A 57,671-nucleotide genomic window follows, 5' to 3' on the forward strand; every position below is an offset into this window, starting at 1 on the left:
AAAGAATCTCAAAAATAAGGGTTACTTTAGAGTTCTTAAAAAATTTTCAAAATTCTATAAGTCAGTCCAATGAAAAGTAAAATGAACAGGAGAGACTTTGTCGTTAAATCTGGATTATCGGGTAGCGCATTATTTTTGAGCGACTTGAAAGGTTCAATGGCGAAAAGTGCGACCGTAAAAATAGGGATCATCACCGATTTGCATCATGACATTATGCATGATGCCATCGATCGCCTTTCGAAATTCATCGAGGCCATGAATCATGAAAAGCCCGATTTTATAATTCAGGCAGGCGATTTTTGTATCCCTAAAAAAGAAAACAAACCCTTACTCGATGTATGGAACCAATTTGATGGACCCCGACACCATGTATTGGGCAATCATGATACCGACGGTGGCTATACCCGCGAGCAAACGGTGGCCTTCTGGAATGCCCAAGGCAAATATTATTCTTTCGATCAATCGGGCTTCCATTTTATAGTCCTCGATGGCAATGAGCACAACGAAAGCGAGTCCCGCCCCCCTGGTTACGCACGCTATATTTCGGCTACTCAACTTAACTGGCTTCGCGACGATCTGAAAAACACCACACTACCCACCGTTGTGTTCTGTCATCAAGGGCTCGACAACGACGCCGGAGGCTTGGAAAATGGCACCTTGCTACGCTATACGCTGGAGCAAGAAAAAAGCAAAACGGGAAAGCCAAAGGTCAAAATGGTGATTAGCGGACACCACCATCAAGACTATTGCAACTTGATCAACGACATTCATTACGTGCAGATCAACAGTGCCTCTTATCAATGGCTCGGAGGCGACTATCAGGAAATCAGGTACTCCAAGGAGGTGGACAAGGCCCGTCCTAATATCAAATATACCGTACCTTATCGAGAGCCAATATGGGCCGTTATCGAAATAGTAGATGGTAAAGAGATTCGGATTAAAGGCAAAAAAACGGAATTCGTAGGTTCTTCCCCAGCCGATTTGCAGGTGGAAATGGATACTTACATCTATCCCATCGTACCCTTTATTTCAGATAGAATTTTGAAGATTTGAAACATGACTCCAGAAAAATCCCTAGCGACTGGCCGATCACGAGCCGTCGCTAGGAATTTCGGATACTGACTTGAGTTATTTGAAACCAACTATAGTCCATGAATAGAACAGCATCCAATAGGACATTCATGAGTTGATTGTAAAGGCACTGAACCCATTCTTTCGCTCATCAGAGAATAGTGGCAGGCTCCAATAAGCTATGTTGCATTGAAAAAAGGTTCGTATTTTTTAACGCTTCTGGAACCACCATATGGTAACGACGAGCGGCACTAAGTACAATGGTATTGACCATGGCCGCATAAACATCTGTTTCTGGGAACTCTGAAAAACAAACATTGCATTAAACTGGAAAGGTATTACAATGTGCCGTTAACCCCGGGAAGCCATTCACGTCAAAAACCCGAAATTGCCCATTTGCATCCAATTTTCCGTCCAACCTAATAATATCCTGAACATCCAACGCCTTCCAGACTTTTGGTAGGATCTCATCGAGCTGATTTAAAATATTTGATTCCTTGACCCGAATCATCTTTTTGTTCGTTCCCCAAGGCAATTTCCTTTCCTCATGGCCCAGCACAGCCTTATTGCCTATCTGGTAATGTGTCGCTAAGTGGAGTGTTTCATGGCCTATCACAAACCTGGCAGCAGTAATGTCATGACCCGGAAGGAAGGACTCGACGATTACACCTTGGTTATAAGCCTGCAATATCTGGCGTGATTTCCTAATAGCATCCGCTTCGTTGTATACCACTGAGTCGGTAGAGATACCAATTCCGCAAGATTCCCCAGTCAATTTGACGATTACAGGATAGGTCAGCCCGGCCTTTTGAAGTATGTTTTTCTCATTCCCCATGTCTTCTGGATTGATAAAAGTAAAATCTGGTACGGGCACTCCATTTTCCCTTAAAATCTGCTGACAGACATGCTTCTGCAGCAGATTTCGAAGAGAGTTGGCACTAGACCCTATGGTCTTGAACTTAAATCTGTCAATGATCTCGCCCATCCAAACGAGCTCTGTACCGGGCTTGTCGGCGTTTACGTGGTAAGCATTGGGCAAAAGTAGGGTTTCAGCATCGAGCCTGGATAAGAGCCTTTCTAGTTCTGATACATTTTTCACCTCGAAAGTTTCTACCTTAACATCACTTTGTTCTAGGTTTTTTACAAAATGCCTCAGGGTTTCATTATCTGGTAGCCAGCCATTTTGCCAATGGCCTTGGCTGTTGATAATAGTTACGGTCATTTCACTGTGCGTTTTTATCATGGTACATCGATTTTAGCTAAGGAATGCTTCTCCCCCTTTATATATTGATTTAATTATACAAAAAATCGAATTTTGTTCATGCAATAAAATTAGCACTAGTTTATATATACCATAATACGATTACTTATTTTTAATAAGTACTAACACCTATAGTATAAAAACATAAATACCGGTTTGTTTTAAACAAACCGGTATTTTATTCTACAATATTATAGAAATTTTGATTTTAACCAAGAAAAAATAATATCATTTTTTTATTCAAATCTGTTCATTCGTCATAGGGTGGGCCAGCTCTCCTCCCCAACTGCCAGGGTTTAAGCTTTCGTCTACTTCATCAATGGTACAGTGAAGCGCAGCAAGCTGAGTTCTGGCGGGAGATGCGCTTTTCACTAGATTTTGGTAAGGCAATAAACGGCTAGGTTCGCCTCATTCCTAGAAGATACAAAATGCTGTCGGCCCCATGTAAATTGGCCGCTACATCTAACACAGGCCAACCAACGGGAGATGGGTAACACCTCTCTTTGTTTTTTGGTATGTATTCGACTTGCAGGAAATCGTTAATCGAGACGATTCAGGTAGTTATGGTGTTCGTTGGTGGAAAGGTCAATCACTTCAAAACGTCTTATTTCGGTAAATGAGCCCATGTCTCCATCACTGTTAATGAGAATGGCCCCCAGGAGTATCACGTATTTACATTTATACTGGGTCTTCTCGATCAATTCTCCAATGCGCTTATCTATCGCTTCATAGATCACCTCTGTGGCCTCAAATATAGGCGTTGGGCTAGACAACACCCTTTCCTTTTCCTGATATAGAATCTGTTCGATGGTGTTCATTTGATAATCCAATTCGGTAATATGTCCGGCTGTAATTTGGTTATCGATGAGCTTTCCTAAGGCGCCTTTCGCAGCACCACAGCAGCCACTATTTTTGTTCTGGCCCGATCGATGAATTTCGCCAAGCTTACCATCTTTGGTTACACCGATATGGGGGCCATAATAAATAAATACGGCCCCTTCGTCGGGGACATGGCTGGCAAATGCCCCCATACCCGTCAGTCCGGTAAAGGGGAATCCATCCAAGCCCCCCATTTTGAAGGGTCCCAAAAACTCCTGGGTACGCACCGGGTATTGAATGCTGTTCACATCGTCGCTACATATACTGTCGGCTAACATAACCTGCTTGGGCTCCAAGTCAAGCTCCCATTCCACAAAATCTATGATTTTGTTTACACTGTCGATGGTGGTGATGGCCTTTGGATACCATTTCTGAATGATGGCCAATTTCTCTCTTTTCTTCATATTGATGATGGTTGTTTACAGGAGTATGTTGTTAGTCGGGGTGATCGGTTCGGGAAGGTTGGTCTCATCGATCATCTCCCTCAAATCGATTTCGATGGTACGGCTGAGGGCGGCCATGGGAATATCGTTGGCTCCCCCTTCAAAAGGGTTTTCGGTGGATTCTCCCACTTTTTCCATAGAGGTAAAAACCCAGGATACCAGCACTGAAAATGGAATGGTGAGCCATACATAAATATCGCCCAGCTTTTGAAATTCGTGGAGCATACCAAAAGGCAGCATCAGGACCATTAGCCACACAAAAAATAAATTGATACTGGCAAACTGCCTGGGGTACGGGAAGTTCTTGATCCTTTCGCTTTTACCTTGATGGTCGTATAAATCAGCCAATCGTCTTTCCATTTCCACATATTCGTAGGCTTGAATTTTACCCGCTGCTCTCAGGGCTTTAAGGTCCTTGGACTGTAAGGCTATTAATTGGGTAGCCCGGTTCGATTTGCCCAGGACCTGCTGAAGTTCGGCTCCGCTCAGGTATTTTTTCAATTCGACCTCGAGGTCACCCTCCCACTCAGGCACCTTATAATATTTGAGGAATTCCACATTATAGGATTTACTCGAATTTTCCCAAGGCTGCTTTTTACGTAGCTGAAAACGAAGGGCAGTAAGCCAGGCGATATGTCGGTATATAAGCCGCTCAGTGGCCTCCCGATCGGCCACAAAATCTTTACTGAGGATTCCCCAAGTGCGACTGGTATTGACCACCCCTCCCCAGATCTTCCTAGCCTCCCATAAGCGGTTGTAGGTTTGGGTGTTTTTAAAACCTATAATAAATGCCGCTGCCGTGCCCACCAAAGCTACGGGGACCCAGGGAATGGCTAGCCATGTTAGACCAAACACCTGATATAAAATCGTGGGTACGGTGCCTATCAACAGCAGCACATAAACGTCACGCCTGGTCCACATTAAGAATTCCGATATTTTATAATGACTTCCTGTATGCATAATTATGTATGGTTTGAAGAATTGGTAAACTTGCTAATTAATATCCCTACCAACACTACCGAGTAAAACTGCCCTGCAATTCCGATCAGAGAGGCGGCTAGTTTGGTATAATGGACATTGGGAGTAATGTCGCCATAGCCTATACTGGTTAAGGTAATAGAGCAAAAATATACGAGGTCTATAAAGGTATGAGCCGGGGTAGTATAGTTAATTCCTTTAAAAGAATTTGTATCGGAATACACCCACATTTGAAAAGTAAAGACGGAAATTTCTATGAGTAAAAACATACCACAGGCAGCCGCCGAAATGATGTCGGTATTGATATATCGGGGCCTCAGCAGAAACTTAAAGACTTCTAGAAAGATGAATATAAAAAAAACAATATAGCTCAAGTTAAGCAAGTGCATAAAAGTGGGTATCCCCTTAAAAAAGGGAAGCAGGACCGGAAAACCGATTACAATGAGGGTGAGTACATTTTTAACGATGTTTTTCACCTTGCCTTTTTCTATAAAAACCCCCACACTGGCCAGGCCAAGGATAACCATATTGATGGGCCAAAGAATTTCAATATAAAAAGGCAGATCTCTTACTACAATACCGATATATAAATGTTGTAAAAGAGCCAGAAGCAACAGTTCATACTTTCTATTTTTTACGATTTCTTTGACATTCATCGGCCAAAACTTATTAGATTATTTCACGTTGTACCTTTTACTCTTTTTACTAAAGCTCTACTTCGAATATTAATAATTCTATTAGAGCGTAGCCAAAACTATTTTCTATCGGATATTTCAAATGATAAGGTGTATTAATCCAAGTCAATAAAGACACAGTATTAAATATCACATCAACTAAATTACTACCCTGTAATGTATCCTTTTTTTGAATAATAAATACAATATCCCACTACAAAAAAAACGTCAAAACTTCGCTCTTCCCTCCCCACCTACAATAACAAGGGAGTTATACAAAGATGATTTCTTTAGCGAATCAGAACGAAAACAGTGAATTTCAGGGATCTAAGGCGACAATATGCGCCCTTTGGTTCCATTTCCGATCCTCTGTAGCCAGCCCAATATTCTGGCAAAATCATACATCCTTTAATTTCTGAGTTCTGCCAAAGAACCGAATTTCCCCGAACTGTAACACACGGCCGCCTCCTTAAACCTACCTATTTAGAATACAGAAACGCGCCAATTATTCGATCGTGAAATCCGATTACTATAGTAGCTATACGCACTCCTATTTAGAATAATTGGCTTTCTAAACATGTTCCTTAACCTGTGGGCTAAGCTTCTGAAAGGAAAGGTTAATTACTGGTGGTCTGTGGAATCCCCCCCGTAGCCGTTGCGTTTACCTCCGCACGGAATCTCCATCGTAACCATTGAAATGGTTATAGCCAATGAGTTTGGCTATCTTTTCGTCGACATAAATGGTGATGCAGTAAGCCATTGGGTGAATTTTGCATACCAGGCGGGATTCGGTTTATACCAAATCTTATCTGTAACCAAGGCTTAGATGGCCCTTTTCGCAATTTCGGGTATGGTCTAAGAACTTTCTTCTATTTGGTAGTATAATATCAAAAAAGGAGCCCTATTAATATCAATATGGCTCCTTTTAGATGACAAGAAGGATGTTTTCTAATTGATATTACTGCTCAATAAAGCCCACCACTTCATAAGCTCTCGTACCATCTATCTGGATTTTTTCGTATAACACGTTGTTAAACTCGTAAAAAGTACTTCCATTTACGACCACCCGTTCATAGTCATCTGGGAGCTCGTAAATTATGGTACCGATTTCTGGTTCCACTACTTCATAGCCATTATCAACATTGATATAATATATACCGTTGAACCAAAAGTAATTTCTATTTGGGTGCCTTACGGAAATGTATCCCACTGGCAAGGTTGGTATTCTAAAGCCAATTCTGGGGGGGATAACAATATAACTTCCTCCTGAATAGGTGTAAAATTTATTACTAGAATAATAGTATTGGGTCCCTTTATGGTCTATAACCGATTTGTTCGGTATGATTCTTACCGCTTCAACTTTCTTTTGGCCCTTTTTATAGGTCACTGATTTACTTGGTACCCGTACATTTGTTTTCTTCTCACTTCCTGGTTTTTTAGAATTTCTTGAATTCTGAGCATACATATTTCCGTGCCCCGAAATAAAAAACATCATTAATAATAGGAATGAAAACCTTTTAACTTTTCTCATAATATATGTTTTAGTTTGTAATTGGTTTTAGGACTATTCTGCCTTAGAAAGGTTTAAAACAACTCAAAAAATAAATAATTAAGCCTAGTCAAATTATAAATTTATCGGATCACGAATTGCATCATTTTAATTTGTGGGTATCCCATGATCAAGTCTCTTTATCGTATTCTATTATTATTTTCCAACGCCCATATCCCTATCATTGGCCCTATGGCCAAAAGGGTATAAATGGCTGTGGAGTCGGTTCGTTGTAATAGCATAGCCAGTGACTGAATGCTAAGGATGGTGATTAAAAAGCCCAGACTATTCACAATGGTAAGCGCAGTACCTTTTAGCTCTGCGGCGGAATTTTGAGCTACAAGCGTCGATAAAAGAGGGGAATCTGCCACAACCACCATTCCCCAGAAAATTAGAAAGCTTATAAAAAGTACTTCATTTTCAGTGCCAAATAATAACGGAGCCATCAGGCAGCAAGTGCCTGATAGGTAAAGGGCTATTTTTGCCGTGCTTCTCGTCCCTACCCACTCGGCCACATAGCCGCTGAGCACACAGGCGGCCCCACCTATACCAATGATTAGGAAAGACAAAAGGGGGATATTAAAAGTCACTTGAGGATGCTGATGGCTGTAGGTTTTGAGCATGATGGGAACAAAAGCCCAGAAGGCATATAGCTCCCACATATGGCCAAAATAGCCAAAAGCCACCGAGCGAAACTCCCGACGCCGAAACACGGTGAAACAGCTGGAGAGCTTAGACTGTTGACTAGGCTTCCGAAAAGGGCCGTCGGGCACCAAAAGGACCATCAATATTCCGCCCGTAAGGGCCAGCGATGAGGTGACCAGCAACACGTATTTCCAAGGATAAGTGGCCGTCATTTCTTTCAGCAAATGAGGAAAAGCGGTACCGACGACCAAGGCCCCTACCAAAAACCCTAGGGATTTTCCAAGTCCTTTTTCATAGTAATCTGCTGCGATTTTCATTCCCACTGGATAGATACCGGCCAGAAAAAACCCAGTTAAAAAACGCAAGACGAGGAGCGAGGCTAAGCCGTTGCCCTCCCAGATAACTCCCAAATTGAATACGGCACCGCAGACCGCACTCACCAAAAACACCTTGGAAGGGGAATACCGATCGGCAATAGAGAGAATAGCGAATAGCAGTGTACCTACTATAAACCCAAACTGAACGGCGGAAGTCAGATGCCCTAAGGCTCCTTCTTGAAGGTCAAAATTATGAACCAGATCGTTGATCACCCCGTTTCCTGCAAACCATAATGAGGTACAACAGAACTGAGAAATCACTATGACTGGAAGTATTAACTTGGAATTTTTCACTGGGTATAGGGTATTGCCTGAGATCAAAGGGCTGCATTTTAATTTATATTTTGCGCACCCTCCGATTACAACACGAACAGGCATTAAAAAAATCCAAAAATCATTTTGGCTGAACTACCAGTAGCGGATCTACCTCTAGACGGAAGCTTCATTTTTAGACGGTTGTCGGTTTAATGATATAATCAAGGATAAAATACTTATCAGATACAAGCCTAGGAGCAGGTAATGGCTATAAGGATAAATCAGGTCGACTAGCTGCGTTACAGAATTAGGTTGCTCACTAATTCTTTCCATAATCCAGCCCAGGGCAACCACCATGATTAGGCCCGCCAAAAAGTTTCTTACATAGCCAAATACGGTGGTTTGGCTTAACATTATAAATGCAGGAACGGTAATCACGATGACCATCAATTGCATGAATTCTATTCCTAGATTAAAACCTAAAACACTTAAAAACAGCTCATAACTATCTAAATTGAAATGGTATAAAGTTTGGGAAAAGGCCAAACCATGTATCAATCCGAAACCCGTTGCGATCCATAATTCTTTATTATAAAACAAGGGTTTAACGGCATGTATGGCGGAAATAAAAATGGATACCGCTATCAACACTTCAATCCATTGAACCGGAAAGTCCTGTATCCCTAAGGTGCCAATTAACAAGGTTAGTGAGTGACCCAGAGTAAATGCTGTGATGATTTTCAAAAGCTTAGTCAAGCTATATTTAATACCACCATAGCCAGCCCATTTCTCATTACGAACCAATAGGCAAGCAGGCAATAAGAGCGTTAGTATAAAAAGCAAATGATCGGTACCCTCTTTAATATGCTGCATGCCATACGACACCATACCCATAAATCCCTGAACACCATCCCCCTTTTCCAAGTGAATTTCTAAGGGATAAATACGGTTGTCTTCGGTATCCACCCGAATGATGCCTATTTCAGATGGCTTGTTCTGTAGCCTACCTTTTTCCCAGTCGTTGCGTATCGATACAAAAGCCACATGGTTGCCTACCCGATGCATGATCAAGTCGTAGTCCAAAGTAAATCGTCGGGTATTTTCTCCCTGTTTAGGGCTTAGTACCAGGCTTACATTCAATTCTCGAATGGGTCTACCACTGATTGCATCCTTTTCTTGATCAAGATGCATGTCTGTAATAGATACCCTCCAGGGTTGTTTAGGGTCAACATAGGCATGGACATGCTTTAGAACATAGGTTTCTAACTCTTCTTTTTTTGTTTGCAGAAGCGTTTCCGGGCTCTCCTCTAAGTTTTGACCCATAGCCAGGCTCAGTTCACTCAGGGGCAATTGTAGTTCTAAGGCCAGCAGCCGTGGACTTATATCCATTACAGCCATAGTCGTTGGACTTTGGTGGGCATATCCCTGGGTGACCACCAAGACCCCTATCATGGTAACAATCAATTGCTTGAAGCAATTGATTGTTAAAAAGGAATAGCTCATAAATTATAATCCGATATAATCTTGATCATGATCGCGGTATACACTGTGATAATGAATCAAAGAGGGATATACCACACCCGTTTGGCAGATAAATTCTATCCATATCCCGGGTCCATCGATTCGTACATAATCCGCATTGGCTGTAAAAAAGCTACTAGACGTACCTGATAAGCCAGAAGAGTTCCCAGAATAGGTAACATAGGTATCGGCTAGATCGGCCGTATAGCGTGCTTTGTAGTTGGCTGCCGTGGATTCATTGAGGTCATCTAGCCATGGGTCCATAGCCGCTAATACCTTCGCTTGAGCGGTAGAACTTAAGGCACTTACCTTCACCCCCAATTTGGTAGCTGGAAAGGTATTGCTGGTTGAACCCGGCACTAACAGGCAGTCTGAGAAGACCGTAGAAATTTTTGCAGCAGCAAGCTCATCCTTCGTGAAAGAGGCTAACATATCGGCCATAACCGCTCTTTCTGTAGCCATTGGCGTGTAAGTGGTACCGGAGGTGGTGAAGGTTATAGGCTCTACCCCTTGATGTGATGGCGTAATGCTGACTACCTCACCCGCATCAAAAGTAACATTGGCAGCATAATGATGCCCTCCCACCTGCAGCATCCATTTGCCCGTAGTGCTTGGAGTACCTAGAAATCCTATGACATAATTACCACTACCATAAGGCCCGCCCGCTGCAGCCGATAAATTATCATCAGACAATGTGGTTTGTATAAATTGATTATAACCTTGGTCCGTTGTATTGCCCATTACCTCCGCTAACAATGCTTTGGCCGCGAGGAGTTGCGTGCTCGACAGCGCACTAAACTTAAGTCCAAGGCGCGTACTACCATTTTCAGGTAAGTTGGACCACTTTTTTGCATTGGTCAGGTTCAGGGAATTTACACTGGTAGTTTGCTGGGTCGTACTGAGTGTCCCGAGATAGTTATTGGCCAAACATACGATTTTATCGACCCCAGTAGAAGCATCACAATCAGAGGTGACCACTTCGGTAATCGTGTCGATGTCTTCCTCTTCTTTATTGCAGGAAAACAGCAAAGAAAAAGCCGCAATAATGGCGATGGACTTTAAATTTGTTACGCTCATAATTTATTTATTAATAGTCATATTCCTGTTAGACTCCAATTTTTGATAGAACCGTCGCCTGAAAACTATTTTTTAAAAAAAATTATAAGCCCTACCCTTTCAACCAATAAACAGTCACTGAGGTGTTAAGTTAAGACAAGCAAGGTCATGGACACTACACCAGTAGCAGGCCATTATTAATCAATATTTTAAATGCCCTAGATTCCGTAAAGGCATCCATCGCTCCAAAATTTTGTCTGTCAAAGTCCTCCCTAAACTGTTCCCAGGTAACGGGTGGCCGATCACCTATTCGCAGCCTAGGCCACCAGTTGTCGAGCCATTGGGCCATAGGAAGGGAAACTTCTATCGCCCACTCCTTTCGTTTATTGTAAAAAACCAACTCCGCTAACCCCTCCTCTAAATCCTCCGTTTCGGGAATGCTGCCTAGCCAAATCACCAGGGCATTGGGACGAACCGTCGAGTCGCTGGTATCGTCGATGGCCTTTTCTATAAACCGACGCGGGACCGTGGTTTTGGGCACCTTAAAGTCGAACCATTTGGATAGGGGGAAATCTAGGCAGATGCCATGCATATAATTGAAAAGGGATTTTCTTAGTCCTTCGCCAAACAAATCGTGATCGGCACCGGTAGGGTCGGCATGCTCTAGGTCATTATTTGCGAAATCACCAAGGCCAGGTCCCAGTTTTTGAACGTCGAATGCTTCGGGATGTAGCCCCACGGGGCTGTGGGCGGTCATGGCAAAGCGGTGCCAGAAGCCCGATTGTACCACGCCATGGTCGAAGAGCTGACGTACCATTTCAAGGGAGTCGATGGTCTCCTGGGCCGTTTGGGTTGGGAAGCCATACATCAAATAGGCATGCACCATTATTCCCGCTTTGGTAAAAGCCTGGGCTACCCGAGCCACCTGGGCTACGGTCACGCCCTTTTTCATGCGCTCCAAGAGGCGGTCGGAGGCTACCTCCAGCCCCCCCGAGATGGCGATACAGCCCGAAGCCTTTAACAACCTACAGAGGTCGGGGGTAAAGTTCCGCTCGAAACGGATATTGGTCCACCAAACGACCGTGATCTTGCGGCGGACGATCTCGATGGCCAGGTCGCGGAGCAAAGCCGGCGGGGCGGCCTCATCCACAAAATGAAAGCCATTTTGCTGGGTCTGCTCGATGATCTCCTCGATACGGTCGCAGAGCAGGGATGCCGTCATGGGCTCGTAGCGACGGATATAGTCGAGAGAGATGTCGCAAAACGAGCATTTACCCCAATAACAGCCATGAGCCAGGGTGAGCTTGTTCCAGCGCCCATCGCTCCAGAGCCGGTGCATAGGATTCACCACCTCAATGACCGACAAATAATCCATCAACTTCAAATCCCGATAATCGGGAGTTCCCGTATCCCGCTGGGCCACATCTTTTTCCTTGGCTCCATTCCAGTATACTACCTGCCCATCTTCAAGAGAAAACACCCGCTTAAGTTCTTGAATGGGACGTTTTCCATCCAGATGCTCGAGTAACAGCTGAAGGGGGGCTTCCCCATCGTCGAGGCAAACATAGTCTACATACTTAAACAGATTGGGTTCTTTCAGCGACCGTAATTCCGTATTGACAAATCCCCCCCCAAACAAGACTTTGATATGGGGATAATGTCTTTTGATAAACTGACCACATTTCAGTCCTCCATACAAATTACCCGGAAAAGGTGCTGAAATGCATACTTCCGAGGGTTGCTGCCGTTCCAGATGTACTTGCAGACATTCGGTCAGGATGGTGGTCAATAGGGTATCCGGGGCACTGAGGGCGCTTTCCATTTCATCAAAATGGGTAGCAGAGCGTCCAAGTCTTTCGGCATAGCGGCTAAAACCAAAATAAGGATCGATGCCCTCTTGAATAAGGTCGCCCAGATCCTCGAGATAGAGCGTGGCCAGGTGGCGCGCCTTGTCGTGAATCCCCATGCTACCAAAGGCCCAGTCCAGATCCTCGAGCTGTAAGAAGCGAGCACCTTCAGGCAGATAGCTCCTATCGCAAATACTATGGGCGAGGGTAGGGTTCTGGTTTTTTAAAAAACGGATGACCGGATCAATGGTGGAGATATAATCGTCTTTTAAAGCATATATTCTGTACGACTCCTCCGAAAGCGCCACATCCGAATCGTCCAGAATTTGAAACATACGTCTTAGGCCCCCCGAAGAAAACAGGGCTAATATCACCTCGATGCCTAAGTCGGCCTGGAATGAGGTCCGGTTTAGGGTATTCAGAAACCCCTTCAAATAGGCCGTAGCCGGATACGGGGTATTTAATTGGGTAAAAGGTGGGGTGATGAGTAAGGTGGACCGTTTCAAATTGTATGCAATTAATTTTGGGGGCAAAGTTACGGCATTTAAGCAGGAATTAGGAAACTTCCCCTCTGTATCCATCGCATTTCAATCAATAACAAAACTGACAGCAACCTAGGATCTTGGGCGCCCTGAAGACGCATAAAAATCGTAATTGCTACTCGACGTCCCGAATTCACAAATACTTAATGCCCGACATTGGTCTGATTTAGGTTTTCTGTGGTAATATTACTGGTTGATATCGAAACGATTCATGAAAGCTATTCACCTATGAAATACCCCTTACTATCTTTATGTTTGCTAGCCATTTGTTTACCAGCGCTAGCCCAGGAACACAAATCTTACCCGGCGAGTCCCTTCCCCGACCGGGTGATATTGGGCTGGAAAGGCGACCCCGCCCATAGCCAGGCCGTCAATTGGCGCACCGACTCCACCATCACAGAGGGGATCGCCGCCATTCACGAAGCCGACGCCTCTCCGGACTTCCAAGCCCATGCCAAAATTATCAAAGCCCAAAATCTACCTACGACCATCGAAGGCAAATCGGTGATGAACCATGAGGTAAACTTTACAGACCTGAAGCCTGCTACGCAATATGTGTACCGGGTAGGTGACGGAAAATACTGGAGCGAGTGGTTTCACTTCACTACCGCTTCCGACAAGGCGGACCCAGTTTCTTTTATCTACTTCGGAGATGCGCAAAACGATTTGCGCAGCATGTGGTCACGGACCATCCGAGGAGCATTCTCCAACGTTCCTAAAGCCAACTTTATCGTTCATGCCGGGGACCTTATCAACCGGGCCAATGCCGATAACGAATGGGGAGAATGGTTTGAGGCGGGAGGCTGGATCAACGGCATGATCCCTAGCCTTTCTACACCTGGCAACCATGAATATTACCGCGACGACCAGAAGAAAGCCTTCGTCTCTCAACAATGGAGACCCCAATTTGCTCTGCCCGAAAATGGCCCTTCAGGATTTACAGAGACCGCCTATCATATCGATTACCAGGGTATCAAGCTGATATCCATCGACTCCCAAGGCGCTATGCTCGATAGCATGTCGATGCTCAACCAAGCCAAATGGATGGAAGCTGTTCTAAAGGAAAACACAAACAAATGGACGGTTGTATTCCACCACCACCCCATCTACTCCACCAAAAATGGTAGAGATAACGACGACTGGAGGGAGATCATGGAACCCCTATATAAAAAATATGGGGTCGATATCGTCCTCCAAGGCCATGACCACACCTATGGACGGGGGATTAACATGCCCGAAGGCCAAAGCCGCAAAAAACCCGACGGCCCTATCTATGTGGTTTCGGTAAGTGGCCCTAAGATGTACGATATCGGACTTCAAAACTGGATGGACCGCGCCGCCTCCAATACCCAGCTATATCAGATTATCGATATTGCCAACGACAAGTTAAGCTACAAGGCCTTTACGGTAACCGGTGAACTGTACGATAATTTTGAACTTACGAAAGACAAGAAGGGGGTGAATACCCTTATCGAAAAAGAGCACACCCTGCAGATGAAAGAGCGGCTAGAGCTCCCTGCCCGACTTCAAAAGCAATTTAAAGATGCCGAGCTGCAGGAATATAACGAGCGATTCAAAGCTTACAAAAAGCGTAAGGGGCTGAAATAAGCCACCCTAAGTTGTAGTAACAATGCCTGCAAGAACATCTATCCTGAGATACACTTGCAGGCATTGTTTTTACTTAAAGGTATCGTAGATGGTGCCTAACAAATATCCCTTGGGATCGGAATCGTATTCCCAGAACATCACCCCCGCCATTTTGTTTTTCAACACATAGTCACACTTCACTTTTACCGATTCCTCCTCGTCATAGCTGATCATCTGTCCCGTCTCGGCATTATAGATATACGGCACTTGGGCCTTTTCGTCCCTAAAGACTTTAAACCCCCGTTGATTCACCAGGCTATCTTTAATATATCCGTAGCCGTCGATATAAGACTTAGCCGTATATGGCATACCCACCACTTGATCGGTCTGAGGAGCTACCGTAAAAGAACGCCCATAAAAAGGCAGACCCATCACCAGTTTTTCTACCGGCACCCCCGCCGCTACAAAGGCTTGTATACAATGATCGGCATTCTTGTTGGAAGAATAGGCATCGCTGGCGTACAAACCGGCATGGTGTACCGATACGTTGGCATGAAACAAATCGTAGGTCATCAGGTTTACAAAATCGAGATACTCGGCCGCCGCTTTCATGTCGGTATGTTTAAGATATTCTTCAAAACCTCCCACGGCGGTGGTAAGTAATTTGGGACTCCCTGTTTCCTGTTCCATGGTATCGAGCTCCTCTCTCAGGGCAGCAAACATCAGGGTATAGTTTTCTTGGTCCTCTGGGCGATATATATTGTCCTCCTCCCCTTCCATGCCTGGGTATTCCCAGTCAATATCGACACCGTCGAGGTGGTATTTTCTAATAATATCAACAGAGGTCTTTGCAAAAACCTTCCGAGAAGAGTCCGTTAAAACGGCATCGGAGAAGTTCTCACTCCAGGCCCATCCGCCAATAGAAATCAAGATTTTCAGGTCTGGATTTTCCTTTTTTAAGGCATTCAATTTCCTGAAATTGGTAGAATCGGTCTTTTCGTTGGTCAAAAAAGCTTTCCCCTCTACGATATTTACGAAGGCATAATTGATATGGGTAAGCTTTTCTACCTGAATACGTTCAGTGTCGAGTAGGCCATGAAAGCCTCCTACATAGCCAATGACGACGGGGCTGGGCCGCTCTTCAGGCTCCTTGGCACATGAACTCATGCCTAGTATTCCTACCAGCGGCAGCGAATACATTAGGGCCTTTTTCAATGCATGATACATGAGAATTGGGGTTTGGGATTATTGAAGCAGCAATTTATTAAATTATTTTAATAAATAACCCCAAGCCGTCCCCTTTCACCCACGGGCTTGGCCTATTCGCCTTGATACACCCGAACATAATCCACCCACATCGTAGCGGGAAATACCAGATCGTCAATTCCCATTTTCCCGCCCCAGTTTCCACCAACGGCAACATTGAGCAACAGAAACTCCGGGGCATCGAAGGGCCACTCAGCCGTAGTACGGTGGTCATTTTCGAAAGTATGATAGACAGCACCGTCCAACAGAAAATCTATTTTATCGGGAGTCCAATCGATGGCGTATACATGAAAAGTATCGAATGGTTGGACGATAGAGGTGGTTTTACCCTTTTGGGTTCCTAATACATGGTTATAAGCTTTGGTATGGACGGTGCCATGCAGTACGCCCGGGTCGTAGCCAACATGTTCCATGATATCTATTTCCCCGCAGTCGGGCCATTTGGTATGCCCAATATCCTGTCCTAGCATCCATATTGCCGGCCAGGTTCCGCGCCCTTCCGGAAGCTTGGCCCTTACCTCTACCCGCCCATAGGTAAATGAAAATTTGTTGGAAGTCGATAACCTCGCCGAGGTATAGGGATGTTCTGCTGACGGTTCTTTTTTGGCTACGATCTGCAAAAAGCCCCCTTTAACCACGGCATTACCGGCCTCAGCGGGGGTATAGAACTGTTTTTCATTATTGCCCCAGCCATAGGCATTGCCCTTAGTCTCGAAGGTCCATTTCGTAGAATCGGGCAAGCCTTCCCGATCAAACTCATCGGACCAAATGAGCTTTTTACTCTTTATTTCGGCCTGGCCTTTCGCAATAAAGCTGAGGCATAAAAGACCTAAAAACGCCACTATATTTTTCATTCGAAAACGATTTTTGGTTTATTTTTTTAGGCAGGATTAAATATTTATCCCATTCTTACCCCAGTATCCCCTCCTTCTTTCAGGGAGATATCGACAGGGGAGTTGCTCTTCCAGGCTCCGCGGGTAAAGTCAGGAATATCGACCGAGTTAGAGCGGTGCGCCACTGAATATTCGCTCAGTGGGCCTACCACACTCCAGGCGGAAGCGTCATAAACGTCCTGATCCAAAGCCAGCCCATTTCTTAGACAATCGATCAGTCGCCAGTCCATTAGGAAGTCCATTCCGCCATGCCCTCCCACTTTTTTGGCGAGTTCGCCAAATCGGGTGATCATTTCGGGCTGGTATTCTTTCTCCAGCTTGGCGAACGCTTCCTTATCCAACCATTGATGGCCCTTAGAAACCCGACCCAGCTCCTCGGGCCCATTGAAAGGATATTTCTGTGCCGCAGCCTTGGTTCCGCTAATCGTATGGTGGCGGGTATATACCCGGGGGGAAGTTACGTCATGCTGCAGCATAATGGTCTTTCCTTTGGCCGTTCGGATGGTGCTGGTATTCATATTACCCCGAAAAGTTTCATTCTGAAACTCCGCAAAGGCAGGATCCTTAGCGGCCAATTGCCGCGCCTCAGCTTCCAACATAAAATCATTGCTGGACATGCTCACCAAATAATCCATTTTATCCCCTCTGTTGATATTCATGATCTGTGCTACCGGACCCAGTCCATGGGTAGGATACAAATTCCCATTCCGTTCATTTTCTCGTAACCTCCACAGGTCATAGCGCTGCTCTTTATCGAAGAGAGATTCGAAAATTTCGTGGATATAAGCCCCCTCAGCATGGACAATTTCACCAAAATAGCCCTGCCGAGCCATATTCAATGTCAGCATCTCGAAGAAGTCGTAGCAACAATTCTCCAGCATCATACAGTGCTTCTTGGTCCGTTCCGAAGTCTCTACTAGCCTCCAGCAGTCTTCCACCGTAGTTGCCGCAGGTATTTCTACCGCTACATGCTTTCCCTGTTCCATGGCATATAAAGCCATGGGTGCATGCAGACTCCAGGGAGTACAGATATATACCAGATCAATGTCATCGCGTTCACAGAGCTTCTTCCATGCATCCACCGACCCCGAGTATAATTGGGGCTGATATTTTTGGCCCTTCAACACCTTTTTAGCCTCCTCAGCCTTCTCTGACCTAATATCGCATAAGGCCTTTACCTCCACATTTTCAAGATGAATAATACGTTTCATGGCTCCCCCACCTCTATTTCCTAAGCCTATATAGCCTATACGTACGGTATCTATCTTGGGCGCTCTATAGCCACACATATTGAAATGAGGGGCTCCCCCTTGCCTGGACAGGATCCCTTGGGGCACCGAGGCTCCTTGTGGATTAAAATTCAGCAACCCTATTCCACCCAATCCCGAAAGCCTTAGAAAATCTCTTTTCTTCATGATCTTTTGTTTACAGTTTAAAATTCACTTCAATATTCTACGGTTCCCCAGATCTAAAAACAAGACGTAAACAGCAAAAGTCAGCCTTTCCACTAGCACACAGGCTACATCGAAAGTATTGACCCTTGTATAGCGAAAGGTAAGATGCACCATTTTAATGCTTGTCCGTATCTCTGTAAAAAGTTTCGACCCTGGACCTGTGTTATGGAATCGGAACCTAATAATTCATTTTGGATGGCGCATTGCACCCTCACCATCTACACTTTGTCCTAAATATTCTTTCCGTAACACCACTCTACAAGTTTACGAAGGAATGGTAAGCATTCGCAGCAAATGACCTTAAAAATTATGAAGAACGATATTGAAAATAAAACCTATGTAAATTGACCGGATCAAATCAAAACCCCTGCAAAAAAGTTCATAAGCTCATGTATTGATTGAATTAACCTAAAAATACACTGCCCAACAACAGGCAAAAATATTGGCAGGGATAGAAGTCAAGGTTTGTACGACTATGGTTCGATTCATCCGTTTTTGTTCTGCTACAAACGTAAGATGCCGATGGCATCCTTTCGGCAATATTTTCAAAATATTCGATTTGAATTAAAATTCATTGCCACATTATCCCAGCGGGATAAAATGTTTATTGAAATACAAACCATGATTCGTCTATTACGATGCCGTAGGTATCGGACATCTCAGTTAAATGCTTAATCCGTGTTACTCCACAACATTTGGTCTTGATCCAGTAAAGATGGATCAACCAACAAGTTTGGGGGGGTGCTGAATATTTACTTTCTTTGGGTTCACTTTAACTTTTACAGCCCTGAGCGAGTCCTATACTTTCCTGGTTCGTGCCCTTTTGCCTGAAGGTGTTCTCGATTTTTTTGATGTTACTAAAGTCCTTGAATCTACCGTAGGACTGTTTATATATCTTGAAGAAAAAAAACATTGCTCCTGAGCAATATAAAGACCAAAAAGTCGAATCTAAGGGCTTCCTCCCCGAGATTCAAATTCAAGACTTTCCTATTCGAAATCAGAAGGTTATGCTTTGTATTAAGCGGCGCCGATGGGAAGTTAAACCTGGCAATGAGATCATCTCACGAGACTGGAAACTAGTTCAAAAAGGAACGCGAATTACATCGGAATTCGCGGCTTTTTTAAAAGGTATGTATTGATAACAACCCCGTCAGTTGCTTTCAACTAGCCAAATTCTTCCATTTAGATGGTCAACTTTTACAGCAGCAATACAAAGACCATATTAGTGACTTCCAAGACTGGGATCAGAAGGATCATGCCCCAGAATGGATGTTATTTGAAGAAAATTTAGGCAGCCAGTTAAGTATTGACGAAACCGCCTTGTCTAATGGAGAATTATATACCATCGTTACCAATAAAGCCGCTAAGGGTAGAAAAGGATCCTTGTTAGCGATGATAAAAGGAACTCAAGCTGAGATAGTTATATCAATTTTGAATAAAATATCCCGTAGCAAACGTTGCAAGGTAAAAGAGGTGACCTTGGATATGGCAGCCAATATGAAGCGCATCGTGAGTCAATGTTTTCCTAAGGCAAGCAAAGTCATCGACCGCTTTCATGTCCAAAAACTAACCCATGATGCCGTTCAAGAGGTTCGAATTAAATACAGATGGGAGGCTTCGGACCGCGCAGGTTAGATGCAGAGAGTCAAGCAATTAAGATAGCCAAGCAGGCCAAGCAACGATATCAGCCAGAAATACTATCGAATGGAGACACCATAAAACAACTTTTGGCTAGGAGCAGGTACCTTCTCTTTAAGCACCAAGACAAGTGGACGAGCTCACAAATACAACGCTCCAGGCTATTATTCGATCATTATCCACTCATTCAACAAGCCTACAAGTTATCAAGCCACCTGGGCGTTATTTTCCAAACGAGCAAGTCCAAGCCTGTGGCCTTTAAAAAGCTTGCCTTGTGGTACAATCAGGTTGAAGACAGCGACTTAGAGTCGTTCAGGACAGTATCTAGATCGATCCAGACCCATTATGCAGACATACTTAACTTCTTTGTCAATCGAAGCACCAATGCCTCTGCTGAGTCCTTCAACCGTGCGACGGTCCGTGCTAAAATAAAGGCCTTTAGAGCCACATCTCGTGGGGTCAAAGATGTCTCATTTTTCCTATTCAGACTATCCAGGTTATATGCATAATTTCGTGAAATCTCTCCCCCCAAGAAAATCGTTTGATCCTTGATCCAGTAGAGATCTGTGGAGACATAGATCAAAAAAAAACCTGCTTAAAAAAGCAGGTTTTTAAAAATGTTGAAAGTGCAAACGCACGGTTTTGTGACCCATAGGGGAATCGAACCCCTGTTTCAACCGTGAAAGGGTCGTGTCCTAACCGCTAGACGAATGGGCCGACTGGTCTCCTACTTCGCGCGTTTTTCAACACTTTTTTTCACTTTCCGATTCCGTTTCGCCGAATCGTGGTGCAAATATGCACGGTTGATTTTTAATATGCAAACATCTTTTGAAAAAAATTTTTATCAAATTTCTTTACCCCCTCAAATACAATATTTTAGCCTGAAAAAAATTTTAAAAAATAATTTTACCATAATAATCCCGACACCAATTTTTACTTTTGAGCAGTTTCAATGGAGACGAATCTCAAAGCGCTTATGTACAAATTCTCAATACTATTTCTTTGTTGGCTGACTCCCCTATTCACTTCGGCCCAAGGTCCTACCCCTGAGTCTTTCTTAGGCTACCCCAAAGCGAGTAGGTTTACCTATCACCACCGCATCATAGCCTACTATCAGGAGATGGCCCGACAGCACCCTACCCAGATGCAGCTGGTCGAGTACGGGCGAACTCCCGAAGACCGCCCTTTGGTGGTAGCCATCCTGACTTCCGAAAAAAACTTTGGCTCCCTAGAAGCCATTCGCAAGAACCACCTGTCTCGCATAGGGCTCTTGCCTAGCCCCAGCAAGGACCCCGATATCCCCATCGCTTGGCTAAGCTATAATGTCCACGGCAACGAGGCCAGCTCGGCCAATACCAGTATGCAGGTGCTCTATCGGCTGCTGGACCCTACCAATGCCGATTCAAAGAGAATCCTTGATCAATCGATCGTCCTGATCGATCCCTGCAGCAATCCCGATGGGTATGCCCGCTATACCAACTGGTACAATGGAGTCCACAGCTCTCCTCCCGACCTTACCTCTTTCTCCAGGGAGCACCGAGAGCCATGGCCCGGCGGCAGGTTTAACCACTATCTTTTCGACCTTAACCGCGACTGGGCCTGGCAGACCCAGCATGAAACAAAAGCGCGCATCGCACTCTATAACCGATGGATGCCTCATATCCATGCCGATTTCCATGAAATGGGCTCTAATAGGAGCTATTATTTCCCGCCAGCGGCGAGGCCTTTTCACGAGGCCATTCGGCCATGGCAAAAGGAATTTAATGAATGGATAGGCACTTATTGTCGCAAGGCTTTCGACCAGCAAGGCTGGAGCTATTTCACCCGAAATGAATATGACCTGTTCTTTCCCAGCTATGGGGACACTTGGCCTACTTTCAATGGGGCCATCGGCCTCACTTTCGAACAGGCGGGAGATGCAAAGGCAGGGCTAGCTCTAGCACGGCCCAGCCACAGGGATACACTTACCCTAGCCGACCGTATGGAACATCACCTCACGAGTAGCTTTGCTACCCTAGAGGCCATGGTGGATGGAAAGGAAACGCTTACCAAAAGTTTTGAAGAATATTACCGTCTGGCTGCCCAAAAGCCCGAAGGCCTCATAAAGACCTATTTGATAAAGTACACCGGTGATAAAGCCCAGCAGGAGTACGTAGTCCAATTACTTCAAAGACAGGACATCCAATATGGTCGCCCTAAAAAGACCCAAACCTTAAAAGTTACCAATATAAACGACCATCAGGAAGCCACCATCCTAATAGATAGTACCGATATGCTGGTGAGCGCCTACCAACCCAAATCCAACCTTATTCGGGTGCTATTTGAGTCGCAGCCCGCTTTGGAAGATTCTTTAACTTACGACCTCACGAGCTGGGGACTGGGTTATCAATTAGGGTTATCGCTTTTTGCCAGTCAGGAAAAGATTGAGCAGCAGCCTTGGCCTGAAGCTACCCCCATCCCCTTAGAGCTTGGGAGAAACCCCTATGCTTACCTCGTCGATTGGAAAGGGCTAGGATCGGTAAAGTTTCTGTCGGAGGCACTACAAAAGGGGTTGTTGATTCACACCACCAATACGGCCCTTACCATAGAAGGGCGAGACTATAATGAAGGAGCCTTGATTATCACCCGAAATGGAAACCCTAAGAAAAACCTCGCCGAGACGCTCTCGGCAATGGCCGTCAAACACGGGGTCAAGCTACACAGTACCACCACAGGATTCGCAACCAAAGGAATTGACCTAGGCCATGATGATATACTGGCCATCAAAACCCCTAAAATTGTTGTGATAGCTGGGGAGGGCATCTCCCCTACTTCCTACGGCGAAATATGGCATTATTTTGAAACGCAAATCCAGTATCCACTGACCACGGTACCGCTCTCTAGTTTAGAAAAAGTACCGTTCACCGAAATTGATGTCCTGATTCTACCCAACGGCGATTATACTCAAGACTTCTCTCCATCGACCTATAGCAAGATACAGGATTGGGTGATACAGGGGGGCAAGCTCATTGCGATGGAAAGTGCCACTGGAATTTTCTTAAACAATTCGGAACTGGGTCATACCAAAAAAGAGCCAGAATCGGTCATACCCCCCAACCCTTTGCAGCCCTATAATAAAAAAACCAGGACAGCCATCAGTCAGACGACACCAGGCAGTTTTTTCAAGGTGGATTTCGACCACAGCCATCCCATGGCTTTTGGTTGGGAAGGACCCTATTACGCCTTAATCAGACAGGCTTATCAAAGGAACTTCCTTAAGGACGGCTGGAACGTGGGGTATCTTAATGAGGACAATTACCGAGCCGGGTTTGTCGGAGCCGACTTGGCGCCCCAGCTGACCAACACCCTACTTTACGGAGTCAAGGAAGTTGGCCGGGGCTCCATCATTTTTATGATGGACGACCCACTTTTCAGGGGCATGCTTTATAAAGGCCAAATCCTCTATGGAAATGCTGTCTTTCGGTAAATGGCGGCCTACTTTTAGTTGGCCAGCAAGTAACGTAAAGCGAGTTCGTAGCCTTGCAAGCCCAGTCCACAGATCATCCCTTTACAACGGCTGGTCAAAAAACTATGGTGACGGAACGATTCCCGTGAATGAATATTGGAAATATGCACTTCGACGGCCGGGGTGGTTACCGCAGAGATGGCATCGGCCAAAGCCACTGAAGTATGGGTCAAGCCCCCTGCATTGATGATCATGCCATCGAAATCGAAACCTATTTCGTGGATTTTATCGATAATGGCCCCTTCGTGGTTGGACTGAAAATAATGTAAGGACACGTCCTCATATTGACTAGACAAGTCTTGAAAATATGCCTCGAAGGTTTGGTTTCCGTATATAGTGGGCTCTCTTTTGCCCAACAAATTAAGATTCGGACCGTTAAGGATCAGTATCTTTTTCATAGGATATAAGGTTAATGATGGTCTTACTATAAAACTTACCAGGATATGTGGCAAAGCTACATCAAACATTTTAAAAACTACTTGCAATTAGAAAGGTCCTTTTCCGGTAATTCTATCCAGGCCTACGTGCGCGATGTGGAGAAGCTTGCCGAATACTGTTCCTTATTTGCCCTCCCCAGTAGCCCAACGCAGCTGACGGACACCCATATAACGGGTTTCCTACAATATATATCAGAACTGGGCCTAAGTGCTCATTCGCAGGCACGTATCTTATCGGGAATTAAAGGATTTTTCAAATATCTGTTATTAGAGAATGAAATCGTGGCCGACCCCACCGAGCTCATGGAAGCCCCTCGACTCCCCCGGAAGCTCCCAGATGTCTTAGAAGTACATGAGATACAAGAACTGATAGACCAAATAGATCATTCCACTCCGGAGGGCACTCGTAACCGCGCCATCCTGGAAGTTCTCTATAGCTGTGGCTTGCGGGTTTCCGAGCTCACCGGATTACAGCTTTCCGATTGCCATTTCGACACTGGCTTTATAAAAATAATAGGAAAAGGCAATAAGACCCGACTCGTGCCTATTGGCCAAGAGGCCGTAAAATATTGCCAAATTTATATGGAACATATTCGAAAAAACCTCCACATCAAAAGGGACAGTGAGAACATCCTCTTTCTGAACAAACGTGGAGGACAGCTCACGAGAGTAATGATCTTCATCATTATAAAGGACTTATGTAAAAAAGCGGGGCTGAACAAAAAGATCAGCCCCCACACCTTCCGCCATTCGTTTGCCACGCACCTCATAGAGGGCGGAGCCAGCCTTAGAGCCGTTCAGGAGATGCTAGGCCATGAATCCATCATCACTACCGAAATATACACCCATCTTGACCGCGACTACCTGAAGCAGATCATCAAGGAATTCCATCCTAGAGGCTAGAGATCACTCGATTTCCTTCATCAGTGAATCTAGGTTAAGGCTGTCAGCAGCGCTGTTAGCTGCAGGCAGAGCCCCTGGCAAAGCCGCTGGCAAAGCCGCTGGCAAGGCCCTATTCAATTGTTTTTTCTTATTCCAAGGGGCAGTGGTACGCTGCGACATATCGTAAGAGATAAATACAAACAAGGCCACAAAAAGAATGAGAACGACAATAAATATTTTCCTATTACGATTACCTTTTTCCATTATTACAGTCCTTCTCTGAGTTGTTTTGGGGTCATATAAATTTTAAAATTTCCGGAGGAGTACGATATCTCCGCCCAGGTGGCCACCTCAAACTCCAGAATGACAATGCCTGCCTTCTTCATGGAACCGATATGCCCTGGGGACAAATAGTCGGCAAAAAAACTAATATCCGGATTATGGCCAACCAATAATAAACTAGTGGCCGGCTCGGGAGTCTCGTTAAGAGCATGCAAATACCCCCTGGAACCAGCATCATAAATGTCTCGATCCTGGATAATCGCCCGGCTATCGGCGCCTATTACCTGAGCTATGAGCTCGGCAGTTTGTAAGGCCCGTGCTGCACTACTGCTCATGTACACCTCAGGGCGATACCCCAAGTCCATCAGCCAATGAGCCATAGTCTGCGACTCTTCTTTTCCCTTCTCCACTAATCTACGGTCAAAATCACTTCTGGTAAGACTGGCATCTTCGGCCGTAGCATGGCGTACCAAAATGAGTGTCTTTGTCATTGTAAAAAATTGTTTTAAAGTTTAACCCACCAAAATAATCATTAGTAAAGCATATATAGGCATTGATAATCAGCAGCATGCCAAATCACAGATACACCATGGCAAGTTACTTAGGTACGAAATTTTACCGTTCAATGGTACGAATACCCCTTTGAACCAATATTATCTATTCACTTAGATCAATATATACTTAATTTTGTTATGATTTAAAATAAGAGAAACCATTCCAACCACTGATTTATGTTACAATTCCTTAAATATGTACTTGCCACCATGGTCGGCATATTCGTATTCTTCTTCATTTCATTCTTTATCCTGGTAGGAATCGGCGCGGCACTTTCCTCAGACGACAAAGTAACGATTGCTGAAAAATCGGTATTGAAGCTCGACCTCAACCGTCCCATCCATGAGGTGGGTGTCGAAAACCCCTTCGCCGAATTGGGTGGACCCTTTGGAAACAACGAAAACGTTTTAGGACTGAAAGATATAATAGAAGCCTTAAAGAACGCACAAAAAGATGAAAAAATTAAAGGCATTTATCTGCAAACCGAAGGGCCACAAGCAGGCTGGGCTTCATTGGAGGAAATCAGAAATGAACTGGTATCCTTTAAAAAATCGGGAAAATTTGTGGTTACGTATGGGGAAACTTATACCGAAAAAGGCTACTATCTGGCCTCTGTGGCGGATAAAATTTTCCTGAACCCAGCCGGGGGGATGGAATGGAACGGCCTTTCGGCTGAATATAGCTTTTTGAAAGGCACCTTCGACAAGCTGGATATCAAGCCTATTATATTTAGAGTGGGAGAGTTTAAGAGTGCTATAGAAATGTTTTCGCGTAGCGACATGAGCGAGGCCAGCAAAAAACAATCCTTAGAACTTATTACCGCTATCAACGACCATTATATCGACAATATTTCTAAGTCAAGAAATATCCCTACCCAAATACTAAAAGGGCTAGCGGACTCCTTGGCGATAAAAAATCCGGATGATGCCCTAAAAAATAAATTAGTGACTCATTTGGGCTATTGGGATCAGTTCGACTCCTCATTACATAAAGACTTGGGATTGGACATCAAAAAGAAGATTAGCTATGTGGGTGTTGAAAAATACCTAAAAGGGGCCCCCACCAATACAGAAGGTGACTATAATCAACGTATCGGTGTCCTGATCGCCGAAGGAGAAATCAATTCAGGAGATGGTGGCGATGAAACCATAGGATCCGAAAAATTTATTACTGAGCTAAAGAAGGTGCGTGAAAACGACAAGATCAAGGCGGTGGTGATCCGGATCAACTCCCCAGGGGGAAGCGCATTGGCCTCGGATGTGATGTGGCGGGAGATAAAGCTAACGGCCCAAACTAAGCCGGTCATCGCATCGATGTCCGATGTAGCCGCCTCGGGAGGCTATTATATGGCCATGGGCTGCGATACCATTGTAGCACAACCCAATACCATCACCGGCTCTATCGGTATCTTCGGGATGATCTTTAATGTAAAAGACTTTATGGGCAATAAGCTGGGCGTTACTTTCGACGGCGTAGGCACCAACCCACACGCCGACTGGCCCACTGCCACCCGCGACATGACCCCCTTTGAAAAGGATATGATCCAGAAAAGTGTAGAAGAAGGCTATGCCACCTTTACTAAGAAAGCGGCAGAAGGTCGCCATATGTCCGTAGAAAAATTGAGAAGCCTGGCCCAAGGTCGGGTATGGTCGGGAGTTGAAGCCAAAGAAAACGGCTTGGTCGATATCCTCGGCAGCTTGGACGATGCCATAAAAATTGCCGCTAAAGCCGCCAAATTGAAGGAAGGCGACTACCGTGTCCGCTATTACCCAGAAAAAAAGAAACCATTCGACGAAATCATGAATAAGTTAATGGGCAATAATGAAGAACAAGCCATAATGGATAAACTGGGAGATATGGCCACTTATGCCAAGTTATTCCAAAGACTTACCCGCATGGGTGGGATACAAGCTCGTCTACCTTATGAGCTAAACATACAATAATACCCCATTAGTATTCCGTACGGCCCGAAAAGCAAAATGATAGCCAATCGACTTCATTTTGCTTTTCGGGCTTTTTCATGCGATTAACTACCTCATTAACCTTATAGATAGAAGTAAATTTGCTTTAGAGGCTGTTTTACCCCAAACCCGTACCTCAAATGACGGTTCTCCACCCAGGCAACGACTCCTCGAGTGCCATTAGCGTATAGTTCAAAAACCGCATCCATGACCAAATATTAAAATAGTACAACAAATAAGAAATATAACGACAGTATTCTAACTGTTGCTGAACCAATCACTTGTTGTACTTTTAGTATATTCATAGGATTTTTCTAATATAGTACAGCGAGATAAAAAGAACTTTTAAAATACCAAGCCTCTCCTATTGACTTTAATACGGGTTCTTGAGTAGTTTTGACATGTCGAAAGAGAAAAAGACGCTAGCAACATAACAACTATCGCACCATTCGACAGTAAATTAGAAAAGTACAAACATTATCAATATTCACTCCAAAATTTTAAAATTATGAAAAAGTTAATTTTTAGCCTCGCATTATTGATTGGTTTAAGTGTATCCAGTTTTTCATTCGCTTCAGAGAAAAACGAAAATGCAGCAGCAAAAGTTGAATTAGCTACTATGGGTGGCCTTAAATTCAAGTTATCTTTGAGCAGTGTGTCAGAGAAGTCTTCTATGGCTATCAAAGATAACTTCGGTGAAGTTCTTTACAGAACCAATCTTCCAAAATCAGACAACTACTCTAAAATATTTGACTTCTCAACGTTAAATGACGGAAACTACATCTTCGTGATCAACAACGGTGGCGAAATCGTTGAAAAGCCGATCACTATTGAAACGCATACTACACGTACTGCCACTCCTGCAGAACTGTAAGATTCAATGCTAAAATTAAAAAAGGGCTGGAAATTTTTCCAGCCCTTTTTTAGTATATAGCCCTAATCAACACTTTACGCCTATTGGTCCACTTCATTACGAACGATCAACACGGCGTGTTTTTTGGGAGCAATGGCCACACCATCAAGTTTGGCATAAGCCTTAGTAAATTCGGCACCAAAATAGAGGATAATAGAAGAATAGTAGATCCAGGTCAATAAAATAATGATGGAGGCCGAAGCCCCATATGTTGCGCCGAGATTGGACTTGCCCAGGTAAAAGCTGATACCGAATTTGCCCAATAAAAACAAAACGGCTGTAAAGCCAGCTCCCACCATACACTCTTTCCAACGAAGCTCCCCGTCAGGCAGCACCTTAAAGATTACCGTAAATAAGGCTGTAATGACTGTAAGTACCAAGGCTAGGTTCATCAGATAGAAAAATATGACGGAAGCCTCCGAGAAATAAGCTTCGAGCTCGGAGCTTAGCACCTCCACAATGGCGTTGGCTCCAAGAGAAACAATGAGCAGAAAACCCAGAGTAAGTATCAACGAAAAAGAAAGTAGGCGGTTTTTCAGATAGGCAAGCCAACCTTTTTCTGGCTTAGACTTAATAGACCATATGTAGTTAATAGAGTCCTGCATTTCGGCAAATACCCCTGTGGCACCTATCAGAAGCGTAGCTATTCCTATGGCCGAGGCCAATGTAGACTTGTTAGAGACCTGGGCATTCTGGATGATCTCCTGGAGTTGCTGGGTAGCAGCAGGCCCTACGAGCCCTTGCAGTTGACCGAAGAGTTCCCCTTGAATGGTACTCTTTTCCATAAAAAAACTTAAGGTCGAGATAATCACCAACAGCATAGGCGCCAGTGAAAAGATGGTATAGTAAGACAGGGAAGCACTTAATTTGAGCCCCTTGTCATTTAGGAATTCCGTAAATGATTCGGAAAGTAGAGAGAAAAATGTCTTAGCAATTTTCATAGTGTAGTAGGATGGTTATTAATTTTCTTTGAACCGAAAGATAACTTAATATTATCGTGCCAGAAAGTGATAACGGCCTTTTATGTACCAAAATGCGACAATTAACCTAAGGCAGAAAAGAAAAACCAGCTGGTATCAGTTACCAGCTGGCTCAATAAGGACGGCCCCTTGGGCATGCAAACTACTTACATGCTCCAGGCCGTATCTGTTTACTTTTCTATGGACTTTATAATAATAAGCCAGCCAAAGTAGCCGACATATAGGAAGCCAAGGTCCCCGCTATAAGGGCCTTAAAACCTAACCGTGCCAAATCGGCTCGTCGGGTAGGGGCCAACTCCCCTATACCACCTACCTGAATAGCTATAGAACTAAAGTTAGCAAAACCACATAGGGCAAAACTAGTGATGACAATCGTTTTATGATCGAGGGTATCTTTCATTTTGATCAGATCAAGATAAGCAACAAATTCGTTGATCACCATTTTGGTACCCATTAACGATCCGGCGGCCTCTATATCCTTACTAGGCACCCCCATGGCCCAAGCAAAAACAGAAAATACCTTTCCCAATAGGAAGTTGAAACTTAGTTGAGGAAAGGCAAACAAACCGCCTACCAGACCTAAAATATAGTCAAATAGAGCCACTAAAGCTATAAAACCAATTAACATGGCGATCACATTAAAACCAACACTTAGCCCCTCACTAGCTCCTGCCGCAACGGCATCGAGTAAGTTGGCATGGGTCTTCTTGATCTCCAGCTTTACCGCACCTTTGGTATTGGATTGCTCGGTTTCAGGAAACATTATTTTTGAAATCACCAAGGCTCCAGGAGCAGCCATGAGGCTGGCTGCTATCAAATAAGGAGCCGGAACGCCAAGGGAAATATATACGGCCATCACTCCACCAGCAATACAGGCAAAGCTACCGGTCATAGAGGCCATCAGCTCCGAGTTGGTCATGTTTTTAAGGTAGGGCTTTATCATAATCTGAGCCTCTACCTGCCCTACGAAGGTACTTGCCACATTGGACACGGCCTCGGCACCACTTACCCCCATCACCCAGTATACTCCTTTGGCAATGGTAGATACCACCCGCTGCATAATACCTAAATGATAAAGCATATTCACCAAGACAGCCACAAAGATGATGGTAGGAATAACTTTAAAGAAAAAAACGAAATCATTTCCTGGACCAAATGCCTTCTGCATCAGGTCGGAACGCACCAAGGTTCCAAAAACAAAGTCGGCTCCCTTGTCAGAAAAGGACAATAGTTTTTGTACTTTTTCTCCTAGCCATTGAAAGACTGCCTGCCCGGTATCGGTCCTCAATATAAAAACCGCTAATCCAAATTGCAGTCCCAGACCTACCCCTACTGTTCTGTAATTGATGGCTTTTCGATTATTGGACATCGCAAAAGCTATTCCTAATATCAGCAGTATGCCTAGTAAACCTGTAAATCTTTCCATGCCTTATTTTTTAGCGCTCATTTTCCAAGGCCGCAAAATAACGAACAAATTTATAGATCGCCGCATGGGATACGAAAACTATGATATTTATTAGATAAAATGCCTGTTTTTTTACTTAAAATATAACTATAACCAGCCCCATTAGGAGGACTTTCGGTAATTGAACAGGGCCCAGGAATTAAAGAACACGGCAAATAATGCCATGATCAGAAAATGATTCTGGAGGTCGACCCAATTGCTCCCTTTGAGCACCACCCCACGCATCACCTCAATAAAATAGGTAACCGGATTAAGGTAAGCGATCACTTTGGCCCACTCGGGCATGCTATCGATAGAGGTAAACAAACCACTCATCAACAAAAATATCATCACAAAGAAGAAGGCGACCGACATGGCTTGTTGTTGTGTGTCGGTATAGGTCGATACCAACAAGCCAAAACCTAAGATGGCTACCAAATACAAGGCCAAATAGGCATATAATAGCAGGAGGCTACCCACCGGGATAATATGATAAATATAACGGGACACCACCAATTGTCCTATGCTAAAAACTACCATACCAATCACCCAGAATGGCACCAGCTTCCCAATAATAAAGTGGTGCTTACGAATGGGTGAAACGTTGATCTGCTCGATCGTCCCTATCTCCTTCTCTTTTACAATATTTAGGGCCGACATATAGCCTCCAATCATGGTGACCAGAAAAGCCAAAATGCCTGGTACCATAAAAAATTTATAGTTCATATGGGGGTTAAACCAGTTGGACGAGGTCACAATAATTTGGGAAGAAGGTGCTGAGGCGCCCTTATTTCGTTTTTCCTGGTTTAATTCTTCACTAAAATCGCCAATAATACGACTCAGGTACGAAGCCCCCACATTGGCTTTAGTCCCATTGATCGCGTTTACTGCCAGAAACAACCGCTCGACACCTTCCCTTTGGAGGGTATTCTCAAACTTAGCAGGTATTTCTAAAACCAGATCGGCCTCATCAAGGGCGATCATCCGATCGCCTTCCCGGTACGAATCCATAAAACCTGTTAAGCGAAAGTAGCCCGTCGCATCAATCTTATGGGTCAGTCTACTTGAAAAAGCGGAGCGGTCGTGATCTACGACCGCAATATTAATATTCTTGATTTCGTAATCGGCTGCCAGCGGCAAAACGATGAGTTGGATCAAAGGCATTCCAAACAACATGGGCAAGAGCGCCTTATTGCGAAAAATTTGCTTAAACTCCTTTTCCAATAAAAATAAAATCGTTTTCATATCCTTTCAGTTTATGTATTATAACCCCACTACTTTCCAATTTTTGGGAAAAGGGCTACTCCAACCGAATCTTGAACTTACGCCAACTGACCACTAATAAGAAAATAGTCATCCCTACCAGTATAGCCGTCTCTTTCCAAATAGCGGACAATCCTAGTCCCTTAATCATAATGGCCTTGACGATTACATAATAATAGCGAGCGGGCACCACATGAGAAATTACCTGCAAGGGAATAGGCATATTTTCGATCGGGAACATAAAGCCTGTAAATAGCATGGTAGGTAGCATCATCCCCATCAATGACAAGAGCATAGCTGCCTGCTGAGAGTCGGTGACCGACGATATTAGCAGGCCCAGAGATAGTGAAGTTATAATATAGATGGTACTGATACCAAACAGAAGCAGTAGACTCCCATTGATGGGCATCTCCAAAAGCACCACGCTCAGTACTAGAATCAAAGTCAAATTAACAAGCGACAATACCAGATAAGGGATGGCCTTGGAGAGAATGACCAATATGGGCTCAAAAGGCGACACCAACAACACTTCCATGGTACCTAGCTCCTTTTCCCTCACGATAGAGATGGAGGTCATCATTACGCAGATCAACAATAGGACCAGTGACATCACCCCTGGAACAAAATTCGGCGCTCCTTTGAGTTGAGGATTGTACAACATACGCATCACAGGGACGATTCTGACCTCGGGCCGAACTTGAAGATTTCCCTTCTGGTCCGTTTGAAAGTCTTGGATGATATTATTCAGGTAATTAGTAATCGTATTAGCCGTATTGGGATCCGAACCATCGGTTATAATTTGTAAGGTAGGCTCCTGTTGCCGAGCCAAATCCGCTTCGAATTGGGCAGGTATTACCAATACGAGCCTAGCCTGGCCACTCTTAAAATGCCCTTCTATTTCGGCCGGATTATGGAGCATGGCCGCTACTTCGAAATACTTGCTAGCCTCAACCCTTTGTATAAGCCGCTTAGAGGCTCTGTCGCCGGCTTGGTCATATACCGCTATTTTGGTATTCTTAATCTCGTTGGTAAGCGCAAACCCAAAGAGCAATATCTGAGCAATTGGAAGTCCAAATAACAGCAATAAAGATTTTCTATCACGAAAAACGTGATAAAACTCCTTCGTTATAAAGGCCTTCATCTGGACCAGCAATATCTTTATAGTTGCATTCATGATAGACTTACTCTCTGATTATTACTTATCAACGGTTCTATTTTATCATTAATCCGCTCTTTGGGCGCCTCTGGCCAATCGATAAAACACTTCTTCGATGCTGTTGACACCAAATTGCTCTTTTAGATTCTGCGGGCTATCTAAGGCATCCATTCGGCCGTCGACCATCACCGATACCCGGTCGCAATACTCGGCCTCGTCCATGTAATGAGTCGTAACAAAGATGGTTACTCCCCTTGCTGCCGCCTGATAGATAAGGTCCCAAAATTGCCTCCTGGTTACCGGGTCGACGCCACCGGTAGGTTCGTCGAGGAACACGATTTTAGGGTCGTGGAGTACGGCCACTGAAAAGGCCAATTTTTGTTTCCATCCCAAAGGCAAGTCCCCTACGAGTGCCTTGGCTTTCGATTGCAAACCCAAATCGGCCAATAACTGATTTCCTTTTTGTCGGATACCCTCATAACTTAACCCGTAAATACCTCCGAAAAAGCGGATATTTTCTTGAATGGTTAGGTCCTCATAAAGCGAAAATTTTTGACTCATATAGCCAATATTTTTCTTAATAGATTCCGCCTCCCGATACACATCGTAACCAGCCACCGATGCCTCACCGGAGGTAGGCTCCAGCAAGCCACACAACATACGCATGGCTGTAGTCTTCCCTGCCCCATTGGCACCCAAAAAACCAAATATCTCTCCGGCATATACCTCAAAAGTGATATGATCGGTGGCTACAAATGTTCCAAATTTCTTGGTAAGGCCGTTGGCTCGAATGGATATCGTGTTGGTCATGATGCAGTTTTTAGTTGCTTTTCGGACTTCATCAAATACATAAAACAGTCTTCGATACTGGGCTTCACCTCCATAAAAACTACCTCTTGGTGTTTTTTGTCCTTCAAATAATCTTTGAAACGCCTAATGGTACTTTCTTCTTGATCCAAAAAGGTAAGATGTAAATATTCGCCAAATGCAAAACAACTCTGTGTTCCATCAAATGCCTGGGCATCGCACAATAGGGAATAGGTAGCCTTCGCCTTAAGGGCAAACAACCGGATGGGGAATGCATCTAGAATACCCTGTGGTGTATCTATTTTCATGATGCGACCTTCCTGGATCAGGGCTATACGGTCGCAGAGGGTAGCCTCGTCCATATAAGGGGTCGAAACCAAGATGGTAATTCCTTGCTTCTTTAGCTTGGCAAGCATTTGCCAAAACTCCTTGCGCGACACCACATCCACTCCGGTGGTAGGCTCATCGAGAAATAACACGGTAGGCTTGTGAATCAAAGCGCAACAAAGCGCCAATTTTTGCTTCATCCCCCCTGACAATTGTCCCGCTCTACGGTCCCGAAAAGGCGCAATCTGGACATAAATATCATGGATCAGATCCATATTTGCCTGTACCGTCGTATTAAAAAGGGTAGCAAAAAACTCGAGATTCTCAGCTACGGTAAGGTCCTGGTACAAGGAGAACTTCCCGGGCATATACCCCACCCTATTTCGTAGGGCTTTCACCTCCGTTGCAATGTCCAGACCATCCACTACGGCTTGTCCTATATCGGGGACATATAAGGTGGTCAACACCCGTATCAAGGTCGTTTTCCCCGCTCCGTCGGGGCCAATTAACCCAAAAAGCTCCCCTGGCTCCACCGTAAAGGAAATATCCTCAATGGCTGTGGTAGCCCCCTTGTTAAAGGTCTTGGTCAAGGCTGTACATCTAATGCCCCGCTCTACTGTAGCTTCCTCCATGCGTTCTTAATTTTTTTGTCCCAACGTGCAATAGGGCTATAAAAAACTCACTTCTCCGTACATACCTATTTTTAAGGTCCCATCATTGGGCACCATTATCTTGATGGCATATACCATATTCGCTCTTTCGTCTTTGGTCTGAATCGTTTTAGGGGTAAATTCTGCCTTGGAACTAATCCAACTCACTACACCCTCGTGCTGGTCATAATCCTCCTTGTTGGCATCGGTCCATACCTGAACCTTCTGGTTAAGCTTGAGGCCGGAGAGTTGATCGCCTGTTATATAGGCTCTAAGCGTGAGCCTGGACAGATCGGCCATTTTATAGATCCCCTTTCCGGGCAGGGCCATTTCGTTGGCATATATAAGCTGGTCCAAGACGGTCCCCTCCATAGGACAGCGGAGGGTACACTTGCTCAGCTGATCGTCTATCTGTTGTACTTGCGACAACAAGGGTTCACGTTCGCTCAGGAGCCCTTTGGTTTGGGTATTCAGCACCGATCTTTGCGCCAAATCTTGATGACGCACTACCTCCAACTGCCTTTTAAGAGCCTCGAGTCGACCATTGATTTCGTCGAATTGTTGTGGGGTAGCCGCTTCTAACTTCAACATATTTTGGACTCGATTTTTTTCAACCTCCAGCGTTTGGATCTGACTTTCGAGCACCAACCGTTGCTTTTGAAAGGCGGCCGTTTGGACACCAATCTGCGGCAGCTTGCTATCGATCCCTGCCAGCTGCGCCAGCAACTGTCGTTTCTTCAAATAAAGCTGAGTACTATCGATATACCCTATAATCGAACCCGATTTCAAAAGCTGTCCTTCTTCTATGTGGAGCTGCGTAATGATCCCACTCACTTCGGCAGGAATGATCACCTCCTCCGCCTCAAACACGCCGGAAGCATCATACGTTTTATTCTGGCTCTGACAACCCATCAGGACCCATAATAATGCTCCAATTGGCCCAAGTTTTAATAATGTTTTCATATACTGGTCATTTTAAAGTAAAACCTCACTCGAAAAAAAAGGCTGTACGGGCTACTGCCCAAGCGTCGCCTGATGATTGTATCCATTGAGTAAAAACTGTATTTGATGATATTGGTAATTTTCTCTGGCGACCCCTTCGGCATTCAAGTCCCGCACATAGTCGGATGGAAGCTTCACGCCATTCGCCAACTGACTGGCCGACACATCCTTAACAGATTCCCGTAGTGTGATAAGCTCTTGGTCCGAAGCCAAAAGGCTCAACCATTTGCTCCGCTCTCCCTCCTGTTGAAGCAGACTTTGATGGGTTCGAAAAAGGAACAATTCCCGCTGCACCTCCAGAGAGGCGAGCTTATTACGCAAGATCTGACGTTCCCCCTTCAGGGTATACCCCGCCGCTATGGGCCAACTAACTCGAAGCCCCCCAATGCCATAAAAGCTAAAATCGTTCTTCAAAAAATTCAAAGCTGGCCTGCCATACCCTCCCTGTGCGAACAGTTGGGCTTTGGGCCTACTCTTCACCAGCAAAAGCCTACCCTCAGCGGCAATTACATCCTTGGTAGCCTCTATGCCATCCAATTCGGGACGGGTCACTTGGCCTGCTATAAAGGAAACCGGGGGTGGTGTCTGTAACACTACCTGCTCCTGAAGCTCTTCGCCAATATAGTGTGCGAGCATCTGCAAATATGCGCCACGCATGGTACGCTGCTCCATGGCATTCTGCTCCAACTGAATAAGTTCGGCCCTGAATACATCGGCATGAGACCGTAAGGCGGCCCCTTCGGCAATGGCTCCTTGAACCTGCTCCAACCCACGCTGCAAGTCCTTCCTCCGCAAATCGTTGACCAACAAACAGTTGTCGATCAACAATATTCCAAAATAAAGCTCATTAACGCTCCTTCGGAGCTGGTAGAGCTTCGTCCGTATATCTGCCTGCTCTTGCTTAGCCTTGGCTTCGGCCAGTTTGGTCTGTCCTACCACAGCGCCCCCATCATACAGCACTTGAGTCACCTCTCCATATAGTTTGTATTGATCCTTGCTAATGGTTGGGATTTCCACTCCGGGTATGCTGATCGGAAATCCGGTCACCTCCGACTGGTAGCTGGCCTGCCCATAAAGATTGATTTGAGGCAATAACCCCTTTCTCGCATTCTCTATGGTGTATCCCGCTGTGCTGGCAATCAGCCCTTGCTCCGCGATAAGGGGATAGTTTGCCTCCGCTTTAAGATAACAGCCCGCCAGAGAAAGAGAATCGGGCTGGGCTTGGACGTTCCACCCCCAGGCCATTACCGCTATGGTGTACATCATCTTTTTCATAATCCACTAATTTAATCAGTTACTTTAATCATTTGATTAAAAACAAAGCAAAAAAAAGGCCTAATCAGCCTTTACTTGAAGCATGGCTTCCACCCATAAAGGGATCATTTTTTTCCTTACCAACATCATTTCTCTATAATTAGCATCTTCGACGCCCACCACATTCTGTATAATAGGTTTGACCACAAACGGAAACACCACCATGCCCAGTAAGTTCATCAAAATATGTACTGGATTGATGGGTTCAATTTCGCGCCGTTCAATGGCTTCCCTAAGCTGTTCCGACATAATAGACCCTTCAAAAATCTTAACGAATCGTACGCGTTGAAACATTTCCAATGGATTGCTTCGAATTTCACTTAATATAAAAATAGGCATATCTGGCTTATCCAGGAACAAGTCTATATAGTTCTCAACCAGTAATTTAAATTTTTCTTGATACGTAGTCCTAGCATCGGTGGTTACCGACTCTATGCTACATAAAAATTGCTTGAGATTGTCGGCCATAATGAGCTCAAAGAGCTTTTCTTTGCTCCTAAAATAATAGTTGAGCAACGCCAAATTGATCCCAGCCTCCTCCGCTATATCCCTGGTCTTGGTGGCTGCATACCCCTTTTGAGTAAATAACTTATGGGCAGCAGCTACTATCTTTTCCTCTGTTGATGTATTTTCCACGGACATATTCCTGATTTGGTCTTATGATAACGAGACAAAAGTAAGACGCAAAACAGAATTAAACAAAAAATTTAAACAAACGTTTAAAACAATTTTATAAACCCACCGATTCCATTCGAAAGGGCACTCTTATAAGCTAGCCATATGGCGTTGATGAAGGGCCGTTTCCGTTTTAGGCACCCATCGGCCATTTTTCTTTATAAAAACATCTATTTTTTGAAAGTTCTGCCTACGATCCCCATCCGGGGTCTGATACACGATCTGAATCAGGCTATTCCTCACGGCCACCTTGGTGTCGTCGTAGAAGCGTATGGCTTCGCTATTGGGAAGGTACTGAGCCGACTTAAAAGTACCCAACCTGTTATCGACATGCTTACTAATGTCGACCAGCGCCAGGTTAGAAGACGGCAGGGAAGCACTAAGGGAAATAGGCTCATGGAGTGCCGATGAGTCGGCCTTGGCTTGGTGGAGGGACCAGTCTGGTACACTTTCCGACTTCATTCCGTTGGTGGCGGCCTTTTCTTGAATGCAACAAGCCAATAAAAACACAAGGATGATGCAGGCGATAACCTGTTCTGTTTGTAGTGAAATTTTCATAGCTAGGGGTGAATAGTTGAGTCTAACAAAGATTCCAAATTTTTGCAGCAATTAATAGGGTAAAACTACCCGATTTACATCCACTTACACAAAAAAAGGGTATGAGACAAGCCCATACCCTTCTGATCTGTAACTAATTACAAACTAATATGCCAAAACTGGAGACAACCATTTTTCTATTTCCTCCAAAGGCATGTCCTTCCTATGGGCATAATCCACGACCTGATCTTTGTGAATTTTTCCTACCGGGAAATAGCGACTCTGTGGATGCGAGAAATACCAGCCACTAACGCTACTGGCCGGATACATGGCGTAGCTCTCCGTTAGCGTAATCCCTATTTCTTCGGCACCAAGCAGATCGAAAAGTTTTCTTTTTTCGGTATGATCTGGGCAAGCAGGATAGCCAGGTGCCGGACGTATTCCCTTGTAGCTTTCTTTAATGAGTTCTTCATTAGAAAGTTGCTCGGCAGTATCGTACCCCCACAATTCCTTCCTTACCCTTTCATGCATCAATTCGGCCAGGGCTTCGACCAACCGGTCGGCTAGGGCTTTCACCATTATGCTATTATAATCGTCGTGATCACGTTCATACTTTTCCAATAATGCCTCGATACCAATCCCGGCCGTTACGGCAAACCCACCAATATAGTCGGTATGACCGGACTCCAGAGGTGCCACAAAGTCGGACAGGCAATAATTAGGCAAGTTTTTAGCCTTTTCACTCTGTTGCCTCAGGTGATGCAACACGGCCATATTATCGGCGATAAGCTCCCCGGGATTTATTGCGGAGGGTTGCGAAATTTTATATTCAATATGTTGGTGCGAGCCATGGCGTTCACAAGCCACTTCCTTGGTATGCTGTTCGAAGTGATGCAACATAATATCGTCTTCCATGGAGTTGGCAGGCCAAAAACCAATCACCGCTTTGGCTTTCAGGGACTTATCCTTAATAATTTCTCCCAAAAGCGTTACGGCCTCGTTAAACAAGCGGGTGGCCTCAGCTCCCACAACCTTATCTTCAAATATTTTGGGGTATTTACCATGCAGCTGCCAGGTTTGAAAGAAGGGCGTCCAGTCGATATATTTGGCTATGTCATTCAAATCGTAATCATCGTAGACCCTCGTGCCTAGAAATTGCGGCTTTGTAGCTACAAAGTCAGACCAATCGATCTTGGTTTTATTCCCCCTGGCTTTATCGATCGGAACATGGGCTTTCACTCCCGATCTTTTGGCGTGGTCTTCGCGTAGCTTGGCGTATTCCGATTTGATATCGGACAGCACCTGGGCTTGGCTTGCATCGCTTTGGATGAGCTTGCCCGCTACTGGAACCGACCGAGAGGCATCCAAAACGTGGATCACAGGCCCCGAATAGTTAGGATCGATTTTCACGGCCGTATGAATGCGAGAAGTAGTAGCCCCACCAATTAGGAGCGGCAAGGTCATATTTCTCCGTTCCATTTCTTTGGCCACACCCACCATTTCATCCAACGAAGGGGTAATCAGGCCAGAGAGTCCAATGATATCTACTTGATGTTCCACGGCCGCGGCTAATATTTTATCGGTTGGCACCATCACACCAAGATCAATAATTTCATAATTATTACATCCTAGAACTACCCCTACGATATTCTTCCCGATGTCGTGCACATCGCCCTTCACGGTGGCTAAGAGAATACGACCCGCAGTGCTTCCTTCGGCTTTTTCGGCCTCTATAAAAGGTTGCAAATAGGCTACGGCTTTTTTCATTACCCGGGCCGACTTCACGACCTGTGGCAAAAACATTTTCCCTTCGCCAAATAAGTCACCTACAATACCCATCCCATCCATGAGGGGGCCTTCAATTACTTCTATTGGTTTCTCAAATAAGTGCCTACATTCCTCTACATCCACTTCAATATAATCGGAATTACCCTTCACCAAGGCAAAAGATATCCGTTCCTTTACGGGAAGTTCCCTCCAGCTCAAGTCTGGCCCGGTTTGCGTTTTTCCTTTATCCTTCACCGTTTCGGCATAGGTCACCAGCCTTTCGGTAGCGTCAGGTCGGCGGTTCAGCAATACGTCTTCTACCAGCTCGAGAACATCCTTTGGTATTTCGTCATAAATACCTATTTGACCGGCGTTCACGATCCCCATGTCCAAACCTGCCCGAATGGCGTGATATAAGAATGCGGTATGAATGGCCTCTCTCACGGGCTCATTGCCCCTGAAGCTAAAGGACACATTGGACACTCCACCAGATACTTTGGCATGAGGCAGATTCTGCTTGATCCAACGAACGGCATTGATAAAGTCTACTGCATAGTTGTTATGCTCCTCCATCCCGGTGGCTACCGTGAGGATATTAGGATCAAAAATGATGTCTTGCGGAGGGAAACCCACTACGTCCACGAGGATTTTATAGGCCCTTTCACAAATTTCTATACGTCTTTCATAATTATCGGCCTGTCCACTTTCGTCGAAAGCCATTACTACGGTAGCGGCACCATAACGCAATACCGTCCTGGCCGATTCAATAAACTTCTCCTCTCCTTCTTTTAGGGAGATAGAGTTGACTATCGATTTCCCTTGCACACATTTCAAACCCGATTCTATCACTTCCCATTTGGAGGAATCGACCATTATGGGAACTTTGGAAATATCGGGTTCGGCGGCAATCAGGTTTAGGAAGGTTTTCATAGCCTCTACCCCGTCTATCATCCCCTCGTCCAAGTTGACGTCGATGACTTGAGCGCCATTTTCAACCTGTTCGCGGGCAATGCTCAGCGCTTCATCGTATTTTTCTTCGCGGATGAGTCGGGCAAACTTCTTAGAACCGGTTACATTACAGCGTTCACCGATGTTGACAAAGTTGGAAAGTGAATTGATACTTACGGGCTCCAAACCCGACAATTTCATCACTTGGGAGCGATCAGGGATCGTCCGAGGCGCATGCTTACTGGCTACTTCGGCAATGGCCCTGATATGGTCGGGAGTGGTACCGCAGCAGCCCCCAATAATATTAATGAGCCCATCCCCAAGGAAACCATCGATTACCTCCCCCATTTGCTCCGGCGACTCGTCGTATTCCCCCATTTCGTTGGGTAAGCCAGCATTGGGGTGTGCTGAGGTATAGAAGGGTGACTCGTTGGACAGTATCTGTACATATGGCCGCATCAAATCGGCCCCTAGGGCACAATTGAGCCCAACGGATAATAAGGGAAGGTGCGAAATAGAAGTCAAAAATGCTTCGGTAGTCTGTCCTGAAAGCGTACGCCCCGAGGCATCGGTGATGGTCCCCGATATCATAATGGGCAACATCCCTCCTTTGGGTATACGCCAGGAAGGCAAATGCTCCACCAGACCGTTGCGGGCATCTACAAAAAACTGATCGATGGCAAAGAGTGCCGCTTTGGCATTCAGCGTATCGAAGACGGTCTCTACCAACAGCAAATCGGCTCCACCATCGGTGAGGCCTTGAACTTGCTGATAGTAAGCCGCCACAAGTTGATCGAAACTAATAGCCCGATACCCGGGGTTGTTGACGTCGGGCGACAGGGAGGCCGTTCGGTTAGTAGGCCCTATAGAACCCGCCACAAACCGGGGCTTTTCGGGCTGGGCCAAGGTGAATTCGTCGGCTACTTCACGAGCCAAACGAGCTGATTCATAATTTAACTCATATACAAACTCTTCCATACCGTAATCGGCCATGGCGATGGTCGTACAAGAGAAGGTATTTGTTTCGGCAATATCGGCACCCGCCTCGAAATAGGCGGCATGAATCTCTTTGATCACTTCTGGACGTGTCAAAGACAGCAAATCGTTATTCCCTTTTACATCATGCGGCCAGTCCTTGAAGCGGTCTCCCCGGTAGTCGGCATCTTCCAGTTTATATCGCTGGATCATCGTACCCATGGCACCATCCAGCACCAATATTCTACTCTTGAGTATTTCCCGAATATCAATCTGTTCCGTTTGAATCATCTTGCTAATTTTTATTGGACAAAAATTCTGCCGGTCTAAATCTTTTAGAGGCTACTAATTTTCAGGACAAATTTACCCTTTATAGATGTTTTGTTCAAAAATTTTAAAATAAATAGACTTTTACACTACAATGAGTTATATTAGTAATTACAATATCTATATTCAGGAAACTTTCAAAGTATTTTAAGATATTTTATCTATGCACCAATTAGACCAGACCGACACTAAGATCTTACATTTTTTGCAGGAGGATGCTACATTAAAAACGAGGGAATTGGCCGAACGGCTCCATTTGTCCTATACTCCGGTTTATGAAAGAGTAAGGCGCTTAGAGAAAGAAGGGATCATTAAGCGGTATGTGGCGCTCGTCGACCGGGAGAAAGTCGGCCGTAAGCTAATGGCTTTCTGTAATATCGCTCTGAAAGAGCATTCGAAGAGTATGGGAGAAACGTTTGTCAAGGCCATTATAGCCATGCCCGAAGTCATGGAATGCTTTAATATTTCGGGGGATTACGACTTTTTGCTCAAGATTGTGGTGGAAGATATGTCCCAGTATCAGGAATTTCTCATGCAAAAATTGGGCTCTCTCGACAATATTGGAAGCACCCATAGCCTTTTTGTAATGGGGGAAATTAAGAACTCTACTTTATTAGAAATGAGTGAGCCACAAAAATAAATACGGTACCAAAAAATTCAGTACCGTATTCCAACTTACCCCTAACAAAATTTATTTTCTTTTTCGCTTATGGATCATTTTGGGAATTTCAAGCTCCTTATTGAATGAACCATCCGCATTAAATAATATCACTTTTTTGGATTCTTCAGAGCCGATCACCACCAGGTATTCACCAGCTTCGTTGGTACCTGCCTTGGCGGGTGTAAAGTCGGCATAGGTCTCGGTCAAATAGGTAGTAATTGCAGTCGGTAGGGCATCTAATTCTACTTTTATCAAACGAGCCCTTTTAGCATGAGACTTTAATTCCTCTACAAAGCTACCATCCGCAGCAAAGAGCAGGCCTGTGGCGGTCCCATCCGCAAGACTCAAAGCCACCACCGTTTTGCCTTCCGCATTTTGACCAGCATATTTGATTACCGCTTCTGAATAATTCGTCTCCAAATATTCGGTAATGCTCGTGTTCAAGTCCTCTGCCGCTACTTCGGTCAGCTTGCCCTTGCATTTATATGAAGTTACCGAGTCGCTAGCCACCCCATATCGTGCCGCCGAATAATCTAAAATGTCTGCATCTGCTTCAGTAGATTCTACGGCAGAAACACTGTTCGCGTCTTCCTTACAGCCCGTAAGCACTATGCCTGTAAACAAGGCCATCATCATTAGCCATTTTTTCATAAAAAATCAGTTTTAGCGTTTGATAAAATTAAATCATCCGTATCCACCTTACGCCATGCCCCTTTCGCCTGTTGCAGAAGTTTTAAAAAAAAATAATTATTTTGTTCTCAGTTAAATACTTTGCAACATATGGGAGCTATTTAGCGTATTTTTATATTGAATACATCCAATCCCTGACAACTCATAATTTATCATTTTGCTATTTCGAAAAAACACATCATTTGATGAGAAGGATTTCGACTCAATCGTCGCTGCTTGCATGGCTAACAACCACCATGCACAGCGACACCTATATAAACAATATTTCAGTTATGCAAAGAGCATTTGTTTACGGTACACCAATACGGCAGAAGAGTCGGAAGAGGTGATGAACGAGGGTTTTTTTAAAGTTTTTAAAAATTTAGAAAAGTATGACTCCACCTATCCTTTCAAAGCCTGGCTGCGCACCATTATGGTCAACACGGCTATTAGTTATTACCGAAAGCACAAAAAACATACAGAAGAAGTCATTTCCTTAGAGGATGCTCCTTATCCTCATTTTGATGATGACGTGATAGGTCAAATTACGGCTGAGGAGATTTTGCAGCTCATACAAGGGATTAAGCCCGTCTATAAGAACGTTTTCCTGATGTATGTGGTGGATGGATATAACCACCGGGAGATTGCCGAGATATTAGAAATAAATGAAGCTACAGTACGCTCTCATTATGTGAGGGCGCGGGCGCGGCTACAACATTTGATCAAACAAAATTACCCCAACCTTTTTCCGACTGGTTGGCCCATAAAGACATTTAAAGGCAATGAAAACTGATAAATTTGAAAAAAATATACGACGCAAGCTAGAGAGCCTTTCGCCTGAGTTTCAAGAGAAAGACTGGACCTCTATGCAGAACTATCTTCAAGCGCAATCCCCCCCCACCTTTTGGCAACAGTATCGGGGTTGGGCAGGGTATGCAGCGGCGGCATCGGTGGTGTTGCTCTCCGGTATACTTTATGCTTTCCAGTTGCAAAAAAATCTTGAACTCACCCAAGAAGTGCAGTCCTTAGAAAAGCAAGTAAAGGCCATACAGCAGTCGCCGCCGGTCCGAATCGTGGACACGGTGTATATCGTAAGGCAAGAGCCCTACTTGTCACCACAGCCAAGGGCACTGCCCCCCTATGAATCCGCAGGCCCCTTGCCAAAAGACCCAATTAGGATAGCAAAGGTGGAGCAAGATAGTGCTACCGAACCCGCTATTTCCCTTTCTGAAACAGGCATTACGAAGATTCCTGAAACCACCATGACGCCCCCACTAAAAACGGAGGAATACACTAGCCAAAGTAATACGGCAAGTCCAGAAGCTACCTCGGCGAATTCTACGGATTATCTGGCGGCAGTTAAGGAAATAGAGTCGGTAGGGCAACGTGCTATAGTGGACCCTGCCAACCGAACTTTTCGGATGGAGTACGCTCTTCGGAGTAAGCTGACACCCAACCGGGTAAAAATGGCCCTGGCTCCTTCCCGACAGGAATCTACAGCCCCTGCACCCTCCGATAAGTCCATTAGGCTCGCCAAGACAAGCCAACCGGAGCAGGCTCTGTCTGGCAAGCAAGTAGAGAAAACTGAAAATACCATCCCAAAATTACCTATAAAACAACCCTATCGGTTTGGTGCTGGATTCGGTTTTGAAGGGAGTAGCCAAGTGACCTCCGCAGTAGCCGAAGTCCAAATCACGAAGCAATTCTCCATTTCGACAGGGGTGTCCTGGCTAAAATCGAAACCCTTGAATTTTATTAATGAAAAGGTTTTTAAGGAAAAGAACAAAATGGATTTCAAAAAAGAACATCCCAACAAGATTCCTTATACCTTCGAGTTGTTCAATATTAGAATGAGACCCAATGTCGTTCAAATCCCGCTTACGGTGGCATTCAGGAAAAATATAGCTAAAGACTTGCATTACTATATCAATTCGGGGGTACAATTTACGGTATCGGGACGGGATAAATTTGAATTCGATATGTTGGCACCAGGCCCCAACTACTCCAATGAGTACTATCGTAACGGATTTTCTAATAACAAGAAGCTTCCTTTGGTCAACAACATGAATGTGGGAGTTGGTATGGAAAAAAGCTGGCACCCATTCATTATACAAGTTGAGGGATATGTATTTCACTATTTCACCCCCTTGTCCCCCTTAAATAGCAATACAGGCCCTGGTATAAAACTGAAGTTGCTCTACCAAATTGGCAAAGATGCCTAAGCCAATAAGTATTTAGACCAGGAATTAGTTTTGGGATTTACTTATCAAAAAAGCTATTTTTGGTTTTTTAAATCCTTTAAATAGTAAAAATTGAAATACGCAGCAATCGATATTGGGTCTAATGGAGCCCGCATGCAGATCTCCTCGATACTAAACGATGAGGGTCGCGTACGCTTCAAGAAGGTAGAGTATGTACGGTTTCCTTTACGCCTAGGCCATGACGTTTTCACAAAAGGTGAAATCTCTGCGGTAAGTGAAGACCGGATGATCAAACTCATGCTGGCCTATCAACTTTTAATGGAACTTCATGAAGTCGATGATTATATGGCTTGTTCCACTTCTGCCATGCGGGAAGCAATAAACGGACATGAGGTACGCGATAATATACTTCAAAGAACTGGCATTCATATCCAGATTATTGATGGCAAAAAGGAAGCTGACTTGGTCAATAATGTGGTCGTAAAATCACTAGGTGAAGGACAGTTCTTGCATATAGACGTAGGTGGAGGTAGTACCGAACTGAATGTATATCGCGATCACCAGCAAATCACCTCCAAATCCTTTAAATTGGGCTCCGTAAGGCTGCTCGAAGGTAAAGAATCGAAGGGATCGTGGCAAAAAATAGAAGAATGGATTCGTGCCAATGTGGACTATAGCCAACCCATTCAGGCAGTGGGTACTGGGGGAAATATTAACAAGCTTTTCGACCTCTCATCCAAACTCACTGAAAGCTCTACCAGCTTGTCGGAAATAATCCGGATGAAAGAATATATTTCTCAATTCACTTTGGTAGAGCGAATCAACAAGCTCCAACTCAATCCTGACCGAGCCGATGTGATAGTTCCTGCCGGAGACATATATACTTCGGCCATGAAATGGGCCGGAGCCGAAATCATCCATGTGCCCGACGTTGGCCTTAAAGATGGTATGCTTCAGATGTTATATGACAGAGCCATAGCAAAAAAGAACAAAGTAAAATAACTCAGCTAAAGTGCCAAGATCTTCTGCCTCCTTGCGAGGATTGTACTCGTAATGGGCTGAAGATACTTGATGCTCTTTACGCCGTGTGGATCTTCACGGGTTTATGCTGTTCGTCGAGAGCCACAAAGGTAAACAGTCCTGAGACGGCCTTCTCCCTGCCCTCTTCATACATTTGCTCAATATAAATATCGACTCTTACCTTAATACTGGTGTTGCCCACCACCTCAACTCGCCCTACGAGCTCGATAATGCTACCCGCAGGGATAGGTTGTGTAAAATCGATACGATCGGACGATACCGTCACACAGCGAAGGCGGGTAAAACGCGTTGCCGCCATAAAGGCTACTTCGTCCATCATCGACAAGGCTTTGCCGCCAAAAAGGGTGTCATAATGATTGGTATCATTGGGGAATACTGTTTTAAAAACACTTACCTGACAGCGATCAATTTTTTGTTCTAAGGAGCTCATAAAGCGTAAAAATCTACCGCAAAGAAAATTTCTCTCCTGTAGATTCTATAAAATAGGTTAATAATATAATTAGGAGGCCATTGCCCCCGATTTTGATGGCAAGTTAGGGTCAGAAATCCTGTTTTGCAATGCAATAGCCTGTAAGGTCGTTTTAAAAATCCAGCCCACAGCCAATTACCTGAGCCGCCCCCAAGGCCCTATTCATCGTGATAGCATCACTCAAGGATACAGTGTATCGCTATTTTCAGACCGATAGGTTAGCAGGTTCGTCAATAAAAAGGTTGATTTAGCGATGGGGTCTCCACTTAGCCCTGCCGATTTCGGTCTGCTCGGAATATTTACGTTAAAAAAACATTCGTTTTACCAAGGTCAACCCTAACTTTACGGAATAGAATAAAATTCTCAATTTCTTATATATTCAATTATAAATTCAGATGGAATACCGTATAGAAAAAGACACCATGGGCGAAGTGCAAGTACCTGCCAACGTATATTGGGGAGCCCAGACCCAGCGTTCGATTCAGAACTTTCCTATCGCCGCCGATATTAATAAAATGCCTAAGGAGATCATCAAGGCGTTTGCTTATCTAAAAAAGGCTGCCGCCATCACCAACCAAGAGGCCGGAGTGCTACCAGTAGAAAAGAGTGAATTGATAGGCAAAGTCTGTGACGAAATCCTTACCGACAAGCTCAACGACCAGTTTCCTTTGGTGGTGTGGCAAACTGGCTCCGGCACCCAGTCGAACATGAACTGCAATGAGGTGATCGCCTACCGAGGACATGTATTACAAGGCGGGGCGTTAACCGACAAAACGAAAGTATTGCACCCCAACGACGACGTCAACAAGTCCCAATCGTCCAACGACACCTTCCCTACGGCCATGCATATAGCGGCCTACAAAATACTAATAGACACCACCATTCCTGGCATCACCAAGCTCCGGGATACGCTCAAAGCCAAGGCGGAGTCCTTCCGCAATGTGGTCAAGATAGGTCGTACCCACTTTATGGATGCGACACCTTTGACATTGGGACAGGAGTTTTCGGGATATGTGTCCCAGCTAGACCATGGACTTAAGGCCATATACAACAGTTTGGCACACCTTTCTGAACTAGCGTTGGGTGGAACGGCCGTAGGAACGGGCATTAACACCCCTGAAGGCTACTCCGAAAACGTGGCTCGACATATCGCCGACCTTACAGGCCTACCTTTCGTTACGGCCGAAAACAAATTTGAAGCCCTAGCCGCCCACGACGCCATCGTAGAAGCCCATGGCGCACTCAAAACGGTAGCCGTTAGCTTGATGAAAATCGGAAATGATATCCGCATGTTGTCCTCAGGCCCCCGGTCGGGTATTGGTGAGATTTACATCCCCGACAATGAACCCGGAAGTTCCATAATGCCCGGAAAAGTAAACCCAACCCAATGCGAGGCCATGACTATGGTAGCGGCTCAGGTAATGGGTAATGACGTCGCCATTAGCATCGGAGGTTCCAATGGCCACTTCGAACTCAACGTGTTTAAGCCTATGATGGCCTACAATTTCCTTCATTCGGCTCGGCTTATCGGCGACGTATGTGTGGCCTTCAACGACAAATGTGCCGTGGGAATAGAGCCTCTTCACGAAAACATTAAGAAGCACGTGAATAACTCCTTGATGCTAGTGACGGCGCTAAACACCAAAATAGGATATTATAAAGCCGCTGAAATTGCACAAACGGCACATAAAAACGGTTCGACATTAAAAGAAACGGCCGTAGCACTAGGCTATTTGACACCCGACGAATTTGACGAATGGGTACGTCCAGAAAATATGGTAGGGAAAAACGACTTTTAAACCCCTTCCTACTTCTCCCACGGCGCTGTGCAGGACATAGGGCCGTGGGAATATCCAAGCACCAACAGGTTGATTCCAGATTTAATCCTGAACACAAGATGAATATAGGGAAAGCACTGCTGGCACCACCGTTACAATCCAAGCCCGTTGCCATGCAAGTGGCCCAGTATGCAGCCCAAGGGCCTGAGCACTTTCAAGAATTGATGGATTGCTTTCTTTCTGCCGATCCTCTATTGGCCCAGCGAGCGGCTTGGAGTGTGGGTTTTGTGACCGACCTCAACCCCTCCCTCATCACCCCTTTCGTAGGCACACTCGTAGCCCAGCTAAGCCGAACGGATGTACATCAGGCGGTTGTGCGCAATAGTGCACGCATACTGGCGGAACAAGAAATACCGGAAGAATACCATGGGCAACTCTTAAACAGAAGTTTTGAGCTCGTAGCCTCCAACCAGGCGCCCATTGCCGTAAAGGCCTATGCCCTTACCATCCTCCATCATTTGTCGACCAGCTACCCAGATATTGTCCCGGAACTAGAGATGATAATACGTGATCGGATGGAGTTCGAAACGGCTGCATTTCGATCTAGAGGAAAAAGAATTTTGAAATCTATAGCCAAAAGTGGCTCCCGCTAAGGGGTGCTCGGCGACAATGAAAACGGCATGGAGTCAGCCGCTGCCCCCCATTTTTCATTAGGCACTTTTCCCATTTTTAGGACCAGCGTCCCCCCTTCCAACAGTTGTGCGTGGGAAAGGAAAGTTCGGTTATACGCTTTCCCATTCAACTTAGCCGATTGGATGTATATGGCTTCATCAGAAACACCTAACGCTTGTATCGTAAACTTTTTCCCATTGGTCAAGTGGAATTTTGTTTCCTCTAACACCGGACTGCCTAGTACATACTCCCCCGTGCCCGGAGCCACCGGGTATAGTCCTGCCATACTAAAAACTAGCCAAGCGGACATTTGGCCCCCATCTTCATTACCACTTAGCCCCCCTGTAGAGGTATCATATTCTTCACGAAGTGTTTTGTGAACCCACTTCTGGGTTTTCCAGGGCTGCCCGGCATAGGCATACAGATAGGCTATCTGATGGTTGGGTTCATTGCCATGCCAATAATGCCCTTGCTCAAATAAAGTATCCAGTTTATTAATAAATGCTTCGCGGCCACCCATCTGTCGTTGGAGTCCAGCCATATCATGTGGAACGTACCAGGTATACTGTGCCGGCGACCCTTCGGTAATAAAACTGACCCTCTTGGCAAAGGGATCGAAATTACTGCTCCAACGTCCATCGGCATGGCGCCCACGGGCATAGCCTGTCGACGGGTCGATGACGTGTTTGTAATTCAGGGCGCGTTTTCTTAAAACTTCGGCATCCTCTTTCTCCCCTAACCCTTGGGCGAGCACCGACAAGCAGAAGTCGTCGTAAGCATATTCCAAAGTTCGCGACACCTGCTCTCGCTTATGAAAGGCTTGCCATACACTATCCTCCAAGGGCACATAGCCATATTTCAGATAAGAATCCAAAGCCCTACGCCCCATACCCGAAGCATAACTTTTGGCGTCGGTATTGACTTCAAATGCATTCTTTTTAAGGTACTTATAACCACTCTTAACATCGAAATTCCTAATATTTTTAACATAGGCATCCGCCATTACCGACATCACATGGTCCCCTACCATGGCGGCTGTGTACTGATTCCAACAGGGGAAAATGGGCATCCACGTTCCCTGTTCCGCCTTTTTAACTAATGATTGCATCATATCTCCCGCCATTTTAGGCTCTAGTAAGGTCTCTAAAGGCATGGAAGCTCTGTAGGTATCCCACATACTAAAGTCGCAATAATAGTGGAAGCCATTGGCCTTTTCGATAGGCGTACCACCCGCAAAGGAAGGGTAGGTACCGTCTACATCCGAAAAGAGGCGAGGTGACAGCTTGGTACGATACAAAGCACTATAAAACAATTCTTTATCCTTTTCGGTACCCTTTATTTCCATTTTCCCTAAAGCCGAATCCCATGCCTTTTGCGCCTTATTTCTTATCTGAGAAAAACTCATATCGGATAGCTCTGCCTCCATATTCCTACGAGCCGCTTCTAGGCTCGTAAATGAAGTTCCTACCCGTACCGTGACACGCTTGGTGGTCGCCCCAAAGCCTATATAAGCCCCCAACTTTTCCCGTTGCCCTTTGCCCAAAGCCGACTTACTTCCAGGCGCTAGGGCGTCGTTAGTCCAAGTTCCAAACTGGGTAATGGGCTGATCGAACTTCAGGACAAAATATCCACTAAAACCTGCCGGCTCGCCCGATCCTTGGTAAATCCGATGGACCGGGTTATAACCTACCACTTCGCCTTTTTCCTTATTCACCTCCACGAAGCCTTCTCCCTCATCGCTATTAGGCTCAATGACGATAAACGCCTCCTTTTCTCCAGGATAATCGAAAGTCATTATTGCTCCTCTAGCGGTAGCGGTGACAGACGCTTGTATATCGTACCGATCCAGATGCACCGAATAATAATCGGGGCCAGCTTTTTCTGATTGATGGGTATATTTAGAGGCTCTTTCTTCAGGATCGGTTAGCAACTCGCCCGATAAGGGCATCACCGTCAGGGTACCATAGTCCTGAACACAGGACCCATTGAGCCAGTGCGTCCCACGAAACCCTTGAAAAATCAAATCGTTATAATAATAGGGAACAATGCATTTGGTTTCAGTCGCCCGGCTTTGAGGTGTCCATTGGGTCATGCCATTGGGAACTCCCACCGCAGGCATGGTTTGGCCTTTCAATTCGCTACCGGCTTCGCTATGCGACCTGGCACTGGCCGTGTTGGAAGGTGCCGTGCCTATTAGGGTGTTTACATATTGATAAGGCTTCTTCTGCGCATGGGCGTTCAAATGGCCCAAGAGCAAAAACAGATAAAGACAAAGTTGGGGTAAACGTACTTTAGACATTATTAATATCGATATAGTGGGGCCCCTTAAAGTCCATTTAAGAGGCAAGGAAAGCGAATGGTACCTATATAATCGCAAAAATATTCATAACTTATTAAAAATAATGATAAGTTAGCGAGTCATGTCTATAATGACGAGTATTTATTCTAATTCCCCTTTATGAAAATTCATATAATCGATACCGGTTTCTTCAAACTAGACGGTGGCGCTATGTTCGGCGTGGTCCCAAAATCGTTGTGGAACAAGCAAAATCCGGCGGATGAAAAAAATCTTTGTAGCTGGGCTATGCGCTGTTTGCTAATAGAAGATGATTCCCAACTTATACTCGTCGATACGGGCTTGGGCGACAAGCAGGACGAGAAGTTCTTTGGGTATTACGATCTTCACGGCGATGCCACCCTGCTATCATCCATACACAAGGCGGGGTTTAGTCCCGAAGAGATCACCGACGTGGTACTCACTCACCTACACTTCGACCATGTAGGCGGGGCCATCAGCCGATCCACGGGCCAACAAGAACTGGTTCCCACCTTCCCCAATGCCACCTATTGGTCCAACGAAGCTCACTGGAACTGGGCCAACGACCCAAATCCACGTGAGAAAGCATCGTTTTTAAAGGAAAATATTCTACCTATAGAAGCATCCGGACAGCTCAAATTTATTTACCCACATCATACTCCTTTCGCCAACATCGACTTCATTTGTGTAGATGGCCATACCGAACAGATGATGCTACCGGTAATTAACTATAAGGGACAAAAGATCATCTATGCGGCCGATCTGATCCCCTCATCTTACCATATTTCCCTTCCTTGGCTCATGAGCTACGACGTACGCCCCTTGGAGACCATGAAGGAGAAAAAAGACCTGCTGTCCATGGCTTTGAATGACCAGGCTATCCTGATTTTCGAACACGACCCTGTGTACGAAGCGGCTATTTTGGAAGCGACCAACAAAGGCATCCGGATCAAAGAAAGAGGCCCTCTCGATTTGTTTCTTTAAAGAGCATCAAAAATGAAAATAGGGTTGGTATTATCGGGAGGCGGTGCCAGGGGCATCGCGCATATTGGGGCCATTAAAGCGTTGATGGAAGTGGGCGTTCGACCGGCACTCATCAGCGGGACCAGTGCTGGCGCATTCGTCGGGGCATTTATAGCCGCGGGCTATAGTCCTGATGACCTCTTGTCGATATTAGAAAAAACCCGATTGCTCCATTATATCCGGCCTGCATGGGACCTGAAGGGTCTTATCAAAATAGACCGGGTGGAGTCCCTTATGATCCAGTACCTACCCGCCAATCGGTTTGAAAGTCTAGCGATCCCTCTTCAGGTAACTGCGGCAGATCTTACCACCTCGGCGGAATGTTGCTTTTCTGAAGGCCCTTTGATTCCCCCGATTTTAGGCTCTTGCTGCCTGCCGGGATTATTTACGCCTTACCATTTCGGAGCATACCGCCTTCTGGACGGAGCTATCTTCGATAATCTTCCCGTAAGGCCCATCGCCCAGAGTGTCGACTTTTTGATTGGCATCAACAGCAACCCAGTACCTACCGATGCGCCTCCTCGATACCTGCCACAGATCATTTACCGAAGCTTTCGGCTGGCCATGCGAGGCAAGAATCAGCCGAGTATGAACAGCTGCCATATGCTTATCGAACCCGAAGGCCTGAGTAAAACAGCCCCTTTCGACTTTCGCCAGCCACGCAAAAATTTCGAAATAGGGTATCGTTTTACTCAGCAGTATTTAAAACAAAACCAGGATATGCTTCATCATATTAGGGGGTAGCTCCTTCGAGGCGCTTCACCACCCAATTGCCAACTTTGGTTCCTTGATCCACACCCACTTCTATGGCATCCATATAGTGAATCCCCCCGTAGAACCGCGAAATAGCGGCTTCTTGAGAGGCTTGCTTAAAAGACTTGAAATCTCGGGCCTGTAAGCCAAAGCGCTCCTCGACGGTGTCGGAATAGGCAAAGTCCTCGCCCAAGAAATGGGTCAATATAACGGCCTCCGCCGCCGAAACTACCGAATGTCCGCTAAGATATTCTGGAAAAGGAGGGGTTTGTAGAAAGGGGGTCCATTTAGGGTCGATGTACTGACGGATGGCCGTTTCGGGGCGTATTCTGTCGCTGCGGTATTTTTCGTCCCAACAGGCCACAAAGGCATCCATCATCCCCACAGAGGCGGCCATGGTAATCAGCATCGCTTTAGAGAAATCGACCTGGGCCTTCTGACAGGCGATGTCGGTGATCCCTATCCAGTGTGCGCCCGGCGAAATCTTCTTCATCCCTACATTCAAATGACCGTTATTGGCCAAGGCAAATGGGTTACAATCCCAAAAAGCGGCTATCACTTTTTCCTCTTCGGTTAGCTCCTCCTTATAATTTACCAGCATCATTTTAAAAAAATCGGAGTTCTTATCCTCCGAAAATGCGACGGGAGGAATCGGCTTAAACTGAGCCGCCGAATCGAGGGCAAAGGTTCTGATGGTATTGAAGTAAGGCTCTACGGGAGCAAAATAACCCGGAGGAGTGGGATACCAGCTTCCCTTTTCGCCACTAGGCTCATAACGAGGGTAATTACTGATTTGGTTGTATCGGTCCGCCTTGGCATAAGCCAGGATCTGTTTGCTTATCGCCTCAGCGTAGCGAACCGACCCATCCAAGGTGGCCTCACCGAAACCTAAATTTTTGCAGGAATCGAGTAAGGCAGTCGTATATGCTCCCAATTCAGCACCCGATGGTTGCATTTTCTGAGCGGTTTGCAGCATCGCCAGCAAGGCACTGAAGGAAGGAGAATAATCCTGAATATCTGCAGGCCTCTCAATTTCGGGAAAGTCATTCAAAACACCTGCCATACTCTTGTAGGCCGTATCGTTCAAAGCCACCACTTCATATCCTGCCAAAGTGGCGTAGGCAAAGAAACGACCCGCCAAAGGCGGATTGGTAACGTCCTGTACCATCAGGTCAGTCATTCGCGACGTTACTCGGCCAATTTCGGAGGCGGGCAGTTCGTCGGTAGGGGCTTCCGATGGATCACAGGCAAATAATAAGCCCGATAATACCAGGAATAATAAATAGCGAATTTTCATTTTTTATTTAGTTTAAAGGCTCTCACCGCTTTTTGGTTGATGCCAAATAACAATACATCGTCATGGATAGAAACGACGCTCCGTACATCGCCCCTAAGGCCAAAGCCCGATTTCCATTGGGGCACATAGGTATAGCTGGCCTGCCCGTCGCCCTGTAGCAGGACGCCGTAATTAGCATCGTACTTCCCAAAGCGAAGGCGGGCCTTTTGCGTATTTCCACAAAACAATAGGTCTTTGTGGCCATCCTGATTGAAATCCACAGCCGTAATGGTATAAACAGGCGACATCTGTACGGCTACAGGCAGTTCTTTTTCTACAAACTTACCCTTTGGAGTACCCATAAAGAGCGTAGTGGCAAGTCGATTGGCCTCCAGCGTTTTGGCTCCAGAGAGCTCTTCTTTGGTGAAAATATCGGTAATTCCCGCCTCGGCATAGCCTTTGTAGTCCTGGAAGCGGTTGCGCATGATACTCAATTGGTCCAAAAGCTCATCGCGAGTAACATAAGGATAGGTTTTCCCTTGTATATAAAAGCTCATGATAGGATCTACGGATCCATTATCGTCAAAGTCCTTATAGATCAACGAGCAAGGCTCGTCGTCGCTGGCCTTACACTGTGCATTAAGCCCCAGATTCCCAGCCACAAGATCTATGACCCCATCGCCATTGAGGTCGTCGGCCAACAGGGTGTTCCACCATCCGGAATAGGGTTTATCAAAATAGTCCAAAGTGCTATCCTGTATCTTTCCAGCCTTTATTGAAAAGACCTTGATAGGCATCCATTCACCTACTACCACGAGTTCTTCCACCTTATCCCCATTCAGGTCGGTCATGGCGGCATCGGTCACCATTCCAAGGAATTCTAGCTGTGGAGCCAGGGATTTCGTCTGATCGGCAAATTGACCATTGCCCTTATTGACTAACAAATAGCTCCTCGGCGTCTCAGGGTACCTGCCCGGAATGACCCGCCCACCGATAAACAAATCGGGTTTCCCATCGCGATTCACGTCCAATTGACGTACACAACTGGTGCTGGTCAACATTTTAGGTAGAGCATCCAGACTTTTAACTAGATTCCCTTTACCGTCGTTGAGGTAGAGGCGGCTTTGTAATAATGGGTCGTGGGGAAGGAAATTCCCGTAACCTCCACTGCTCACAAACAGATCGACATGGCCGTCGTCGTTGGCATCGAAAAACAAGGCATCGGTATCCTCACTCATTTTATCGGCCTCCAGAGCCGGCATCATTTTAGGCGTAAAACCCTTTTGAGTGCCCAAATAAACTTGGCCAGAAGTCCCAGCGGCCCCGCCAACGTATATATCGTCGATTCCATCCCGATTCAAATCGCCTTTTACCATACAAGGACCGGCAAACGAAATAGGGTTCACCATTAAAGGTTGGCGTTTAAAATCGTTGATCTTGGCAGTAGGATCGGTAAATGTCAATGGACTACTCACTTCCCTATAAATAGCGGCATTTTTATCGGAGGTCCTCAGGGGGCGTTTAGCCATTTTTTCCTGAAGGGTAAGCCTTTGGTTGGCCTTCACTGCTGTCAATGTTTGTTGCTTTCCACTAAGCCATCTTACACTTAGGGAGTCGATTGCCGCCTGTTCCGCTAGCCCAAAATGAAGCACGGGAGAAACGCTGGACTGATAGCCACGGGTGGGCATTTGCTCCAAAAACTGAACTTTTCCGCAATGATAGAGGGTGAGCTGGGCCCCGAGTCCTGCAGTATTACCACCCTCCCCTTCGAGTTTTACACTTAAGAAATGACGATCCTTCTCCAGATTCGACTCGTTTCGATAGACGAATGCAGGAAGGTTAATGTTATTGACCACTAGGTCCAGGTCTCCATCGTTGTCCAAATCGGCATAGGCAGCACCACCACTGTTAGAAACCTGCCCCATCCCCCAATGCTGGGCTTCATTTTCAAAGGTAAGATTCCCCGTATTCTTATACAGATAATTCGCAATATTCGACGAGGGCATCTGATACACCAATTGGAGCACATCCTCTCTTTTTACATTCCCTTCCTTTCTCTGAAGATTATCCCCCATAAATTTCAGAAAATCCATATTGGTATAGTCACGCAGATACCCGTTAGTAACAAACAGGTCTTTCTGCCCATCGTTATCATAATCGGCAAATAG

General features: G+C 45.3%; 48 protein-coding genes and 1 tRNA gene (1 of these 49 cut by a window edge). 17 read left to right on the forward strand and 32 right to left on the reverse strand.

Annotation, left to right across the window (positions count from 1 at the left end; translation table 11 throughout):
• Positions 1 to 69 precede the first annotated feature (69 nt).
• A complete protein-coding gene (locus CLV98_RS04945; RefSeq protein WP_229203219.1) occupies positions 70 to 1,053 on the forward strand; it encodes a metallophosphoesterase family protein in 984 nt (327 codons plus the stop codon).
• 340 nt (positions 1,054 to 1,393) lie between these two features.
• Here CLV98_RS04945 and CLV98_RS04950 read toward each other — a convergent pair whose 3' ends face one another.
• The 9 genes from CLV98_RS04950 to CLV98_RS04990 all read right to left on the reverse strand — a co-directional run bounded on the left by CLV98_RS04950 (position 1,394) and on the right by CLV98_RS04990 (position 13,062).
• A complete protein-coding gene (locus tag CLV98_RS04950) occupies positions 1,394 to 2,314 on the reverse strand; it encodes a D-alanine--D-alanine ligase family protein (protein WP_109673211.1) in 921 nt (306 codons plus the stop codon).
• 557 nt (positions 2,315 to 2,871) lie between these two features.
• Positions 2,872 to 3,615: an LCIB family protein gene (locus CLV98_RS04955; protein WP_109673212.1), complete on the reverse strand. Its 744-nt coding sequence runs from the start codon at positions 3,613 to 3,615 to the stop codon at positions 2,872 to 2,874.
• A gap of 15 nt (positions 3,616 to 3,630) precedes the next feature.
• Positions 3,631 to 4,614, reverse strand: coding sequence for a bestrophin family protein (locus CLV98_RS04960; RefSeq protein WP_109673213.1), 984 nt, complete (start codon positions 4,612 to 4,614; stop codon positions 3,631 to 3,633).
• A 2-nt stretch (positions 4,615 to 4,616) separates the two neighbouring features.
• Positions 4,617 to 5,288 carry a potassium channel family protein gene (locus CLV98_RS04965; protein WP_109673214.1) on the reverse strand — a complete coding sequence of 224 codons (672 nt, stop codon included), beginning with the start codon at positions 5,286 to 5,288 and terminating at the stop codon, positions 4,617 to 4,619.
• 976 nt (positions 5,289 to 6,264) lie between these two features.
• Entirely contained in the window at positions 6,265 to 6,837 is a 573-nt protein-coding gene (locus tag CLV98_RS04970) for a DUF6515 family protein (protein WP_109673215.1), read from the reverse strand.
• 158 nt (positions 6,838 to 6,995) lie between these two features.
• Positions 6,996 to 8,171, reverse strand: coding sequence for an MFS transporter (locus CLV98_RS04975; RefSeq protein ID WP_229203220.1), 1,176 nt, complete (start codon positions 8,169 to 8,171; stop codon positions 6,996 to 6,998).
• 135 nt (positions 8,172 to 8,306) lie between these two features.
• A complete protein-coding gene (locus CLV98_RS04980; RefSeq protein WP_109673217.1) occupies positions 8,307 to 9,635 on the reverse strand; it encodes a HupE/UreJ family protein in 1,329 nt (442 codons plus the stop codon).
• 3 nt (positions 9,636 to 9,638) lie between these two features.
• Positions 9,639 to 10,730, reverse strand: a complete 1,092-nt coding sequence (locus CLV98_RS04985) for a DUF3500 domain-containing protein (RefSeq protein ID WP_109673218.1) — start codon at positions 10,728 to 10,730, stop codon at positions 9,639 to 9,641.
• A 154-nt stretch (positions 10,731 to 10,884) separates the two neighbouring features.
• Positions 10,885 to 13,062: a B12-binding domain-containing radical SAM protein gene (locus CLV98_RS04990; protein ID WP_109673550.1), complete on the reverse strand. Its 2,178-nt coding sequence runs from the start codon at positions 13,060 to 13,062 to the stop codon at positions 10,885 to 10,887.
• A gap of 264 nt (positions 13,063 to 13,326) precedes the next feature.
• Between CLV98_RS04990 and CLV98_RS04995 the strand changes: the two genes are divergently transcribed.
• The gene (locus CLV98_RS04995; RefSeq protein WP_109673219.1) at positions 13,327 to 14,706 is read left to right on the forward strand and encodes a purple acid phosphatase family protein; all 1,380 of its coding nucleotides are present in this window, start codon (positions 13,327 to 13,329) and stop codon (positions 14,704 to 14,706) included.
• 69 nt (positions 14,707 to 14,775) lie between these two features.
• Here the strand turns inward: CLV98_RS04995 and CLV98_RS05000 are convergent, their stop codons facing one another.
• The 3 genes from CLV98_RS05000 to CLV98_RS05010 form a co-directional block, all read right to left on the reverse strand.
• On the reverse strand, positions 14,776 to 15,912 hold the full coding sequence (locus CLV98_RS05000) for a glycoside hydrolase family 18 protein (RefSeq protein WP_109673220.1): 1,137 nt from the start codon (positions 15,910 to 15,912) through the stop codon (positions 14,776 to 14,778).
• 92 nt (positions 15,913 to 16,004) lie between these two features.
• Positions 16,005 to 16,805 carry a glycoside hydrolase family 16 protein gene (locus tag CLV98_RS05005; protein ID WP_109673221.1) on the reverse strand — a complete coding sequence of 267 codons (801 nt, stop codon included), beginning with the start codon at positions 16,803 to 16,805 and terminating at the stop codon, positions 16,005 to 16,007.
• 44 nt (positions 16,806 to 16,849) lie between these two features.
• Positions 16,850 to 18,259, reverse strand: coding sequence for a Gfo/Idh/MocA family protein (locus CLV98_RS05010; RefSeq protein ID WP_109673222.1), 1,410 nt, complete (start codon positions 18,257 to 18,259; stop codon positions 16,850 to 16,852).
• Between the two features lie 935 nt (positions 18,260 to 19,194).
• Between CLV98_RS05010 and CLV98_RS24280 the strand changes: the two genes are divergently transcribed.
• The 3 genes from CLV98_RS24280 to CLV98_RS24290 are packed head-to-tail and all read left to right on the forward strand — an operon-like array spanning position 19,195 to position 20,445.
• A complete protein-coding gene (locus CLV98_RS24280; RefSeq protein ID WP_445438685.1) occupies positions 19,195 to 19,437 on the forward strand; it encodes an ISAon1 family transposase N-terminal region protein in 243 nt (80 codons plus the stop codon).
• Positions 19,433 to 19,933, forward strand: a complete 501-nt coding sequence (locus tag CLV98_RS24285; RefSeq protein WP_445438687.1) for an ISAon1 family transposase — start codon at positions 19,433 to 19,435, stop codon at positions 19,931 to 19,933. The genes CLV98_RS24280 and CLV98_RS24285 overlap by 5 nt, the downstream gene beginning before the upstream one ends.
• The gene (locus tag CLV98_RS24290) at positions 19,906 to 20,445 is read left to right on the forward strand and encodes a transposase (RefSeq protein ID WP_445438686.1); all 540 of its coding nucleotides are present in this window, start codon (positions 19,906 to 19,908) and stop codon (positions 20,443 to 20,445) included. Before CLV98_RS24285 ends, CLV98_RS24290 begins: the two co-directional genes overlap by 28 nt.
• Before the next feature lie 136 nt (positions 20,446 to 20,581).
• Here CLV98_RS24290 and CLV98_RS05025 read toward each other — a convergent pair.
• A tRNA-Glu gene (locus tag CLV98_RS05025) sits at positions 20,582 to 20,653 on the reverse strand.
• Positions 20,654 to 20,912: 259 nt separating this feature from the next.
• Between CLV98_RS05025 and CLV98_RS05030 the strand changes: the two genes are divergently transcribed.
• Positions 20,913 to 23,402 (forward strand): M14 family zinc carboxypeptidase, encoded by a 2,490-nt coding sequence (locus tag CLV98_RS05030; protein WP_109673551.1) that lies wholly within the window; start codon positions 20,913 to 20,915, stop codon positions 23,400 to 23,402.
• A 14-nt stretch (positions 23,403 to 23,416) separates the two neighbouring features.
• Here the strand turns inward: CLV98_RS05030 and aroQ are convergent, their stop codons facing one another.
• A complete protein-coding gene (aroQ, locus tag CLV98_RS05035) occupies positions 23,417 to 23,839 on the reverse strand; it encodes a type II 3-dehydroquinate dehydratase (RefSeq protein ID WP_109673223.1) in 423 nt (140 codons plus the stop codon).
• Between the two features lie 45 nt (positions 23,840 to 23,884).
• On the opposite strand from aroQ, the gene xerD reads away from it, so the two are divergent.
• Positions 23,885 to 24,781: a site-specific tyrosine recombinase XerD gene (gene xerD, locus CLV98_RS05040; RefSeq protein WP_109673224.1), complete on the forward strand. Its 897-nt coding sequence runs from the start codon at positions 23,885 to 23,887 to the stop codon at positions 24,779 to 24,781.
• Between the two features lie 3 nt (positions 24,782 to 24,784).
• Here the strand turns inward: xerD and CLV98_RS05045 are convergent, their stop codons facing one another.
• On the reverse strand, positions 24,785 to 25,024 hold the full coding sequence (locus tag CLV98_RS05045) for a hypothetical protein (protein WP_109673225.1): 240 nt from the start codon (positions 25,022 to 25,024) through the stop codon (positions 24,785 to 24,787).
• 2 nt (positions 25,025 to 25,026) lie between these two features.
• Complete coding sequence (locus tag CLV98_RS05050) at positions 25,027 to 25,533, reverse strand: SixA phosphatase family protein (protein WP_109673226.1); 507 nt, start codon at positions 25,531 to 25,533, stop codon at positions 25,027 to 25,029.
• Positions 25,534 to 25,773: 240 nt separating this feature from the next.
• On the opposite strand from CLV98_RS05050, the gene sppA reads away from it, so the two are divergent.
• Together sppA and CLV98_RS05060 are read left to right on the forward strand one after the other, a co-directional pair.
• Positions 25,774 to 27,540 (forward strand): signal peptide peptidase SppA, encoded by a 1,767-nt coding sequence (gene sppA, locus CLV98_RS05055; RefSeq protein WP_109673227.1) that lies wholly within the window; start codon positions 25,774 to 25,776, stop codon positions 27,538 to 27,540.
• A gap of 526 nt (positions 27,541 to 28,066) precedes the next feature.
• Complete coding sequence (locus CLV98_RS05060; protein WP_109673228.1) at positions 28,067 to 28,432, forward strand: T9SS type A sorting domain-containing protein; 366 nt, start codon at positions 28,067 to 28,069, stop codon at positions 28,430 to 28,432.
• An 80-nt stretch (positions 28,433 to 28,512) separates the two neighbouring features.
• Here CLV98_RS05060 and CLV98_RS05065 read toward each other — a convergent pair whose 3' ends face one another.
• From CLV98_RS05065 to metH, 11 genes are all read right to left on the reverse strand, one after another.
• Positions 28,513 to 29,412, reverse strand: coding sequence for a YihY/virulence factor BrkB family protein (locus tag CLV98_RS05065; protein WP_109673229.1), 900 nt, complete (start codon positions 29,410 to 29,412; stop codon positions 28,513 to 28,515).
• Positions 29,413 to 29,638: 226 nt separating this feature from the next.
• Positions 29,639 to 30,877 (reverse strand): NupC/NupG family nucleoside CNT transporter, encoded by a 1,239-nt coding sequence (locus CLV98_RS05070; RefSeq protein ID WP_109673230.1) that lies wholly within the window; start codon positions 30,875 to 30,877, stop codon positions 29,639 to 29,641.
• A gap of 141 nt (positions 30,878 to 31,018) precedes the next feature.
• The gene (locus tag CLV98_RS05075; RefSeq protein ID WP_109673231.1) at positions 31,019 to 32,140 is read right to left on the reverse strand and encodes an ABC transporter permease; all 1,122 of its coding nucleotides are present in this window, start codon (positions 32,138 to 32,140) and stop codon (positions 31,019 to 31,021) included.
• A 55-nt stretch (positions 32,141 to 32,195) separates the two neighbouring features.
• A complete protein-coding gene (locus CLV98_RS05080) occupies positions 32,196 to 33,332 on the reverse strand; it encodes an ABC transporter permease (RefSeq protein WP_229203221.1) in 1,137 nt (378 codons plus the stop codon).
• Between the two features lie 48 nt (positions 33,333 to 33,380).
• The gene (locus CLV98_RS05085) at positions 33,381 to 34,124 is read right to left on the reverse strand and encodes an ABC transporter ATP-binding protein (RefSeq protein WP_109673232.1); all 744 of its coding nucleotides are present in this window, start codon (positions 34,122 to 34,124) and stop codon (positions 33,381 to 33,383) included.
• On the reverse strand, positions 34,121 to 35,080 hold the full coding sequence (locus tag CLV98_RS05090; protein WP_109673233.1) for an ABC transporter ATP-binding protein: 960 nt from the start codon (positions 35,078 to 35,080) through the stop codon (positions 34,121 to 34,123). The genes CLV98_RS05085 and CLV98_RS05090 overlap by 4 nt, the downstream gene beginning before the upstream one ends.
• A gap of 36 nt (positions 35,081 to 35,116) precedes the next feature.
• A complete protein-coding gene (locus CLV98_RS05095) occupies positions 35,117 to 36,061 on the reverse strand; it encodes an HlyD family secretion protein (RefSeq protein WP_109673234.1) in 945 nt (314 codons plus the stop codon).
• 51 nt (positions 36,062 to 36,112) lie between these two features.
• Positions 36,113 to 37,375 (reverse strand): TolC family protein, encoded by a 1,263-nt coding sequence (locus CLV98_RS05100; RefSeq protein WP_109673235.1) that lies wholly within the window; start codon positions 37,373 to 37,375, stop codon positions 36,113 to 36,115.
• A 60-nt stretch (positions 37,376 to 37,435) separates the two neighbouring features.
• Positions 37,436 to 38,050: a TetR/AcrR family transcriptional regulator gene (locus CLV98_RS05105; RefSeq protein WP_229203222.1), complete on the reverse strand. Its 615-nt coding sequence runs from the start codon at positions 38,048 to 38,050 to the stop codon at positions 37,436 to 37,438.
• A gap of 129 nt (positions 38,051 to 38,179) precedes the next feature.
• Positions 38,180 to 38,647, reverse strand: a complete 468-nt coding sequence (locus CLV98_RS05110) for a hypothetical protein (RefSeq protein ID WP_109673237.1) — start codon at positions 38,645 to 38,647, stop codon at positions 38,180 to 38,182.
• A gap of 144 nt (positions 38,648 to 38,791) precedes the next feature.
• Positions 38,792 to 42,607, reverse strand: a complete 3,816-nt coding sequence (gene metH / locus CLV98_RS05115) for a methionine synthase (RefSeq protein WP_109673238.1) — start codon at positions 42,605 to 42,607, stop codon at positions 38,792 to 38,794.
• Positions 42,608 to 42,806: 199 nt separating this feature from the next.
• Between metH and CLV98_RS05120 the strand changes: the two genes are divergently transcribed.
• Entirely contained in the window at positions 42,807 to 43,283 is a 477-nt protein-coding gene (locus CLV98_RS05120) for an Lrp/AsnC family transcriptional regulator (protein WP_109673239.1), read from the forward strand.
• A 51-nt stretch (positions 43,284 to 43,334) separates the two neighbouring features.
• On the opposite strand, the gene CLV98_RS05125 is transcribed toward CLV98_RS05120, so the two are convergent.
• Positions 43,335 to 43,955, reverse strand: coding sequence for a hypothetical protein (locus CLV98_RS05125; RefSeq protein WP_109673240.1), 621 nt, complete (start codon positions 43,953 to 43,955; stop codon positions 43,335 to 43,337).
• Between the two features lie 196 nt (positions 43,956 to 44,151).
• On the opposite strand from CLV98_RS05125, the gene CLV98_RS05130 reads away from it, so the two are divergent.
• The 3 genes from CLV98_RS05130 (at position 44,152) to CLV98_RS05140 (ending at position 47,176) form a co-directional block, all read left to right on the forward strand.
• On the forward strand, positions 44,152 to 44,766 hold the full coding sequence (locus tag CLV98_RS05130; RefSeq protein WP_109673241.1) for an RNA polymerase sigma factor: 615 nt from the start codon (positions 44,152 to 44,154) through the stop codon (positions 44,764 to 44,766).
• Positions 44,756 to 46,195: a hypothetical protein gene (locus CLV98_RS05135; protein WP_109673242.1), complete on the forward strand. Its 1,440-nt coding sequence runs from the start codon at positions 44,756 to 44,758 to the stop codon at positions 46,193 to 46,195. The genes CLV98_RS05130 and CLV98_RS05135 overlap by 11 nt, the downstream gene beginning before the upstream one ends.
• A 90-nt stretch (positions 46,196 to 46,285) precedes the next feature.
• Complete coding sequence (locus tag CLV98_RS05140; protein WP_109673243.1) at positions 46,286 to 47,176, forward strand: Ppx/GppA phosphatase family protein; 891 nt, start codon at positions 46,286 to 46,288, stop codon at positions 47,174 to 47,176.
• Between the two features lie 76 nt (positions 47,177 to 47,252).
• On the opposite strand, the gene CLV98_RS05145 is transcribed toward CLV98_RS05140, so the two are convergent.
• The gene (locus tag CLV98_RS05145) at positions 47,253 to 47,645 is read right to left on the reverse strand and encodes an acyl-CoA thioesterase (RefSeq protein WP_109673244.1); all 393 of its coding nucleotides are present in this window, start codon (positions 47,643 to 47,645) and stop codon (positions 47,253 to 47,255) included.
• Positions 47,646 to 48,079: 434 nt separating this feature from the next.
• Here CLV98_RS05145 and fumC point away from each other — a divergent pair, with 434 nt between their 5' ends.
• Entirely contained in the window at positions 48,080 to 49,483 is a 1,404-nt protein-coding gene (fumC, locus tag CLV98_RS05150) for a class II fumarate hydratase (protein ID WP_109673245.1), read from the forward strand.
• A gap of 98 nt (positions 49,484 to 49,581) precedes the next feature.
• The gene (locus tag CLV98_RS05155) at positions 49,582 to 50,115 is read left to right on the forward strand and encodes a HEAT-like fold family protein (protein WP_109673246.1); all 534 of its coding nucleotides are present in this window, start codon (positions 49,582 to 49,584) and stop codon (positions 50,113 to 50,115) included.
• On the opposite strand, the gene CLV98_RS05160 is transcribed toward CLV98_RS05155, so the two are convergent.
• Positions 50,112 to 52,433: a GH92 family glycosyl hydrolase gene (locus CLV98_RS05160; protein ID WP_109673247.1), complete on the reverse strand. Its 2,322-nt coding sequence runs from the start codon at positions 52,431 to 52,433 to the stop codon at positions 50,112 to 50,114. The two genes, CLV98_RS05155 and CLV98_RS05160, sit on opposite strands and share 4 nt — an antisense overlap.
• A 159-nt stretch (positions 52,434 to 52,592) precedes the next feature.
• On the opposite strand from CLV98_RS05160, the gene CLV98_RS05165 reads away from it, so the two are divergent.
• Both CLV98_RS05165 and CLV98_RS05170 read left to right on the forward strand, forming a co-directional pair.
• Complete coding sequence (locus CLV98_RS05165; RefSeq protein WP_109673248.1) at positions 52,593 to 53,435, forward strand: MBL fold metallo-hydrolase; 843 nt, start codon at positions 52,593 to 52,595, stop codon at positions 53,433 to 53,435.
• Positions 53,436 to 53,447: 12 nt separating this feature from the next.
• A complete protein-coding gene (locus CLV98_RS05170; protein ID WP_109673249.1) occupies positions 53,448 to 54,218 on the forward strand; it encodes a patatin-like phospholipase family protein in 771 nt (256 codons plus the stop codon).
• Here the strand turns inward: CLV98_RS05170 and CLV98_RS05175 are convergent.
• Positions 54,208 to 55,524 carry a vanadium-dependent haloperoxidase gene (locus tag CLV98_RS05175; protein ID WP_109673250.1) on the reverse strand — a complete coding sequence of 439 codons (1,317 nt, stop codon included), beginning with the start codon at positions 55,522 to 55,524 and terminating at the stop codon, positions 54,208 to 54,210. The genes CLV98_RS05170 and CLV98_RS05175 overlap by 11 nt on opposite strands.
• Positions 55,521 to 57,671: the 3' portion of a VCBS repeat-containing protein gene (locus tag CLV98_RS05180; protein ID WP_109673251.1), read on the reverse strand. Its footprint extends 1,233 nt past the window's final position; only the last 2,151 of its 3,384 coding nucleotides appear in the window; its start codon lies off the right edge, out of view; the stop codon is at positions 55,521 to 55,523. Before CLV98_RS05180 ends, CLV98_RS05175 begins: the two co-directional genes overlap by 4 nt.

It is taken from the genome of Dyadobacter jejuensis (genome assembly GCF_003149085.1).
Classification (GTDB): Bacteria; Bacteroidota; Bacteroidia; order Cytophagales; family Spirosomataceae; genus Dyadobacter; species Dyadobacter jejuensis.

Coding starts and splice junctions, on each gene's coding strand:
- CLV98_RS05145 (WP_109673244.1), bottom strand. CDS start 47,645: ATGAGCTCCTTAGAACAAAAAATTGATCGCTGTCAGGTAAGTGTTTTT.
- CLV98_RS05070 (WP_109673230.1), bottom strand. CDS start 30,877: ATGGAAAGATTTACAGGTTTACTAGGCATACTGCTGATATTAGGAATA.
- CLV98_RS05120 (WP_109673239.1), top strand. CDS start 42,807: ATGCACCAATTAGACCAGACCGACACTAAGATCTTACATTTTTTGCAG.
- CLV98_RS04980 (WP_109673217.1), bottom strand. CDS start 9,635: ATGAGCTATTCCTTTTTAACAATCAATTGCTTCAAGCAATTGATTGTT.
- CLV98_RS05110 (WP_109673237.1), bottom strand. CDS start 38,647: ATGAAAATTTCACTACAAACAGAACAGGTTATCGCCTGCATCATCCTT.
- CLV98_RS05175 (WP_109673250.1), bottom strand. CDS start 55,524: ATGAAAATTCGCTATTTATTATTCCTGGTATTATCGGGCTTATTATTT.
- CLV98_RS05060 (WP_109673228.1), top strand. CDS start 28,067: ATGAAAAAGTTAATTTTTAGCCTCGCATTATTGATTGGTTTAAGTGTA.
- CLV98_RS04985 (WP_109673218.1), bottom strand. CDS start 10,730: ATGAGCGTAACAAATTTAAAGTCCATCGCCATTATTGCGGCTTTTTCT.
- CLV98_RS05155 (WP_109673246.1), top strand. CDS start 49,582: ATGAATATAGGGAAAGCACTGCTGGCACCACCGTTACAATCCAAGCCC.
- CLV98_RS05010 (WP_109673222.1), bottom strand. CDS start 18,259: ATGAAGAAAAGAGATTTTCTAAGGCTTTCGGGATTGGGTGGAATAGGG.
- CLV98_RS05170 (WP_109673249.1), top strand. CDS start 53,448: ATGAAAATAGGGTTGGTATTATCGGGAGGCGGTGCCAGGGGCATCGCG.
- CLV98_RS05065 (WP_109673229.1), bottom strand. CDS start 29,412: ATGAAAATTGCTAAGACATTTTTCTCTCTACTTTCCGAATCATTTACG.
- CLV98_RS05050 (WP_109673226.1), bottom strand. CDS start 25,533: ATGACAAAGACACTCATTTTGGTACGCCATGCTACGGCCGAAGATGCC.
- sppA (WP_109673227.1), top strand. CDS start 25,774: ATGTTACAATTCCTTAAATATGTACTTGCCACCATGGTCGGCATATTC.
- CLV98_RS05160 (WP_109673247.1), bottom strand. CDS start 52,433: ATGTCTAAAGTACGTTTACCCCAACTTTGTCTTTATCTGTTTTTGCTC.
- CLV98_RS04945 (WP_229203219.1), top strand. CDS start 70: ATGAAAAGTAAAATGAACAGGAGAGACTTTGTCGTTAAATCTGGATTA.
- CLV98_RS05005 (WP_109673221.1), bottom strand. CDS start 16,805: ATGAAAAATATAGTGGCGTTTTTAGGTCTTTTATGCCTCAGCTTTATT.
- CLV98_RS05090 (WP_109673233.1), bottom strand. CDS start 35,080: ATGGAGGAAGCTACAGTAGAGCGGGGCATTAGATGTACAGCCTTGACC.
- fumC (WP_109673245.1), top strand. CDS start 48,080: ATGGAATACCGTATAGAAAAAGACACCATGGGCGAAGTGCAAGTACCT.
- CLV98_RS05125 (WP_109673240.1), bottom strand. CDS start 43,955: ATGAAAAAATGGCTAATGATGATGGCCTTGTTTACAGGCATAGTGCTT.
- CLV98_RS04955 (WP_109673212.1), bottom strand. CDS start 3,615: ATGAAGAAAAGAGAGAAATTGGCCATCATTCAGAAATGGTATCCAAAG.
- CLV98_RS04965 (WP_109673214.1), bottom strand. CDS start 5,288: ATGAATGTCAAAGAAATCGTAAAAAATAGAAAGTATGAACTGTTGCTT.
- metH (WP_109673238.1), bottom strand. CDS start 42,607: ATGATTCAAACGGAACAGATTGATATTCGGGAAATACTCAAGAGTAGA.
- CLV98_RS05085 (WP_109673232.1), bottom strand. CDS start 34,124: ATGACCAACACGATATCCATTCGAGCCAACGGCCTTACCAAGAAATTT.
- CLV98_RS05030 (WP_109673551.1), top strand. CDS start 20,913: ATGTACAAATTCTCAATACTATTTCTTTGTTGGCTGACTCCCCTATTC.
- xerD (WP_109673224.1), top strand. CDS start 23,885: ATGTGGCAAAGCTACATCAAACATTTTAAAAACTACTTGCAATTAGAA.
- CLV98_RS05075 (WP_109673231.1), bottom strand. CDS start 32,140: ATGAAAACGATTTTATTTTTATTGGAAAAGGAGTTTAAGCAAATTTTT.
- CLV98_RS05100 (WP_109673235.1), bottom strand. CDS start 37,375: ATGAAAAAGATGATGTACACCATAGCGGTAATGGCCTGGGGGTGGAAC.
- CLV98_RS24290 (WP_445438686.1), top strand. CDS start 19,906: ATGGGAGGCTTCGGACCGCGCAGGTTAGATGCAGAGAGTCAAGCAATT.
- CLV98_RS04960 (WP_109673213.1), bottom strand. CDS start 4,614: ATGCATACAGGAAGTCATTATAAAATATCGGAATTCTTAATGTGGACC.
- CLV98_RS05080 (WP_229203221.1), bottom strand. CDS start 33,332: ATGAATGCAACTATAAAGATATTGCTGGTCCAGATGAAGGCCTTTATA.
- CLV98_RS04995 (WP_109673219.1), top strand. CDS start 13,327: ATGAAATACCCCTTACTATCTTTATGTTTGCTAGCCATTTGTTTACCA.
- CLV98_RS05095 (WP_109673234.1), bottom strand. CDS start 36,061: ATGAAAACATTATTAAAACTTGGGCCAATTGGAGCATTATTATGGGTC.
- CLV98_RS04950 (WP_109673211.1), bottom strand. CDS start 2,314: ATGATAAAAACGCACAGTGAAATGACCGTAACTATTATCAACAGCCAA.
- CLV98_RS05000 (WP_109673220.1), bottom strand. CDS start 15,912: ATGTATCATGCATTGAAAAAGGCCCTAATGTATTCGCTGCCGCTGGTA.
- CLV98_RS04970 (WP_109673215.1), bottom strand. CDS start 6,837: ATGAGAAAAGTTAAAAGGTTTTCATTCCTATTATTAATGATGTTTTTT.
- CLV98_RS05135 (WP_109673242.1), top strand. CDS start 44,756: ATGAAAACTGATAAATTTGAAAAAAATATACGACGCAAGCTAGAGAGC.
- aroQ (WP_109673223.1), bottom strand. CDS start 23,839: ATGAAAAAGATACTGATCCTTAACGGTCCGAATCTTAATTTGTTGGGC.
- CLV98_RS05045 (WP_109673225.1), bottom strand. CDS start 25,024: ATGGAAAAAGGTAATCGTAATAGGAAAATATTTATTGTCGTTCTCATT.
- CLV98_RS05165 (WP_109673248.1), top strand. CDS start 52,593: ATGAAAATTCATATAATCGATACCGGTTTCTTCAAACTAGACGGTGGC.